Source organism: Ralstonia sp. 1138 (assembly GCF_040544795.1).
Taxonomy (GTDB): domain Bacteria; phylum Pseudomonadota; class Gammaproteobacteria; order Burkholderiales; family Burkholderiaceae; genus Ralstonia; species Ralstonia flatus.
The window spans coordinates 57,672-113,779 of record NZ_JBEPKQ010000003.1; the positions used below are offsets into that span (position 1 = coordinate 57,672).

A 56,108-nucleotide genomic window follows, 5' to 3' on the forward strand; every position below is an offset into this window, starting at 1 on the left:
GGCGAGTTCCGGCAGAAACGTGTGGCTGATAGTCGACTTGCGCGCAATCGTTGCTGCGCAAAAAGCCGCGAGATTATAGAGCAAGCAGGGGTTTGCCAGCCGACAGGCTGGAACGCGCATGGCGGGGCGGGCCGTTGCGCGGGCGCCGCACCCCGTTCGTGCGATTAGTCTTTGATTTGCTTGGGTTTTCTTGTATAGTTGCGAGTTCTCTGTGTCCGTTGTCTGCGCATGCAGGCGGCGAGTGGCACAAGAGTCACGTTTTAGTTCTTTTATCGAGGTCCGACAATGTACGCGGTCGTAAAAACCGGCGGTAAGCAATACAAGGTTGCTGCTGGCGAAAAACTGAAAGTAGAACAGATACCGGCGGACGTTGGCGCAGAAATCACGCTTGACCAGGTGCTCGCAGTGGGCGCCGGCGACCAACTCAAGGTTGGCGCGCCGCTGGTGAGCGGGGCTGCCGTCAAAGCCACCGTCATCTCCCACGGTCGTCACGACAAAGTGCACATCTTCAAGATGCGCCGTCGTAAGCACTATCAAAAGCGCCAAGGGCATCGTCAAAATTACACCGAGTTGCGTATCGACTCGATCGTGGCCTAAGGCTGGGTCGTCTACGTAACCGGATAGGAGTTCAGTCATGGCACAGAAAAAAGGCGGCGGTTCCACACGGAACGGCCGCGATTCCGAGTCGAAGCGCCTGGGCGTGAAGGTGTACGGCGGCCAAGCCATCAACGCTGGCGGCATCATCGTTCGCCAACGCGGCACCCGCACGCACGCTGGTGTGAACGTGGGCATGGGCAAGGACCACACCCTCTTCGCGCTGGTCGATGGCCACGTGAAGTTCGCCACCCGCGGCGAAGGCAAGAAGCAGTTCGTCGACGTTGTTCCGGCGGCCTGATTCAGCCTTGTAGTAGAAAGGCCCCGCACCCGTGCGGGGCTTTTTCGTTTCTGGCTGCTAACAAAACGCGACCTTGATCCTGGGCGGTACGCTGTGTCTTGGCGCGTGTTTCCAGGCGCGTTCTGTTAGCAATGGCGCGAGTGGCGCCGATTTCTTTTTTACCTGCCGTGCGCACGCCGCACGGGCGGAGACCTCCATGAAGTTCATCGACGAAGCCCGGATTGAAGTGATCGCTGGTGACGGCGGCAACGGCAGCGCCTCGATGCGCCGCGAGAAATTCGTCCCGTTCGGCGGGCCGGACGGCGGCGACGGTGGGCGGGGCGGCAGCGTGTGGGCCGTGGCTGACCGCAACATCAACACCCTGATCGACTACCGCTTTGCCAAGAAGCATCTCGCGCGCAACGGCGAAAACGGCCGTGGTGCCGACTGCTACGGCGCTGCAGGCGACGACATCACGCTGCGCATGCCTGTGGGCACGGCCATCTACGATGCCGACACGGAAGAGCTGATCGCCGACCTGACCGTCGACGGCCAGCGCCTGTGCCTGGCGCAGGGCGGCGAAGGCGGCTGGGGCAACATCCATTTCAAGTCGAGCACCAACCGTGCGCCGCGCCAGAAGACCGACGGCAAGGCCGGTGAGCGCCGCAACCTGCGCCTTGAGTTGAAGGTGCTGGCCGACGTGGGTCTGCTCGGCATGCCGAATGCCGGCAAGTCGACGCTGATCACCGCCATTTCCAATGCGCGCCCGAAGATTGCCGACTACCCGTTCACGACGCTGCATCCGAACCTGGGCGTGGTGCGGACAGGCCCGTCGAAGTCGTTCGTGGTGGCCGACATTCCTGGCCTGATCGAGGGCGCAGCCGAAGGTGCCGGTCTGGGGCATCAGTTCCTGCGGCACCTGCAACGCACGCGCGTGCTGCTGCATGTGGTCGATCTTGCCCCGTTCGACGAGAGCGTCGACCCGGTGGCCGAAGCCAAGGCGATTGTCGGCGAGCTGAAGAAATACGACGCTGAACTCTTCGACAAGCCGCGCTGGCTCGTGCTCAACAAGCTCGACATGGTGCCCGAGGACGAACGCGAAGCGCGCGTGAAGGACTTCGTGAAGCGCTTCAAGTGGAAGGGCCCGGTGCACCGCATTTCTGCGTTGACGCACGATGGCACGCAGGCGCTTGTCCACGCGATCCAGGAATATCTCGACGAGCTGCGCGCCGAAGAGGATGCCGCGGCCGCCGCGCCTGACCAGCGTCTGGACCCGAGCCTGCACAACGTCGACCACGACGATCAAACGTAAACACAACAAACATCCTTCGGAGACACGCCCACCATGGCCCTGCATTCGCTGATTGCCGATGCGCGCCGCCTTGTCGTCAAGGTCGGTTCCAGCCTGGTTACCAACGACGGCCGTGGCCTCGACCAGGCTGCCATTGCCCGCTGGGCCGCGCAGATCGCGGCGTTACGGGGGGCGGGCAAGGAAGTCGTGCTGGTCAGCTCCGGCGCCATCGCCGAGGGCATGCAGCGCTTGGGCTGGGCCAAGCGCCCGAAGGAAATCCACGAGCTGCAAGCCGCCGCGGCCGTCGGGCAGATGGGGCTCGCGCAGGTGTACGAGTCCGAGTTCGCGCGGCACAGCATTCGCACGGCGCAGGTGCTGCTCACGCATGGTGACCTGGCCGATCGCGAGCGCTATCTCAATGCACGTTCCACACTGCTCACGCTGCTGAGCCTCGGTGTCGTGCCGATCATCAACGAGAACGACACGGTCGTCACCGATGAAATCAAGTTCGGCGACAACGACACGCTGGGCGCGCTCGTCACCAACCTGATCGAAGGCGATGCGCTCATCATCCTGACAGACCAGCGCGGCTTGTATACGGCCGACCCGCGCAAGGAGCCTGGCGCCCGGTTTGTCGACGAGGCGCAGGCTGGCACGCCCGACCTTGAGCAGATGGCCGGCGGGGCCGGTTCGAGCATCGGCAAGGGCGGCATGCTGACGAAAATTCTGGCGGCCAAGCGTGCGGCCAAGTCGGGCGCGCACACCGTCATCGCGTCCGGTCGCGAGCCTGATGTGCTTGCACGACTGGCGAGCGGCGAGGCCATCGGCACGCAACTCCGCGCACCGACCGGGCGGATGGCGGCGCGCAAGCAGTGGATGATCGACCACCTGCAGCTGCGCGGTCGCGTGGTGCTGGATGCCGGTGCGGTGGAAAAGCTCACGGCCGGCGGCAAGTCGTTGCTGCCGATCGGCGTGACGGAAGTGCAGGGCGAATTCGCGCGCGGCGAGGTGATTTCTTGCGTGGACGCGGCGGGCCGTGAAGTGGCGCGCGGGCTCACGAACTATTCGTCGGCCGAGGCTCGGCTGATCGCACGCAAGGCATCGTCGGAGATCGAGGCGGTGCTGGGCTACGTCAGCGCTGCGGAGCTGGTGCACCGGGATAACCTGGTGCTGCTCTGATCCAGCTGTTCAGCGAGCATGCAAACAAAAGGCCAACCTCGCGAGGTTGGCCTTTGTGTTTGGGGCGCGCATGCGGCACGCCGGTGCGCGCCGCTTAGGGCCCGTAAAAACGTCCGCCCTGCCCGCCGAGACGGCGCACCAGCGTAGACGCTTTCCCGTCGCCGGCAACGGACCGCACGTCGCAGAAGTACGAGCGCATCAACGCCGACGCATAGTCCGTCGGCCCGCCATTGCCAACGCGTTGCCAATCCGTCGCGGGCTTGTAGGCGTTCATGCTTGCCGATTCGGCATTCGCCGTTTCGTTCATGTCGACCGCGCGGTTGCCGACCCACTGGTTGGAGTCGTTGCGCAATGTCGCGTAGATGCGTCGTTCCGCCGTGTCGCAGCGCAGGCCTTCGTAGTTCACGTTGCGCGCGCCGGTCTTGCTGGTGATCAGCACGGTGTAGCGCACCACGTTGTCCTTGCCGATCGACACCGATTTCGGATCGATCGCAAAGCGCAGTGGCGAGTCATCGCGGCTGCCCACATCGAACGGCACAGCATCACGGTCGACCGGCGGGGCCGGGAACGTGACAGCGTCTTCCTTGAAGGGCTTGTCGTTGAACGGGTCCATCAACAGCCGGTCTTCGAGGTCGCCGGTGCGGTTATGGCCACATGCCGTCAGCGCCAGCGCAGCCGCCAGCGCGAGCGGCACGAGAGCGCGGTGCGCTCCACGTGTCGTCGTCATCAGATTCACGAATTGTCCTTGGAAGCCGTGTCGTCAGGGTTGGGAGAGGAGGGGGCCGGCCCGGATACGCTCACCGTCTCGACGATGACCGTCGTGGTGGTGGTGACGGTCAGGGCCGGCTGGGCGTACTGCTCGTTACGGCCACCCGGGCCGGAACGTTCACGGCTATCGCGCCCATCACGTCCGTCGCGCTCGCGGTGCTGGCCGCCGCGCCCATAGGGCGAGAGCGGCGCGCGGGTCTGACGCTGCACGAAGCGCGAAAGCTCCGACAGCGCCAGCTGATACACCTCGCGCTTGAACTCGATGACGGCCTCGAGCGGCACCCAGTACTGGCTCCACCGCCACGCATCGAATTCCGGATGCTCGGTGGCGCGCAGCTGGATGTCGCAGTCGCGACCGACCATGCGCAGCAGGAACCAGATCTGTTTCTGGCCCCGATAGTGGCCGCGTATTTCGCGGCGGATGAACTTGTCCGGCACCTCATACCGCAGCCAGTCGCGCGTGCGACCGACGATCCGGACGTGTTCTGGCAACAGGCCGACTTCTTCGTGCAGTTCGCGGAACATCGCTTGTTCGGGCGTTTCGCCGTACTTGATGCCGCCTTGTGGAAACTGCCAGGAGTGCTCGCCAATGCGCTTGCCCCAGAACACCTCGTTTCTTGCGTTGATGAGGATGATGCCGACGTTCGGGCGGAAGCCTTCACGATCGAGCATGACTGCACCTCGAATACTTTAGAATTACGCCGATTATAGAGCGGCCCGTCGCTCGGCTGTCACAGAAGCCGAAATGTTGCCGCTCACTCGCGCCTCCTGGGGGAGGGGTGTCGATTGCGCGAATGTGCGCCTGGCGCCTCGTCTCATCTCCTGATTCCGGTGGCTTTTGCCCTTGTTCTCGCGGCTTTGGTTGGCCGCGTCATCCCTTATTGTCAGTCGCATGAAAGCGTCCCAATTCTTCATTTCCACGCTCAAGGAAGCGCCCGCTGACGCGGAGATCGTCTCGCACAAGTTGATGATGCGTGCCGGCATGATCAAGAAGCTCGGCGCGGGCCTCTATACGTATATGCCCGTGGGTCTGCGCGTGATCCGCAAGGTCGAGCAGATCGTGCGTGAGGAAATGAATGCCGCCGGCGCGGTGGAGGTGCTGATGCCGGTCGTGCAGCCGGGCGAGCTGTGGCAGGAGACCGGCCGCTGGGACAAGATGGGCGACGAACTGCTGCGCTTCAAGGACCGCCACGAGCGCGACTTCGTCATGCAGCCGACGTCGGAGGAGGTGGTGACTGACATCGCCCGCACCGAAATCCGCTCGTACAAGCAGCTGCCGGTCAATTTCTACCAGATCCAGACCAAGTTCCGCGACGAGCGCCGTCCGCGTTTCGGCATCATGCGCGGCCGCGAATTCACGATGAAGGACGCATACTCCTTCGACCGCGACGCCGAAGGCCTGAAGGTGTCGTACCAGAAGATGTACGACGCCTACACGCGCATCTTCCAGCGCTTCGGCCTGGAATTCCGTGCCGTGGCGGCCGACAACGGCGCCATCGGTGGCTCGGGCTCGCACGAATTCCACGTGATTGCCGACACGGGCGAAGACGCCATCATCTATTGCCCGGATTCGGACTACGCCGCCAACATCGAGGCTGCGGAAGCCGTCGCTCCGGCCGCACCGCGTGGTGCCGCCGCCGAGGCGCTCACCAAGACGCATACGCCTGGTCGCTCAAAGTGCGAGGCGGTTGCCGAGCAACTGGGGATTCCGCTGCAGCGCACGATCAAGTCCATTGTGTTGGCCACCGAGGTCGAGGGCAGCGAGCCCCAGATCTGGCTGCTGCTGCTGCGCGGCGACCATGAACTCAACGAGGTCAAGGCATCGAAGGTGCCCGGCCTGGCCGACTTCCGCTTTGCCACCGAAGGCGAAATCCTGCGCGCGTTCGGCACGCGCCCTGGCTATCTCGGCCCGATCGGCACCAAGCTGCCCGTGAAGGTGGTGGCCGATCGCACGGCGGCTGCCATGAGCGATTTCGTGGTCGGCGCCAACGAAGAGGATTACCACTTCACTGGCGTGAACTGGGGCCGCGACCTGCCCGAGCCCGAGGTCTACGACCTGCGCAACGTGGTGGCCGGCGACCCCTCGCCGGACGGCAAGGGCACGCTGGCGATCTGCCGCGGCATCGAAGTCGGTCATGTCTTCATGCTGGGCACGCGCTACTCCGAGGCGATGAACGCGACGTTCCTCGATGAAAACGGCAAGACGCAGCCGATGGTGATGGGCTGCTACGGTATCGGGATCACGCGGATCCTGGGGGCGGCCATCGAGCAGAACTACGATGCGCGCGGGATCATCTGGCCGGCATCGATCGCGCCGTTCCAGGTGGTGATCTGCCCCGTGGGCTACGACCGCTCCGACGCCGTGCGAGAAGAAGCCGACCGTCTGCATGCCGAACTCGTTGCGGCCGGCATCGACGTGATGCTGGACGACCGAGGCGAGCGTCCCGGCGCGATGTTTGCCGACTGGGAACTGATCGGCGTGCCGTTCCGCGTGGTGGTGGGCGACCGCGGCCTCAAGGAAGGCAAGCTGGAATTCCAAGGCCGCCGCGACGAAGCCGCGACCGCCGTAGCACCGGCCGACGTGCTGGCCACGCTGAAGGCGCGTCTCGCGCAATAACGCAACAACAGGACCGACCTGCATGCGCCGCTTGTTCTCTGCCCGCCGGATCGCCGCTGCGCTGTGCGCCGGGGCGTTGCTCGCGGGCACGCAGGCGGCGTGGGCAGGCGCCCAGAAAGAGGAATACCTGGCGGACTCCGTGCGCAGCGCGCTGTCCGCCGCCGTGGCCGACAGCCGCCCGCTGCGGCCGGTATTCGCCAGCAACGACGAGCAACTCGGCTACCTGCGCTGGCTGGCCGAGATGTCGGTGCGCATGTCGGGCAAGATTCCGCAGGCGTCGGTACGCGTCGAACTGATCGAGACGGCGTATTACGAGGCCAAGCGCGCTGGCCTGGACCCGGCGCTGGTGCTCGGGCTCATCCAGGTGGAAAGCGGCTTTCGCAAGTACGCCATCAGCAGCGCCGGTGCGATGGGCCTGATGCAGGTCATGCCGTTCTGGACGCGCAGCATCGGCGACAACGACTCCCGCAAGCTCTTCCATCTGCAGAGCAACCTGCGCTACGGCTGCACGATCCTGCGTCATTACCTCGACATGGAAGGCGGCAATCTGTACTTGGCGCTGGGCCGCTACAACGGTAGCCGTGGCCAGCCGCAGTATCCGAATGCCGTGCTTGCTGCGTGGAAGCGCTGGCAATATCAGGAGTCGAGTGCGATGACGGTGTCGGCGCCGGTGCCTGCCGAGCCTTCCGTGCCCGCTCCGCGTGCCAAGGCGTTGCCGGAAGTGCCGGCGCGCAATCCGTTCTCGCCGCTGCGTATTGCTGGCGGTCCGGCTGGCGGTTCGTGATCTTCAGTCGGCGGGCGGTCGGCCTACAATAGGGCCATCTCTCGCTCGCCTGATCTCCATCCCGCATGTCCACCACCCAACCGTACGCGACCATGTCTGACGCGCTGCGCGACTGGCTGCAGCGTCACGTGACCGAAGGTTTCGAGGCCGAATCCCTGGTGGCTTCGATGGTGCAATCCGGCTATGACCGCGCCTTCGCGCGCCGTGTCGTCGATGAGGCGCTGACTGCTCGCGCACCCGCCCCCGTGGTGGCGCCCGCGCCGACGCCGGCTGCCGATCAGGCGGTCGAAAACAGCAATGCCGTGCATACCGCCGATGGCGACATTCCGATCCTGTTCGCAATCGAGACGCCGCGCATCGTGCTTTTCCAGCACTTTCTGTCGGACCAGGAGTGTGACGAGCTGATCGCGATCGGGCGCAATCGCCTCAAGCGTTCGCCCGTCGTGAACCCGGATACGGGCGAGGAAAACCTGATCTCGGCCCGGACCAGCCAGGGCGGGATGTTCCAGGTCGGCGAGCATCCGCTGATTGCCAAGATCGAAGCGCGCATCGCGCAGGCCGTGGGCGTGCCGGTTGAGCACGGCGAAGGCTTTCAGGTGCTGAACTACCAGCCCGGCGGCGAATATCAGCCGCACTTCGATTTCTTCAACCCGGGCCGCAGCGGCGAGGCGCGCCAGCTCGAAGTCGGCGGTCAGCGCGTGGCGACCATGGTCATCTACCTCAACAGCGTGCAGGCGGGCGGGGCGACGGGCTTTCCGAAGCTCGGGCTGGAGGTGGCGCCGGTCAAGGGCAACGCCGTCTTCTTCGTCTACAAGCGCCCCGACGGCACGCTGGATGAAGACACGCTGCACGCCGGCCTGCCGGTGGAGCGTGGCGAGAAGTGGATCGCCACCAAATGGCTGCGTGAACGTCCCTATCGTCGCGGCGCCTGATCGACGTCGGCGATGGAGTATACGTTTCTCTCGGCGACCGTCCTGCTGGTGCTGATCACCGATCCGCTCGGCAACATTCCGATCTTCATCTCGGCGCTGCGGCCGGTCGCTCCCGAGCGCCGCAACCGCGTCGTGCTGCGCGAGGTCGGCATTGCGTTCGTGCTGCTGCTCGTCTTCATGTTCTTCGGCGAGAGCTTCCTGCGCATGATGAGCCTGACCGACATGTCGCTGCAGATTGCAGGCGGCATCGTGCTCTTCCTGATCGCGCTGCGGATGATCTTTCCGCGTGAAGGCGCTGCCGAGTCGCAGCCCACGGGCGAGCCCTTCATCGTGCCGCTGGCGATTCCGGCCATCGCCGGGCCGTCGGCGATGGCCACGGTGATGCTGCTGGTGTCGCAGGCGCCGGGCCGCATGTGGACCTGGGTCGGCTCGTTATGCGCGACGATGGCCGTGTGCGCGCTGGTGTTGCTGAGCGCCACGCACATCCAGCGCCTGGTGGGGGAGCGCACGGTGATGGCGTTCGAGCGGCTGATGGGGCTGATCCTCGTCGCGATCTCGGTGGAGATGCTCCTGAAGGGCATCCGCACCTTCGCGCATCAACTCTGAACCATGCGCGGGCAACAAAAAAGGGCGACTGAGGTGTCGCCCTTTTGCTTGCCGCCGCGCTGCGTCAGGTGTTCTTGAGCGCGCGGATGGTCGGCAGGTTGCGCCAGTAGCCCTTGGCGTCCATGCCGCAGCCGAACACGTAGCGGTCAGGCACGTTGAAGCCGCAGAAGTCGGGGTACAGCGGCTTGGACTTGCTGAGCGTCTTCTCGCACAGCACGGCGGAGTAGAACTCGGCGGCACCCATGTCGATGATGCGCGAGCGGATGGCGGCCATCGTCTCGCCTTCGTCGAGGATGTCGTCGAGCACCAGCACCGTGCGGCCCTTGACCGACTCGCGCGGCGCCACGCGCCACTGCATCTCGCCACCCACCGTCGTGTTGTTGTAGCGCGAGAGGTGGATGTAGTCGAACTCCAGCGGGAAGGCCAGCTTGGGCAGCAGCATGCCGGTAAAGACGGCCGCGCCGCCCATGACGGACAGCACCATCGGGAACGTGTCGCCGATCTTCTCGGTGATCTCTTCGGCCATGCGGTCCAGCGAGCCGCGCACGGCGTCTTCGCTGACGATTTCTTCGGAGTTGGCCCAGAGTTCGCGGGCCTGTTCTGCGCTCAGCATCGTGTCAGTTCGGTGAAACGGTTCGGTGTGTCGATCAAAAGTGCGATTCAGGAAGGAGGGTAGCCCGCTCAGCGGCCGCCGAACAGCCCCTTCATGCCGCCTTTCATGCCGCCCATGGCGCGCATCATCTTCATCATGCCGCCGCCTTTGAGCTTTTTCATCATGCCTTGCATCTGCTCGAACTGGTTGAGCAGACGGTTGACTTCCTGCACCTGCACGCCCGCGCCCGCGGCAATGCGGCGCTTGCGGCTCGCCTTGATGAGTTCGGGCTTGGCGCGCTCGGCAGCCGTCATGCTGTTGATGATGCCTTCCATGCGGCGGACCTGCTTTTCGGCCTGGTCCATGTTGGCACCCTGCGCCTGCTGGGCGAGCTGAGCCGGCAGCTTGTCCATCAGGCTGCCCAGGCCGCCCATCTTCTTCATCTGGCCGATCTGCGCCTTGAAATCTTCGAGGTCGAAGCCGCCGGTCTTCTTGATCTTGGCGGCAAGCTTCTGCGCCTCTTCCATGTCGACACCGCGCTGGGCTTCTTCCACCAGCGCAAGGATGTCGCCCATGCCCAGAATCCGCTGGGCCATGCGGTCGGGGTAGAACGGCTCCAGCCCGTCGAGCTTTTCGGCCACGCCGACGAACTTGATCGGCTTGCCCGTGATGTGACGCACCGACAGCGCCGCGCCACCGCGCGCATCGCCGTCGAGCTTGGTCAGCACCACGCCGGTCAGCGGCAGGGTGTCGTTGAACGCCTTGGCGGTGTTGACGGCATCCTGGCCGAGCATCGCGTCGACCACGAACAGCGTTTCGGCCGGCTTCAGCCGGGCGTGCAGCGCGGCGATCTCCTGCATCATCGCCTCGTCGATACCGAGGCGGCCGGCCGTATCGACGATCAGCACGTCGTGATAGTGCTTCTTGGCCCAGTCCAGGGCTGCTGCCGCAATGTCGACCGGCTTCTGGTCGGGCTGCGAGGGGAAGAAGTCTGCGCCGACCTGCTCCGAAACGGTCTTCAACTGCGCGATGGCGGCGGGGCGATACACGTCGCACGACACCGTCAGCACTTTCTTCTTCTTGTTCTCTTTGAGCCACTTGGCGAGCTTGCCCACCGTGGTGGTCTTGCCGGCGCCCTGCAGGCCGGCCATCAGGATGATCGCTGGCGGCGTGACGTTGAGGTTCAGCTCGGCCGCGCGGCCGCCCATGATGTTGCTGCCGACGCCTTCCAGCGCTTCCTGGCCGCCGATGATGGCCGTCAGCTCGCGCTGCACGATGCCGACCAGCGCCTGGCCCGGCGAAAGGCTGGTGATGACGTCTTCGCCGAGCGCCTTTTCCTTGACGCGGGCAATGAACTCGCGCACGACCGGCAGCGCCACGTCGGCTTCGAGCAGCGCCATGCGAACTTCGCGCAGCATCTCGGCGGTGTTGGCTTCGGTCAGGCGCGCTTCGCCGCGCATGGTCTTGACCACGCGCGCGAGCCGTTGGGTCAGGTTATCCAGCATGACAGTGACAGGAATCCGGAATTGGGGACGGGATGAAGAGACGGCCGGCGCGCGTTTGGCTCGCACCGGCTGGGAATGTGCTTAATGCGCGCATGTTGCGTTGCCGCCCGACGAGGCTTTCGGCGGGGGCGGGCCCCAGCCAAAACCGGGGTGCGCTGCGGTAAACTGTGCAAATGGCAATTGTACTGTATGCGCTGACGGCGCTTCTCTACGGCATCCTCGCTTCGGTAGCGTGGGCGCGACGCGGTGGGTTGGGTACCCAGGCCGCAGCGGGAGCCATGGCGGCGGGTGGTCAGTTGCCCGGCTCCACGGTGCTCGTGCCGCCGCCTCCGGGCGCCGCCGATACCGTCCCGAGCTGGTGGCGTTGGGGCTTGCTGGCCGCCTTGGTCGCGCACGGTCTCTTGCTGCACGAGACGATTTTCCCGGCCAGCGCCATGGTGTTCGGCTTTGCCTATGCGCTGTCGGCCATGCTCTGGCTTGGTGTTGGCATTTTCTGGATCGAAAGCCTGTTCTTTTCACTGGCGGGCCTCGGGCTGCTGGTGATGCCCGTGGCGCTGGTCGGCAGCCTGTTGCCCTTGGCCTTTCCGGGCACGCAGATTCTCGGCTATGCGGCCAGCGCGCTGTTCAAGCTGCACTTCGCCATCGCCAACGTCGCCTACGGCCTGTTCACGCTGGCGGCATTCCACGCCATCCTCATGCTGGCCGCCGAGCGCCGCCTGCACACCATCAACCGCCCCGCCCAGGCAAGCTGGTTCAGCCGCTGGCTGGATCTGCTGCCGCCGCTGCTGACGCTCGAAAAACTCCTGTTCCGCCTGATCGGCGCGGGGTTTGTCCTGTTGACGCTGACGATCGCGTCGGGCGTGCTGTTCTCCGAACAGCTGTTCCACAGCGCCTTCCATTTCGATCACAAGAACATCTTCGCCGTGTTGTCATGGGCCATGTTCGGCGGCATCCTGGTCGGTCGGCGTTTCCGCGGCTGGCGCGGCCGCGTGGCGCTGCGCTGGGTGATGGCCGCCTTCGCGGTGCTGCTGCTGGCGTACGTCGGCAGCCGGTTCGTGCTCGAAGTCATCCTGCATCGCGCCTAGCGCCATCCTGGTGCCTGCGCCGTTACTTGTTCCTGCCTGTTCTCCATGTCCCGTCCTGTCCTGCTGATCCTGATGCTGCTCGCCGGCTGGTGGTGGTTGAGCCGCCTGGGGAAGCGTTCGTCCCGCGCTTCGGGGCAGGAGCAGGGCGCCCCGCGTGAACAGCGCACGGCCAAGCGCGCGCCTGAGCCCCAGACCTCCCAACCCATCGAGCAATGCGCCGTATGCGGCGTGCACGCGCCGCGCACCGGCATGATCGCGCTGGCGGGCGGCCGCTATCGCTGCCCCGAGCATGCTGACCGGGGCAACGCATGACGCCCGAAGCGTCGGGTGCCGCGCGGGCAACGCCGTCCGGCGCGCGCAGCCTGCTCTCGCGCCTGAACGCCTGGCGCGCCTTGCGATCGGTCTGGCTGGAGCCCGATCCGCCTGAATTCCAGTGGCGCCTGCTGCGCTATTTCGCCTTCAGCCGTGCCGCCGTGGCGCTGGTGCTGTTGCTCTTCGTGATGGTGCCGCGCGAGCACAACGAGGCAGTGGGCCTGCCCAATGGCGACACGCTCCTCAGCCTGACGCTGCCCTATCTGGCGATGGCCTTGCTGATCCTGGCCGCAGCCGGCTGGTGGCGCACGCGCTTCCAATTCCGGGTGCGGCTGGATGTGGTGCTCGACCTGCTGTTCCTCGGGTTGGCGTATGCCACCCTCTCGCGCCTGTCGGCCAGCGTGGCGATGGTGCTGCTGATGCCGGTGCTGGCTGCCGGCGCGCTCACCAGCCTGCTGTTTGCGCTGTTCACGGCGGCCGTGGCGTCCATCGTCGTGCTGGCCGATCCGTTCCTGCAGATGCTGAACGACGGCGTGATTGCGCCGGGGCTGGCATCCGCCGGGCTCTACGGCCTGGTCTACATGATGGCCGCGTCGATGATGTACGGCCTGTCGCATCGCCAGGTCGCGCAGGAACGGTTGACGATGGCCCGCGAGCGCGAGCTGCGCCTGCAGCAGCTCGTCAATCGCCTGATGGTCTACGACATGCAGGACGGCGTGATGCTCGTGCGTGCCGATGGCCGCGTCGTTGCCGCCAACCCGGCCGCAGCCATGTTGCTGGGCGTGCCGCAGAGCGCCTTTGTCGGCAGCGGCGCGATGTTGTTCGACCTGAAGGACGTGCCGCACCTGCGCCCGTTGCTCGAAACGCTGCGCCAGTGGCTGCGCCGCAAGAGCCGTCCCACCGATGGCACCGGCGACGACGATGCACCGCGCATCCTGGATCTACTGCCCATCGCAGCGGGCGGCCGCTCAGGCCGCGCCATGTTGAGCGCCCGCCTGCGCCTGCGCTTCATCCTGCCGAGCCTGGCCAACCTGCGCAGCGTCTACATGGACAGCCTGGTTAGCTCGATCGGCCTGGGCCTGCCGGGCGAGGGCGGCGAGATACGTGCGCGCATTCCATCGGCCGACGCGATCACGCAGGGCTGGTCGGCGGATGACGAAGCGTTCTTGCGACACGAGTTGCACGACACCGTGCTGGTCCACGTGGAAAGCTGGGAGCGTGTGGCGGAGCAGGCGCAGCAGGAAAAGCTGGCGTCGATGGGGCGGCTGGTGGCGAGCGTCGCGCATCAGATCCGCAATCCGCTGGCGGCGATCAGCCAGGCCGCCGAACTGCTGGACGATCCGGGCGACGGCCAGGACGGCGGCGCACACATGCGGCCGGAAAGCGGCGGCGTAGAGACGCGCCTGCTGCGCATCATCCGCGACAACGTGCGGCGGCTCGACCAGGTGGTTGCCGACGTGCTGATGCTCTCGCGCCGCCCGCGCGGCGAACGCGTGCGCGTGCAACTGGCGCAGGTGCTGCCGGAGGTCGTTGACCGCTGGCGTGCCGAGGCCCTGCGCCGCGCCGGCGAAGCCACCGAGATCAACCCGAACCTCGTGCGCGTGGCGGTCGACCTGGACAAGCCCGTGCTGTTCGACCCGGCGCAGTTGCAGCAGGTGGTGGGCAACATGCTCGACAACGCGCTGCGTTATTGCCGCCGCGTTCCCGGCTCGATCCAGCTGGCCGCCTACGCGCTGGACGACACCCACGCCGAACTCGTGATCTGGAACGACGGGCCCGAAGTGCCTACGGAGCAGCAACGCAGCCTGTTCGAGCCGTTCTTCACGAATGACGCACAAGGCACTGGCCTGGGCCTCTACATGGCGCGCGAGTTGTGTAGCGCCAACGATGCGCAGATCCGCTACGGTGCCATCGCGCTGGAGTCCTTGCTCGATCGCACCGGAGCGTTGACCATGGAGGCGCGCGGCACGTTGCCGCGCCGCGCCTTCGTCATCACCCTGATGTTTGACCAACCTGCCTTGGCCGTAACGGAATAGTCCGCCGGCCGCGCATTTCCGCCGATCTTCTGCTGATCCATGTCCAAAGCCGCCATCGTTCGCGAACCCATTCTCGTCGTCGATGACGAAGCCGACCTGCGCGAGCTGCTGGAAATTTCCCTGCGCCGAATGGGGCACGACGTCGTGCTCGCCAGCGGGCTGGCCGAGGCGCGCGAGGCGCTTTCCCGCCAGCGCTTTGCGCTGGTGCTGACCGACATGCGCCTGGGCGATGGCCTGGGCATTGAACTCGTGCGCCAGCTTTCTGCTACGGCCGACCGCACGCCCGTGGCCGTCATCACCGCCTATGGCAGCGCCGAAAACGCGGTGGAAGCGCTCAAGGCCGGCGCGTTCGATTACATCGCCAAGCCGCTTTCGCTCGACCAGCTGCGCAGCCTCGTGCTGAATGCGCTGGGCCGTCAGCAGCGCGACCCCGATCCGGGTAACGCCGATCTGGCCGAGCGCACCAACGATCTGCTGCCGGGCCATTCCGCCGCGATGCAGGAAGTGCGCCGCTCGCTGATGCGCCTGGCGCGCAGCATGGCGCCGGTGGTGATCAGCGGCGAATCGGGCAGCGGCAAGGAGCGTGCGGCGCGCGCCATCCATGCGTTGTCGTCGCGCGCGGCGCGGCCGTTCGTGGCGGTCAACTGCGGCGCGATTCCCGAGAACCTGATGGAAGCCGAGTTTTTCGGCTACGTGAAGGGCGCCTTTACCGGCGCCGACAGCGATCGCCAAGGTTTCTTCCAGGCCGCCAACGGCGGCACGCTCATGCTCGATGAAGTGGCCGACCTGCCGCTCACGATGCAGGTGAAATTGCTGCGCGCGTTGCAGGAGCGCCGCGTGCGCAAGATCGGCGAAAGCCGCGAAGATCCGGTCGACGTGCGCGTCGTGTGCGCTAGCCACCAGAACCTCGCGCGGCTGGTGGCCGCCGGCCGTTTCCGCGAAGACTTGTTCTACCGCCTGAACGTGCTGGAACTGCGCATGCCCACGCTGCGCGAGCGCGCCGAAGACGTGCCCGTGCTGGCCGGCGTGCTGCTCGAACAGCTCGCCAGCCGCTACGGCGATCCGCGCCCAAAACGTCTGACGCGACCGGCGCTGCAGCAACTGTGCGCGTATCCGTTCCCGGGCAATGTGCGGGAACTGGAGAACCTGCTGGAGCGTGCGTACGCATTTGCGGAAGGCGAGTCGATCGACGTGGATGACCTTGGCGCGCTGGGCGCCGAGATCGAGCGCTCGCCGCTGTTCCACCGCACGCGCGAGGCGCAGGCTGCCGCGGCAGGCAATCACCCGTTGGCCCCGTCGCCGATGGCCGGCTGGCCCGATGCCGTCTATATGCCGGCGCCCGTGCCAAGCCCGATGGGGACGCCGCAACCGCTGGCACCGCCCGAGCCGGCACCGGTTGCGCGGCCGGCCGAGCCCGCCCTGCCGAGCGTTGCGCTGCCGATCGATCTGCCGGCTTACCTGGAGTCGGTCGAGCGCAACGTGATCCTTGCCGCGCTGGACCAGACCGGTTTCAACCGCACGGCCGCCGCCAAGCTGCTTGGGCTGTCATTCCGCCAGTTGCGCTATCGCATGCAGCAGCTTGGCATTCGCGATCCGCGTGACGTTGAAGCGTCGCCGGGCAGCGTCGGCGAACCGGCCGGAAATGGGCTGAACGGCGATGCCTGAACGGTTGCACATCGGCGCGGACGGATGGGCGGACGGCGCACGCCGCCATCCCTCGCCGAATATCGACGCACGACCCGACGGCATGCCGATCGACCTGATCGTGCTGCACAACATCAGCCTGCCGCCTGCGCAATCCGCGGCGGACTTCGGCACCGACCACGTGCTCGACTTCTTCACCAACACGCTCGACTGCGACGCGCATCCGTATTTCGATCAGCTGCGCGGCGTGCGCGTGTCGGCGCATTTCTTCATCCGCCGCACGGGCGAATGCGTGCAATTTGCGTCGTGCGACGCGCGGGCGTGGCATGCCGGGGCGTCGGACTTTTTCGGCCGCACACGCTGCAACGATTTCTCGGTCGGCATCGAAATCGAGGGCACCGACGATCTGCCCTTCACGCCCGAGCAGTACGCCACCACGGCGTCGCTTGTGCGGGCGATCTGCGCGGCGTATCCGATTGCAGCGATCGCCGGTCATTCGGACATTGCCCCGGGCCGCAAGACGGACCCAGGACCGCATTTCGACTGGGCGCATCTGCGCGCGCTCGGCGGATTCAATGCGGCGTTGTTCCCCTATCAGCACGCGCTCTGACGCGACAACCCTCTGACGCTTCACCGTCTGCGGCTCACGTGCGACGGTAAAACCCTGGAGTGTCACCCTCCAAGACTCGGGCGCGAGGGTGAAACTGTGGAACGTCAATGTCCAGGCATCGCACGCGAGCCTAAAACCGTGGAACGCCACAGTCCGAGGGTCGCGCACGAGGGTAAAACTGTCGATCTCCACTGTTTGAGGCTCACGCACGACGGTCAAACCGTGGAGCGTCACGGTCCGAGGCTCGCGTGCGAGTGTGAAACCGTGGAGCGTGACCGTCCGAGGGTCATTTCGTCGATCCGTCCGTGAACGATTCCAGCGTCGGAGGCTCGCGCATGACGGTCGAACCTCGGAACACGGCGGTCTGAGCCCCACGCGTGCGGATAAAAGCCTCGACCGTCAGGATGTGAGGCTCAAGCGTCGGGGTGAAAGCGTGGCGTTCGCCCCTTCGACGCCGGCATGCCGCAAGTCACTCCCTGCGGACGACGAAACGCAAGCGGGCAGCCCGCTTTCAAAGGCCGCCCGCGTTTTCCTCTGCTGATCTTTCTACTTCAGAGCCCTACCTCAAGTGCCCATCGCCGGGTCGGACACGCCGTCCTTGCCGGTTTCCATGCGGCCGGCAAAGCGCCGCGTGAAGCCGCCTTGCGGCACCGTCACCGTGAAGTCGTACCAGTTGCCCTGGCGCGCGATCGGCCAATGCTGGTCGAGCTGCTTGCCGGCCGGGATGTCGAACGTCCACGGGCCGTCGTTGCGGTACGCGTTGGGCTTGACGGTGAAGGTGCAGCCGGCGGTGCCGGTGTTCATCATCGTCACGTAGACCTCGGCGTTGGCCAGGTCGTAGCACACGCGGATTTCCGGTGCGCTCGAACCCGCTGTCGACACGGCGCTCACATCGCCCGAGAACGCGCGGTGGAAGCCGTTGGGGCCGAGCACCCACAGGTCGTATTTGCCCTTGTCAGCGGTGAACACGTCCCACGTGTCGTCGAGCATCTTGCCGGGCTCGACCGCATAGCGGCGCGGCACGCGGTCCAGATGCAGGCGGTCGTACACGTGGAAGACGGCGGCCGCCGTGCCGGTGTTGCTGAAGATCAGGCGCAGCGCGCGGTTGGTGGCGTCTTCGCGCGCGCTGACGTGCAGTTCGTACGGCAGGGCCCGCGAGGGGCGGGTGCCGGTGGCTTGCGTCGGCATCTGCTGCGCCGTGACGGAGGGCAGCGGCACTTGCGGCTTCAACCCTTGCGCGGTGCGGATCGAGTCGGCGGTTGCCTTGTCCCGGCTGGGCAGCGTCGGCAGCGTTTCGGTGTTCGGGTTGACGAAGTTGAAGGCGCTGGTCAGGTCGCCCAGCACCGCGCGGCGGTACGCGCTGATGTTCGGCTCCTTGACGTTGAAGCGCAGCTCCAGGAAGCGCAGCACCGAGGTGTGGTCGAACGCCTGCGAGTTGACCCAGCCGCCGCGGCTCCACGGCGAAACGACGTACATCGGCACGCGCGGGCCGGGGCCGTAGGGGTGTTGGTCCGTGTGATATTCGCCGGCCGTGCTCACCGTCGACTTGCCGGCCAGCACGCCGTTGTCATAGGCGGGGGCTGCGGGCGGCGGCACGTGGTCGAAGAAGCCGTCGTTCTCATCGAAGTTGATGAACAGCACGGTTTTGCTCCACACGGCCGGGTTGGCGGTGAGTGCGTTGAGCACTTCCTGCGTGTACCACGCGCCCTGCACGGGGCTCGACGGACCGGGGTGTTCGGAATACGTGGCCGGCGCGACGATCCACGACACCTGCGGCAGCTGGCCGGCGGCAATGTCGTCCTTCAAGGCCTGCAGGAAGCCGCCGTCGGGCATGGTGTTGCCGACGCCCTTGATGAGCGGGCTGACGGTTTCGTCGGCCGGCGTGTACGGCGGGAACGGGCTGCCGTCGGCCAGGTTGCCGCGCGCGGCGTTGGCATCGCGGTAGGCCTTGAAACCGGCGAGCGGGTTGTCGGTGAAATTGTCCGGCATGTTCTGGTAGACCTTCCACGACACGCCGGCCGCCTGCAGGCGCTCGGGGTAGGTCGTCCAGTTGTAGGTGACGCTGGCGTCGAGGTGATCGCCGCTGTTGTCGATGACGGGGCCGCCCGCCGCGCCCGTCGGATCGTTCGTGCCTGTCCAGTGGAACAGCCGGTTGGTGTTGGTGCCGCCGTGGAACGAGCAGTGGTACGCATCGCACAGCGTGAAGGCGTTGGCGAGCGCGAACTGGAAGTCCAGCTCGGCCTGCTTGTAATAGCCCATCGACTGCGTCTGCTTGTACGTCGGCCACTTGCTCATGCGGCCCAGGTCCCACGCGTTCTGCGCATCGGGGTAGCTGTGCGGCGTGCCCGACACGCGCTGCGCGTTGCCGGCGCTGCTGTCGAGGTAATACGGCAGCACCGTGCGGCTCGGCCCGCTGCTGGGCACGTAGGTCTGCTGCCAGACGTTCAGGCCGCCCGCCAGGGGGATGGGGAAGCGGTCGCCAAAGCCGCGCACACCTTGCAGCGTGCCGAAGTAGTTGTCGAACGAGCGGTTCTCCTGCATCAGGATCACCACGTGTTCAACGTCGCGCATCGTGCCGGTGGCGTTGTTGGCGGGAATCGCCAGCGCGCGGCGGATCGACGGCGGGAAGGCGGCGAGCGCAGCGGCGGAAATCGCCCCCGTGCTGGCCATCTTGAGGAAGTTGCGGCGGCTGCCGTTGTTGGCGTGGTTCGTGTCGGAAGTCATGTCGGTCTCAAACGCAAGTCGATGGGAAGCCGCGCGTTACGGAGCGCAGTGCAGGGTCGGCTTGTTGGCCGGCGGCTGGCCGGGTTGATCGGGCTGAGTGGCGCCGGGGCCAGTGCCGGTACCGGGCGTGCCGTCGTTCGAATCGCCGCCGCAGGCCGACAGCGACAAGGTGGCGGCGCACAGCAGCATGGCGGCCAGCCGGTGCGGCCGCGCGAGGGGGTGGATGAAGGGCTTCATGAGCGGTCTCGTTCGGGTTGGGGGAGGAGGTCAGGGGTTCAGCGACGACAGCGGCTGGTGCGAGCCGTTGATCGTCTTGAGTTCGTCCAGCGTCAGCCGGCGCGTCCACATGGCGAGGTCGTCGTAGGCCATCACGCCCTTGAGCGAGCCCGGGTTGTTGGGCACGTAGTTGTGCGTGGCGTCGTCGTTCAGGCCCCAGACCTTGGTGGCCAGGCCATTGAGCTTCGTGACGTCGGTATTGGCGATAGCCTTGTCTTCCACCTTCTGCACGCCGAGCACCGGGTCGAGGATGTAGGCGCTGAAGCGCTTGGCCTGCGTGTCCACCGACAGGGCGAGATACGCCCACTGGTTGGCGCTGAACTTCATGCCCTGGATGTCGTCGCGCTTGCCGCCGCTGCCCAGGTTGAAGCGCACCTCGCAGCCGCCGAACAGGCCGAACGCGATGCCCGCATTCGCGCCGGACGTGTAGTTCTTGTTGGAGAGGATCGGCTCGCCGGTGCCGTTGCCCTGCGTGCAATCCGACTTGAACCAGAAGCCGATGGTGAATTGCGGGCTCTGTGCGATGTCGGCGCCGTTCTGCGTGAGCTTGTAGGCGTCGATGCGCGAATCGACCGACAGGGCCGTGCCACCAAACGGGTCGGCCGCTGCGGAGCCGCCGTCGGTGCCCGCCGCCCACGGGCCGATCGTCGAACCGGCTTTGCGGTCGGTGGGCGGCAGCGGATCGAAGCTGTAATACGCCGCCAGGCCGTTGGTGAGCGAGGCGGCCAGCGGCGTCGGGGCAACGTAGGCGATTTGCGCGAGCATCGACACCGGCACGTTGTTGCGCACCAGCGTGTAGTTGATGCGGTAAATGCCGCTGGCGGCAGCGATGTTGCTGTCGGTGTACTGCGTGGCCGTGGCGGGCAGCGTGGCGACCGGCTTGCCGTCGCGCAGCACGGTGATCGGGCCGCTGGCCGGGGTCGGGTTCTGCCAGTTCAGCACCAGCGAGGCGTTGTACGCGCCGACCGTGCTCTGGATATTGCGCACGCCGACAGCACTGGCCGTGAGCGCCGCACCGTCGAGCTGATGCGCGGTTGCCGGCACGGCGGCGTTCAGTTGCGCCAGCACCGTCGGCACGATGTCGGCCTCGCTCGGCAGCGCGGCCAGTGTGGCTTCCGACGTGGGCGCGGCCATGCCGTTCTTGCCGAGTACCGTATTGACCGGCTTGTTCAGGGCGATGAAGGCGGTGCGGTTTTCCAGCGTCGGCGCAGAGGTGGTCGCACCCGTAGCGTCCAGGCCGTGGCTGGTGGTGACGACCACGAGCCAGTCTTCGTTCGGGTTGGCGGTGCGGCGCTGGGCGATGGCGGCCTGCAGCGTGCCGAGCGCCTGGTCGACGTTGGTCAGCGCAGCGGTGTACGCATCGCTTTGCAGGCCGGAAGCCAGCGCGGCGGCGGCCGGCGCGGCGTATTGCGCGAAGACGACGTCGTAGCCGGACTGCACGAGCTTCACGCTGTTCTGCGTCACGCAGGTGTCCACCTGGGCGCAGTCGACGAGCGTGTCGAGATTGCCGGCTTGCTGATCTGCCTTGAGCAGCGCGGGCAGCATGGCCGAACTGACCGCGGCGCCCAGCCGTTGCGTGGTGCCGGCTGCCTTGGCGGCGCTGCGCGCGTAGCTGAACACGCTTGGGACGGCCAGGGTGGTGACGGTGTCGTCGGTCACGCCGTGGCGGTTTTGCCAGGCACCGGTCAGCACGGTGGCCCAGCTGGGTGTGTCCAGCGGCGGCTGGGCGGTGGTGGTGCCCAGCGTGCCGCCGGTCGAAGCCGGCATCACCGCCAGCGCGCCCAGGTTCGGCAGGCTGCGCTGCAAGAGCGCGCTCTGTACCTGCGCATAGGTGGCGCCGTCCACGCCGACCACCAGCACCTTCTTGCTGGCGCTGGTGGATGGTGTGTCGGTGCTGCCCTGGTTGGCGATGGGGCCGCTGTCGCCCCCGCCGCATGCGGTCAATGTGGTCGCCAACGTCGCTGCCACGGTCGTGCTCAGCGCGGCCCTCAGCAGGCGCCCGGCGGGGTGATTCCAAGCCATGTCGATTTCCTCGGTCGTTGTGCGCGGCGCTCGGTGTCTCGCCGCGGTGATTGCGCTCCCTGCAATGCGACCGAAGCGTAGGGTGGGGGCCTGTCGCTCAAGTGACAGCCGCGGCAAGAATGCTGATGCGGCTATTCGGATTTCTTGAGCGGGGAATGTCGGGAAATGCCCCGGGGCGCGGCACGCGTGCACCGGTGCAGTGCGCCGCACACATACCCCTACCGTAGATGAGGTGACGTCTATTGAACTTGCGACGTCGATAGAAAGAATTATTCTGAAGAGACGGTCATTGCGACGCCGCACGCCAGTCCCGCCGACCCTTTGTGCAGACTGGCGTAGCGGGTTTGCGGCACTGCATTGGCGGGTGAAAAATAGCCCTCCGCCCCCACCTGTCAAGTCTAGGCAAATTCGATTGGGCCACTATACTTAGCGTCAATCCCGGAGTTGAACACTAGATGTAGTGGTCGCTTTCCGGGATTCTTATTTCAGCGCCACGCGGGGGCGGGCGTACGGCAGGTCGAGCCGGCGCTTGGGGGCTGAGGAAAGGCAGGGGTCTTTTCCGTCTCATTTCTCCGCGTAACGCAAGGATTCGCCCAGGGTGTTTCACCATCGGCGAGCCAATAAAACGAACGGTTCAACAGGAGTCCACATGCAGACGGCCCAATCCGAAATCCACTCCGGCACCGCCAATCCTTCGCAATTTGCGCAAAGCGCTGGCGGCACGGCCGTGGCCCCCGGCACCGCTTCCGGCGTCAATCTTGCCGACTACAAGATCATTCGCCGCAACGGCGCCGTGGTCAGCTTCGAGCCTTCGAAGATCGCCGTGGCCATGACCAAGGCTTTCCTCGCCGTGAATGGCGGTCAGGGTGCTGCTTCCGCGCGTGTGCGCGAGCTGGTCGACCAACAAACGCAGAACGTCGTGCGCGCACTGCTGCGCAGCCGCCCGAACGGCGGCACGTTCCATATCGAAGACGTGCAGGACCAGGTGGAACTGGCCCTGATGCGTTCGGGCGAGCACGACGTGGCCCGCGCCTACGTGCTGTACCGCGAGCGCCGCGCCCAGGAGCGCGCACAAGCCGGCGAAACCCAGCAGCAACCGGCCTTCATCGGCCTGAACGTGACCGACGGCGGCATCACCCGCCCGCTGGACATGGCGGCACTGCGCAACGTGATCGTCTCGGCCTGCGAAGGGCTGGGCGAAGCGGTGGACCCGGAGCCGATCCTCAAGGAAACGGTCAAGAACCTGTATGAAGGCGTGCCGATGACGCAGGTGTACGACTCGGCCATCCTGGCCTCGCGTACCCTGATCGAAAAGGACCCGGCGTACAGCCAGGTCACGGCGCGCATCCTGCTGCACACGATCCGTCGCGAAATCCTCGGCGAAGAAGTCACGCAAGCGGAAATGAGCACGCGCTACGTCGACTACTTCCCGCAGTTCATCAAGCGCGGCATCAACGCCGAGCTGCTCGACGACAAGCTGGCCCAGTTCGACTTGGCCAAGCTGGGCGCGGCGCTGGACGCCTCGCGCGACTTCCAGTTCAACTACCTCGGCCTGCAGACGCTGTACGACCGCTACTTCCTGCACATCAACGAAACCCGCATCGAGATGCCGCAGGCGTTCTTCATGCGTGTGGCGATGGGTCTGGCGCTGAACGAAATCGACCGCGAAGCCCGCGCCATCGAGTTCTACCAACTGCTGTCGTCGTTCGACTTCATGTCGAGCACGCCGACGCTGTTCAACTCGGGCACGCGTCGCTCGCAACTGTCGTCGTGCTACCTGACCACCGTGTCGGATGACCTGGACGGCATTTACGAAGCGCTGAAGGAAAACGCGCTGCTCTCCAAGTTTGCCGGCGGCCTGGGTAACGACTGGACCAACGTGCGCGCACTCGGCTCGCACATCAAGGGTACGAACGGCAAGTCGCAAGGCGTGGTGCCGTTCCTGAAGGTGGTCAATGACACGGCCGTGGCCGTGAACCAGGGCGGCAAGCGCAAGGGCGCTGTCTGCGCGTACCTGGAAACGTGGCACCTGGATATCGAAGAATTCCTGGAGCTGCGCAAGAACACCGGTGACGACCGCCGCCGCACGCACGACATGAACACGGCCAACTGGATTCCGGACCTGTTCATGAAGCGCGTGATGGAAGGTGGCGAGTGGACGCTGTTCTCGCCGTCCACCTGCCCGGACCTGCACGACAAGGTCGGCAAGGCATTCGAGCAGGCCTACCTGGCCTACGAAGACAAGGTCGCGCGCGGCGAGATCAAGCTCTTCAAGAAGATGCCGGCGCTGCAGCTGTGGCGCAAGATGCTGGGCATGCTGTTCGAAACCGGCCACCCGTGGATCACGTTCAAGGATCCGTGCAACATCCGCAGCCCGCAGCAGCACGTGGGCGTGGTGCACAGCTCCAACCTGTGCACGGAAATCACGCTGAACACCAACGACAGCGAAATCGCCGTGTGCAACCTGGGTTCGGTCAACCTGGTCGCTCACCTGGTCAAGCAGGCGGACGGCAGCGTGGTGCTCGATCACGAGAAGCTGAAGAAGACCGTGCGCACTGCCATGCGCATGCTCGACAACGTGATCGACATCAACTACTACGCGGTCAAGAAGGCACGGGACTCGAACCTGCGCCACCGCCCGGTCGGCATGGGCATCATGGGCTTCCAGGACGCGCTGCACGTGCTGCGCGTGCCGTACGCCAGCGAGGCAGCGGTGCAGTTTGCCGACACGTCGATGGAAGCCGTGTGCTACTACGCCTACTGGGCATCGACCGAGCTGGCCGAAGAGCGTGGCCGCTACAGCAGCTACAAGGGCTCGCTGTGGGATCGCGGCATCCTGCCGCAGGACTCGCTCAAGCTGCTGGCCGAAGAGCGCGGCGGCTACCTCGAAGCCGACATGTCGTCGACCATGGACTGGGACAGCCTGCGCGGCCGCATCAAGCAGTACGGCATGCGCAACTCGAACTGCGTGGCGATCGCCCCGACGGCAACGATTTCCAACATCATCGGCGTCTCCGCTTGTATCGAGCCGACGTACCAGAACCTGTACGTCAAGTCGAACCTGTCGGGCGAGTTCACGGTGGTCAACGACTACCTGGTGCGCGACCTGAAGGCGCGCGGCCTGTGGGACGAAGTGATGGTCGCCGACCTGAAGTACTTCGACGGCTCGCTGGCCCGCATCGACCGCATCCCGCAAGACCTGCGCGACCTGTACGCAACGGCCTTCGAAGTGGAACCGCAATGGCTGGTGGAAGCTGCATCGCGCCGCCAGAAGTGGATCGACCAGGCGCAATCGCTGAACATCTACATGGCCGGCGCGTCGGGCAAGAAGCTGGACGACACGTACAAGCTGGCGTGGCTGCGTGGCCTGAAGACCACGTACTACCTGCGCACGATCGGCGCCACGCACGTCGAGAAGTCGACCGTGTCGCGCGGCACGCTCAATGCGGTGTCGTCGGGTAGCGATGTGGGTGGCGTGTCGGCTGCGGGTGCGTCCGGCGTGACATCGGCCGCGCCGACCAGTGCGCTGGATGCCGCTGCCGCCACCGCCCAGGCGATGCCGGAAGCCGAAGGCGCCGTGTGCACCATGCGCCCGGGCGACCCCGGTTTCGAGGAATGCGAAGCCTGCCAATAAGTCAAAACAGTGTCTGAGGTTGCTCCCGCGCAAGCGGGGGCGCCGGGATCTGCACGACACTGGACTCGCGCTCCGAAAGAGCGGGAGCGACGCGCAAAGAATTAGGAGAAACACATATGCTGAGCTGGGACGACGACGTCAAACCTGCCGCACAACCTTCGGCTGCGCCGCAGCCGGTGTACCAACCGCAGCCGCAGCTGCAAACGGCCACCGCCGATCAGGGCGGCGTGCTGCCCCCGTCGGCCACGCAGGCCGCCGGAACGGGCATCCTCGGCAACAATCCGAATGCCGCTGCCGCACAGAGCAACCGCCGTGTGAACGCTGCCGACAAGCGCGTCATCAATGGCGCCACCGACGTCAACCAGTTGGTGCCGTTCAAGTACAAGTGGGCCTGGGAAAAGTACCTGGCCGGCTGCGCGAACCACTGGATGCCGCAGGAAATCAACATGTCGCGCGACATCGCCCTGTGGAAAGACCCGAACGGTCTGACCGAAGACGAGCGCCGCATCATCAAGCGCAACCTGGGCTTTTTCGTGACGGCCGACTCGCTGGCCGCCAACAACATCGTGCTGGGCACGTACCGCCAGATCACCGCGCCGGAATGCCGCCAGTACCTGCTGCGCCAGGCGTTTGAAGAGGCGATCCACACGCACGCGTACCAGTACATCGTTGAATCGCTGGGCCTGAACGAGGCCGAGATCTTCAACGCGTACCACGAAGTGCAGTCGATCCGCGACAAGGACGAGTTCCTGATCCCGTTCATCGACACGCTGACCGATCCGTCGTTCAAGACCGGCACGCCCGAGAACGACCAGAAGCTGCTGAAGTCGCTCATCGTCTTCGCCTGCATCATGGAAGGCCTGTTCTTCTACGTCGGCTTCACGCAGATCCTGGCGATGGGCCGTCAGAACAAGATGACCGGCGCTGCCGAGCAGTACCAGTACATCCTGCGCGACGAGTCGCTGCACTGCAATTTCGGTATCGACCTGATCAACCAGATCAAGCTGGAGAACCCGCATCTGTGGACGGCCGAGTTCAAGGCCGAGATCACGGAGCTGTTCAAAAAGGCCATCGACCTGGAATACCGCTACGCAGAAGACACCATGCCGCGCGGCGTGCTGGGCCTGAACGCACCGATGTTCAAGGGCTACCTGCGCTTCATCTGCAACCGCCGCTGCCAGCAGATCGGCCTGGACGCGCTGTTCCCGAACGAGGAAAACCCGTTCCCGTGGATGAGCGAAATGATCGACCTGAAGAAGGAGCGCAACTTCTTCGAGACGCGTGTGATCGAGTACCAGACCGGCGGCGCGCTGTCCTGGGAGTGATCTGAGCTAGCCGCTCGACGCTCGTTCGACCCGGCATCAACGTAGACAGGCGACGCACCACGCGTCGCCTGTTTGCATTTGGGGCGGTCGATTCACGTGCGTGCGATTGCGCCGCGCCTGTCAGACATGGCAGGCTGCGGCAATCACTGCACCGGATCCCGCCATGACGGTCGAAGCCTTCTTCTCGCAGACCTACGATGAAGCCCGCGGCAAGTTCCTCGCTGCTGCGCGGGCCCGGGGGCTGCGCATCGAGCGCCATCTGCATCCGGATGCGGTCGGGCCATCCGGCGAGCAGCTTTCCATCGACACTGCGCTGTTTGCGCCCGCGCAGGCTGAAGCGCTGCTGATCGTCACCTCCGGCGTCCATGGCGTGGAGGGGTTCTGCGGCTCCGGTTGCCAGACCGGCCTGCTGCAAGACGACGAACTGTTCGCGCGGCTGGCAGCTGCCAAGGTTGCGCTGCTGCTGGTGCACGCGGTCAATCCGTACGGGTTTGCGCACTTGCGGCGCGTGAATGAAGAGAACGTTGATTTGAACCGCAACAGCGTCGACTTTGCGGAGGCCGCTTCCGCCAATCCGGCCTACCTGGAAGTCGATCCGCTCCTGCTGCCGCACACATGGCCGCCCAGCCAGGCCGACCAGGCAGCGCTGCAGCACTACATGGTCACCCGCGGCGAGAAAGCCCTGCAAGACGCCGCAACGAGCGGCCAATACCGCGTGCCGGACGGCATGTTCTACGGCGGCAGCGCGCCGTGCTGGAGCACGCTGCAGATGCGGGGGATCGTGTCGCGGCATGCGGCTGGCCTGTCGCAGCTAGTGTGGATCGACCTGCATACCGGGCTTGGCCACTACGGCCACGGCGAAAAGATCTTCAACAGCCCAGATTCCGCCGAGCTGGAACGCGCCATGCGCACGTGGGGCGCCGATGTCCGGCCGATTGCCGCCGCCGGTTCGGTTTCTTCGGTGGTCAAGGGCGATTTGGTCGGCATCGCCTACGAACGGCTGCCCGGCATCGAAAAGACCTGCGTCACGCTGGAGTTTGGCACGCTCGCGCCGCTGGCCGTGCTGCAGGCGCTGCGTGCCGACCATTGGCTGCATCGCCATCCGGAGCAGGGCGCCGCGCAGCGGGCCGGCATCCGCCAAGCGCTACGTGATGCGTTCTATTGCGACGTGCCGGAGTGGAAGGGAATGGTCTACGCGCAGACGCGCATGGCTGTATTGCAAGCCGTGGCGCGGTGTTCCGGCTAGCCTTGGACGGGCTTGGGAGCCCGCACCGTCAGCGCGCATCCGGCCGACGCAGCGATGATGGCCAGGATCGCCACCCACTGGCGCCCGGTCAGTTGCTCCTGCAGCACGATCGCCCCGGCGAGGGCGCCGATGGCGGGCTCGAGGCTCAGCAGCACGGAAAACGTCTTGCCCGGCAGATGCTTGAGCGCCACCATCTCGAGCGAATACGGAATCGCGCTCGACAGCAGTCCGATCCCGAGTCCCGCCAGAATGAGCGAAGGTGCGAGCAACGCCGACCCCGCCTGCGCCACGCCAAACGGAATCGCAAACAGCGCACCGACCACCATGCCGATCGACGTCGCCTGGCCCGCATGCAGGCCACCGAGGTTCTTGCCCGTCAGGATGTAGAGCGCCCAGCACACGCCGGCGGCCAGCGCATAAATAGCGCCCAGGTGGTCGACCTGCCCGACCGACTTGTCGGCCACCGTCAGCATCAGCAAGCCGGCCACCGCCAGCCCGATCCACACGAAATCCAGCGCGCGGCGCGACAGCAGCACGGCCAGCACCAGCGGCCCCGTGAACTCGATGGCGATTGCAATGCCGATCGGCAGCCGCTGCAGCGACAGGTAGAACAGCAGGTTCATGCTCGCCAGCGTGACGCCGTACAGCGCGATGCGGCCGGCATCTGCGCGGCTCAGGTGTAGGCGCCAAGGCCGCCAGAACGCCAGCAGGATCACCGCGCCGATCGTCACCCGATACGTGACCGTGCCCGCGGCGCCCAGCACCGGAAACAGCGTCTTGGCAAACGAGTTGCCGAGGCACACGGAGGCCATCGAGCCCATCAGCGCGAGGATGGGCATCCAGGGGGAGGTCGTCGTCGTGGAAGTGGCGGAGGCGGAAGCAGCGGAAGACATGAGCGACAGCGGAGGCGCAGCAGAGAACGCCACAGCATAGCCGCGCACCGCCGAGAAATCGTTGCGTTCTCGGCGGCGTGGGCGTCGCTTTTTATCGAATTGGCAGGCTTACAGGGCGGCAGCGCTGGGGCGGATCACGTCGATCAGCAACACGCGCTGGCCTTCGCGTTCGCCATCGGGGCGCGGTGTCACGCCGCGCTGCGGGCGCGGTGCGGCCAGCGGTGCCGGATCTTCGGCGCTCATGCCGAAGACGGCCAGCTTGGACGCCGCAATACGCTGCAGCGTGCCGCGCACGCCGGGCACGTCGAGGTCTTCGGGGTCGAAGCCGGTGGTGGCCGTCCAGTCGTCGCGGGCGATGTCCTGCAAGCCGTTGGCCATCTCGAACTGCAACGACGCGCCAAAGCCCTTCTGCAGCGAGTGCGAGCCGAGCAGGTATTCCGCCGTCAGGAAGCCGCGCAGCCGGGTCCAGAAGGCCAGCGAACTGATGTTGCCGCTCTTGAGCGCGTGGCTCGGGGCGACTTCCCAGCTGTGGTCGAGCAGCTTGTTGATGAGGCGGCCCCACGTCGGCACATCGGTGCCGGCGGAGCAGTCTTCGCCGGGGCCTTCCGGCCGTGCGAGCTGGCGCAGCAGGCCGGTGAACGAACCAGAGGTGGGAGCACCGGCCGCTTGCGGGCCGGAAGGCCAGCGCCATTGCAGCGGCGAAGCCGGACGTGCGCCCGGCCATTGCGCGTGCTGCTGCAGGCCCGTGCAGGGCGTCAGGTAGCGCCATTGGCGCTGGTCGCGGCCGACGCGGCGCAGCGGGTCCAGCTCGGCCGACAAATCGAACTTGCCGAGGAAGGTTGCGTTGCGCGACTTGATCGGCGAGCGCGCATAGACGTTGAAATCGGGCCAGCCTTCATACAGGTTGATCTGCGGCAGGGCGTGGTGCTTGTCGAGCGCATCGTCGGGCTGGTCGATGCGGCGGCTGGTGAGAAACAGCGCGCGGCAATCGAGCGTTGGCACCGCGCCGCGCACGCGCATCAGCACCAGCAGATCGCCGAATTCCGCGGGGCGTGATTCCGCGCGCGCGGGATACGCGTGCGGTTGCTCTTCAGGCCAAAAGGTGGTCAGGCGCAGGGCTGATCCCGGGAACGCACCGCGCAGTCCTTGCCGGAGCAAACGTAGGCCGTCGGGGTGGCGCAGGATGCGCAGGACGGAAAGATCGTCGCGCAACGTGGCGTCGGGGTGGGGCGCGCGGCCGCCGTGCTCTGCGGCCAGCGCAAAGCGCCACAGCGCGGTATCGCTGGCCAGATCGTGTGCAGCGACATCGCGCACCGCAGTGGAGCGGCCGCCGGACATCGGCTCATGGGCGCCGCCGGCGGTGTCTCCTGCTCCGGCATAGACGCTGGTGGTCGACCCGGCAATCGCGCCAAAAAGGCCCCTCAATGGCGGCCGGTTGCGCTCGGGCATGGCTATTCCAACTTGGTTTTATCGGTTCTCTGGCGCGCAGCATAGCACCATGCGACACGTCAGAGAACGGCACGGCGCCCCTCCCCTCGTTGGGGAATCAGGCGTGAAATCTCGGCGGTCAGGGCCGCGCGGGTTTGCGACTCCACACACGTGTAACGGCGATGGAGAGGGCTTCTTTAATGGCGATGCCGTGCGCGCGCTGTGCGGATTTCCGTAAAAAAGAAGGCGCCGGCTTGCACCGGCGCCTGAAGAGACGGCGCCCGCCCAGAGGGGAGGGCACCGCCGCGCGTTGGGATGTCTTGCTAGCTTTCGCTATCGGCGGGCGATCACTGCTCGCGAATCCAGGTCTGCGTACGGCCCAGCAGGCTGATGCCGAGGAAGCCGCGCACGTTCAGTTTCTGACCGTCTTCCGACAGCGACATCTTCGCGCTGTAGACCTTGCCGTTTTCCGGATCCAGGATCTGACCGCCATCCCAGTTGTTGTTGCCGTTCGCCTTCAGGCCCGTCAGGATCGTCAGGCCCTTGATCGGCTGGTCCTTGCGGTCGTCCGTGCACTTGGTGCAGGTCTTGTTCTCGTCGCCAGGCACCAGGATCTTGGTGACCTTGCCCGTGAACGTGCCGCCGTTGTCGACGATCGTCACTTCGCCTTTCTGTTTGCCCGTGTTGTCGTCGATAGTCTTCCAGGTGCCGGCGGGGGTGGCTTGCGCGAAGGCGCTGCCAGCTGCCAGTGCGAGGGCCAGTGCGCCAGCCAGGCGCGCGAGAGCGTGGGGGGTATGTTGCATCGTGGAGTCTCCTTGTTGTCAGTCAAAAGAATCGGTGAGGGCTGATCGGTGATGCCGGCGCAGGGATCAATGCGCGCTCAACGCACCGGTCAGGGGTGACAGCGGATTGCTGCCGGAGCCGCCGGCGGCGTTCGTGACGCCACCCAGCGCATTCGTGATCGGGGCGAGCGGGTTGCCGCTGCCGGCCGCGCCGGTCAGTGCGCTCGTGACCGGCGCCAGCGGATTGCTGCCGCCACCCGACAGCGCACCCGTCACGGGGGCGAGCGGATTGCTGCCACCGCCGAGGCCACCGCCGAGCGCGCCGGTGATCGGCGCCAACGGATTCGTCGAGCCGCCGCCGCTGCCGCCGTTGACCAGGCCGCCGGCACTCGCCACCGTGCCGCCGACGGCGCCGACCACACCGCCCACGTCACGCGTGAGCGGGTTGCCGCCGGCTGCGCCGACTTGCGCGCCGGCACTCTGCAGGCCGCCGCCAACCGTATTCAGCGCACCGGCCAGCGGGCCGCCGAGCATCGTCGCGCTGCCGACCGTCTGCGTGCCGTTCACGAGCTGCGACGACAGCGGCACGATCGCGTTGCTGGTCTGCTGCGTGATCTGCTGCACCGGGCCGCTCGACGTGCCAATCGTGACGAGCCCGCCAGCACCCTGCATCACCTGACCCAGCGCAGACACACCGCTGCCCACCGGCGACGTCACCGGATTCAGCGGCGCCAGCGGGCTGCCGGCGGCACCCAGATCCGAGACGGTCTGCCCCGCGTTGCCTACCGTCACCCCGGCGGAGCGGATCACGTCACCCGAGCTTTGCACCGTGGTGCCGACCGGGTCGGGCGTCGAGCCGATCTTGCCGAGCCCATTGCTGATGCCGCTGCCCAGTGTCTGCACCGTGTTGCCGGCCGAGGTGACGGTCGCACCCAGATCCTTCTGCGCCGCCGTGCCGCCGATGACGGGCACCGACGCCGTGCCGATGGTCGTGCCGAGATCGCTGACCGTCTTGCCGGTCTGCGTGACGACGTTGCCGCCGCCGCCCGCGACGTTGCCGACCGGCACCGCGCCGGGATCGTTGTTGGCCGACGACGACGGTGTCGTATCACCGTTCGGGTTGCCGCCCGAAGCGCAACCGGCCAGCGTCAGCACGGCCACTGCAGCTGCCGCCAGCAGCGTGCGCGATGCTGAAACCATCGACAGCGAGTCGGAGGAAGAAGCGTGGAGCGGGTTCTGAATCTTCATGGTGAGTCTCCTTGTAAGCGCGGCCCGTACCGCGTGTCACCGCCGGGTCAGAAGAACGCGCATCTGGCGTCCAGCGGGTAGCATCCGCCTGCGTTTGCCGTCGAATGCAAAGAAAGTTCTACTGAGCGATGGCTAGTGATGCGCGCCGGATGTCACACCCGACAGCACACCGCCAACCAAACCGCCCACCGTTGTACTGACGCCGCTCAATCCGCCCAGCGGACCTGCCGCGGCGCCGCTGCTGCCGACTGCGCCAACGGAGCCGAGCGCACCAGCACCAGGCAACCCCGCCGTCAACGAACTGACGGCCGTCGTGACCGGCGCCAGCGCACCACCGAGCGCACCGGTCAACGCACCTGCCGGAGCACTGCCCGTTGCCGATGGCGTCGCCGGTGCGACCACCGTCGATAGCCCGCTGGTGAGCGATCCGAGCGCGCCCACCGTGTTGCCCAGCGTCGACACCAGCGCATCGCCCTTGCCGGCCGTCGTGATCGTGCGTCCCTCGCTGCCGAGCGCACCGCCCAGCGTCGCCAACACGTTGCTGACCGGAGCCCCCAATCCTGTTGCGGCCCCCACGGCCTGCGTGGTGGAAGTCAACGCGCTGGTGAGCGGCACGATGGCGGTGATGGTGGTGGTCGTCAGTTGTTCGACAGGGCCGGTCAGCGTCGCGATGGGCGTGTTGCGAGTCGAGCCGGTGCCACCCGTTGCATTGCTGCCGTTGCTGCTGCCGTTCGACCACGTGGGCGAACTCGATGCCGCGATCGCCGGCTTGGATTGCGAATCGCTGCCGCCGCCAAGCGAGGTGCCCATGTCGCCGCTGCCCGAATTCGCGCAACCGGCCAACATGGCTAGCGATGCCGTCGCCAGCATGCACTGCATGAACAGTCCGCACTTCGGCGGATTCGATTTCGACAAGAACGCTCGATCGCGCATCTTGTGCCTCCACTACTCAGAACAGAACGCTTGTTGGACCCCTTCTGTCTTGCGCTCTTTGCTCGTCGGGTTTGTCGTCGTCAGCCATGCGGGGTTGGCGACGACCTCCCTGTCTTGTCACGGGCCACGCGCAGGCCCGTGCCACACCGCGCGATCGATGCCGTGCTGATGTGGTGAGCGGATCGTGAAGTGAAACCGAATGGCATGACAATCAGCGCCAACCTGACACCCGGATTTGCGGTTGCAGCAATTTGCGAGATCAATCCCGAATAAAACGTCGCTGCAAGCCATTCTTCGGACGACAGGGGCGCAGCAAAAATGGCCCGTGGATTGCCGTAGAACAATCCTTCTATCGTCGTAAAACAGCGTCGTTTCAAACGCGATTGCGTGAAGTTTTCAGCGGTTGCTGAGCGGGGTTTTCCCGCGATCGACGCTCGGATGAGCATCGTGCGGGTCGCGCTATCGACGTCGTGCGCGCATGCAGTTCGGCATCGTCACGATCCGGTGTCAGCGTCGTATGCATCGGCATCCATCCAGCGTGCGCGCATCGATGTCGCGCTCATGCACGCGTCGATGCTTTGGCCCATCGCAGCGACCTCGCGCATCGGATGCGCGGCACGCGATTTGCGGGTGCTGCACGCATGCAGTTGGACTTCACAATCGCATCGACATCGCGCGGTGCCGATCGAAGGTGAGCGCGATGTGTCAGCAGCGTCGATCGACATCCTCCGCACGTCGATATGCACGCGTCGATCGCACCGATCGCCCGCGCATCGACGTGTTGAGTACGAAAAATTCGCGCGCGTTGTCGCATCTACGCATCGTTTTTTTCGACGCGCATCGCGCAGCTCGCGCGTCGTCGCGCACGACGATGCCGAACGTGCGCGAGGCGCGTGCGCGAGTTCGTGATGCATACGCGCACAACATCGCGTGTTGCTGTAAACCGGCATGAACACTGGGTTTGCGGGGCGCTTGTGTCAACACGGAGCAACGTCGCAACGTGATGTCACGACGCAAGAAAATGCGCATTCGCGACAGCGATCTGCGCGCATGCGCGATGCGAATCGCAGCGACGCACAGACGCAGCGCAATCCTTCACCAAAACTCGCCGCGCTTTTTGCATAAATCTCTTAACATCACCGCGCAAACGAATTATGATTCGCCTTGACAAGACGTTGACTTCGATGCAAGGGACCTTCGCGCGATCAACGACGATGAAGTTCCAAGCGGCAAGTGAAAGGTAGTCGAGGAGCGTAACCACTTTGATGCACGCCACGCCGACAGGGCTGTTTGAACTCGGTGCCGTCTCTGCGATCCCCCCGTCGGGATGGGCGTACTACCCCCAAAAGAAAACGCGCGCTCTCCAGTTTTTCGCTGTCCGCAAAGTCACGCTGCAAGCGGCTTTGCGGTCTACGCAGCGATTCGCGCAAGATCAGATTTCGACCGGTGTGGCCACGATGCCCCGGTCCTCTCAATTGATGAAGACTCGCCGGATGCATTCTGTCCGGCCGACTGCGGCTGCGCTCGTGCGCGCAACCGGGGCGTGCAACTTGCTGCGTGTGTTCACCGCGCAAGTCGCAGATCTTCCTACCGAATTCATTAGCGTGCGACTGCCGTTTGGTGGCGCGCCGATGAATCGCTCGCTCGGTTGGTCTGGCGGTGCCAATGCATCGTGGGATCGGGCCGGTCGGGTTGCTCAATCTCGATAGTTCGATACCCAATCTTGAAGGAGTTTCCCATGGCAACTGCTGCTAAGAAGAAACCGGCCGCCAAGGCCCCGGCCAAGAAGGCCGCTGCAAAGAAGGCTCCGGCCGCCAAGAAGGCTGCTGCAAAGAAGGCTGCTCCGGCCGCTAAGAAGGCCCCGGCCAAGAAGGTTGCAGCTAAGAAGGTCGCTGCCAAGAAGGCACCCGCCAAGAAGGCCGCAGTGAAGAAGGTTGCAGCCAAGAAGGCTCCGGCCAAGAAAGCTGCAGTGAAGAAGGTTGCAGCCAAGAAGGCCCCGGCCAAGAAAGCTGCAGTGAAGAAGGTTGCAGCCAAGAAGGCTCCGGCCAAGAAAGCCGCGGTGAAGAAGGTTGCAGCCAAGAAGGCTCCGGCTGCCAAGAAGGCTGCTGCCAAGCCTGCTGCGAAGAAGGCTGCTGCGAAGAAGGCCCCGGCTGCCAAGAAGGCTGCCGCCAAGCCTGCTGCGAAGAAGGCTCCGGCCAAGAAGGCTGTCGCCAAGCCCGCTGCTGCTCCGGCCGCTGCACCTGCTGCACCCGCTGCCAAGACCGCGCTGAACCCGGCTGCGGCATGGCCGTTCCCGACCGGCAACCGTCCGTAAGTCATTCTGACGACGGTGATCCTCCGGGACCACAGCGGCGCGCAGGTCGCGCCCACCTGATCGGATACTGCGTATCCGGTCCGCAAGGCCTTGGTGTCTTGCACCGCCCGCCGATCGGCTCACGCCCCGGCGGGCTTTTTCTTGCCCGCGCGTTGCGCATACGTTTCCTGCGAGCATAAAAAAACCGCACCGGCGCGGTGCCGATGCGGTTTTCCGATGAACCCCTCGGCGTATCAGCCGAGCGCGCTTGATTAGTGCGTGACGCGCGTCACGCCGCCCGATGACAGCAGGCGCACGCGCTCGCCAGGGCGGAACGCCTCGTCGGCGTCCTGCGTGATGGCGCGGTACTCGCCGTTGTCGAGCTTGACGGTGATTTCGAGGCCAGGCCGCTTGTTCATCTGACCTTCGAGCGCGCTGCCCGCGACGCCACCGAGAATCGCACCGAGCACACCCGCCGCCACCGAGCCGTTGCCGCGCCCGATGGCTGCAGCCGAACCGATGCCGCCGATCGCGCCGCCGGCAATGGTGCCAACGCCGGTCTGCTCACGATCGATCACGACATTGCGCACGGAATCTACCGTACCGAAGCGCACGGTCTGCTCACGTTGCGCCTGCCCCGAAGTGTAGGCGCTGTTGGAGTTGGTGCCCATGGCGCAGCCTTGCAGGCCAAGGGCGGCGACCAGCAGAGTCGCGGCGCCGATGCGATAGATGGGTTTCATGTTCGTTCCTTATTGATACCGGTACCCGAAAGCGGATTCAAAGCGTCGCGCAATCTCGTCGACGGGCAGGCCGTGATTCTGCGGGCCTTGGCAAGCGATCTTGAGTGAGCCCATCAGGCTGGCGAGGCGGCCGGTGGTATCCCAGTCCAGGCCATTCTCGATGCCGTAGAGCAGGCCGCCGCGGAAGGCGTCGCCGCAACCGGTCGGGTCGACCACACGTTCGGCCGGCACGACCGGAATAGTGTACTGCTTGCCGCCGGCGTAAATCTCCGCCCCTTCTTCCCCGCGCGTGACGATGTAAGCTTCGACGCGCTGCGCAAGTTCTGCCGCACTGTAGCCCGTGCGTGACAGCATGACCTGCGCTTCGTAGTCATTGACCACCACGTAGCTGGCGAGTTCAACGAAGTGGCGCAGGTCGGCGCCGTCAAACAGCGGCATTGCCTGGCCCAGATCGAAGATGAAAGGCACGCCCGATTCGGCAAATTGGGTGGCGTGGTGCAGCATGCCTTCGCGGCTGTCTGGGCCCACCAGGCCGAGCCTTGCCGGCAGGGCATTCTTGACCGAATTGATGCTCGAATGGCTCATCGCGCCTGGGTGGAAGGCGGTGATCTGGTTGTTGTCGCGGTCGGTCGTGATCATCGCCTGCGCGGTGAACGTGTCCGGCACCTCCGTGATATGCGCTGTCGAGATGCCGAGCTTTTTCAGGTAGTCCAGATACGGGCCCGCATCCTGGCCGACGGTGCCCATAATGATGGGCTCGCCGCCGAGCATCTTCAGCGTGTAGGCGATGTTGCCTGCGCAGCCACCGAACTCGCGGCGCATGGTCGGCACCAGAAAGGAGACATTCAGGATGTGGATCTTGTCGGGCAGGATGTGTTCGCGGAAGTGTCCGTCGAACGTCATGATGGTGTCGTAGGCAACCGAGCCGCAGATCACGCTGGCCATATTGAAGCACTCCAGATATGACACGGCCGCCCAGTGGACGGCCGTGTGATGAACGAGAGACCGGAAGCCGGTCTCGATGCAGTCAGTTCAGCTTACTTCAGCGCAGCCAGGGCCGCGTCGTAGTTCGGCTCGTCCTTGATCTCCGGCACGAGTTGCGAGTACAGGACGGTGTCGTTGGCGTCGAGCACGACCACGGCGCGGGCGGTCACGCCAGCCAGCGGGCCCGACGTGATGTCGACGCCGTAGGCTTGCTTGAAACCCTTGTCGCGGAAGGTCGACAGCGGCTTCACGTTTGCGATGCCTTCGGTGGTGCAGAAGCGGCCCGCTGCGAACGGCAGGTCGGCAGAGATGGACAGCACGACCGTGTTATCCAGCTTGGCGGCGGCTTCGTTGAACTTGCGCGTGGAGGTGGCGCACACCGGGGTGTCCAGGCTCGGCACGATGTTCAGAACCTTGCGCTTGCCGGCAAAGTCCGCGAGCGACACGTCCTTCAAGTCTGCGCCGACCAGCGTGAATGCCGGGGCCTTCGAGCCTGCGGTCGGGAATTGGCCGCCGACTTCGATCGGGTTGCCGCCAAGGGTCACGTTTGCCATGGTGTTACTCCTTCCTTTGATGCGTGTTGGGGAAAAGCCGCTAACAAGATCCTCGTGGCATCTGCGTCGGCACGCCGGGCCGGCAGGTTCTTGTTAGCGGCTCTAAGCCAGGATGAAAACTCAGGGGTAAAAAATCAGGACCCGGTAGTTGGCCGTCGGGCGCTGGGACTGGAATCGTACCCGAATCGGTAGTTCAGCGCGGGCGGGCAGCCCTGACTTGCTGTATGCACTGTCGCTCGGGTTGAGGTAGTCGCTGGGCAGCAGCGCGCGGCGCGAGAGCAGCTGGTCCTGCAGATCGGTCGTGACCAGTTCGATGGCGGGCAGGGCGATGGGGCCGCCGGCGCGGTTGCGCAGCGTCGCGGTCAACACGTACTGGTCGGACGCGTCGCCTTCCTGCCGCTGCAGTTGAGACGATTCGATCTGCAGTGCATCGAGGTCACGCGGTGGCGCAATCGTGCAGTGCAACGGCTGGCACAGGGCTTCCAACATCGGGCGTGTGGACGGCGCCCGTCGGGCGATCTCGGCCCGTGCCAGGAAGAGCAGTTGCAGCACGGCCGCCACCGCGAGCAGGCCGATCGCAACGCGCGCCAGTGCGCGGCGTCCCGTCGTTTTGCGTGTTTGCTCTCGCGCTTGCGCGGCGCGCAAGAAATCCAGCGTCGCGGCAGAGACACCGTGGTTCGGCCCCCGCACCTTGCGCGGACGCGGCGCGCCAGTCAGCGTGCGCTGCGGCGTCGGGCCCGCCGGCTCGGCTTGCGTGCGGCGTGCGAGGCCATGACGGCGCGGCACCGGTGCAAAAAGCGTATGCGGATCGGTTTCGTGACGCATCCAGACCGAATCGTGCTTCTCCGCCTCTAGCTTTGCAGGGGCCGAGACCGCTGCCGCCGCGGCGGTCGTCGCTGCCGCCGCCGCGGGCGTGATTGCCGGTTCCACCGGCAAGTCAGCTGACGGCTGCTTGGGTACGGCTGCCGCGAACGCGTCTTCCTCGTCGTCGAGGTCGCGAATGGGCGGCAGGCCGTGGAATGGATCGGCGGGCGGCGCGGGCGGTTCCGGCGGTCGTGTTTCCTGCGTCGGTTCAGCGGCTGGCTCTACCTCGGGCTCGATTGGTACTTCGTCGGGGAGTGGACGCGTGTCGGGTGCGGTGGATGGCACGTCAGGCACCGGCGTTGCGCCTTCAACTTCCCCCAGATGGACTTCCGCGACGCCTTCTTCAGGAACGTCTTCTTCCCAGATCAGCGTCATGCCGAAGCCGTGATCGTCCTCTGCGGCAGATGGCACTGCGGGCGCTTCGGGTTCAGGAGTGGCTGACGGCGCGAGTGGCGCAACGCGGGCGGCGGGTTCCGGCGATTGCGGAGGCTGCGGTGCCTCGGCCGCCGGCGCCGCAGGCGTGGCTACGGCGCCCAGTTCGATCAGATGATCGCGGCCATCGAAGACGTGATTGCAGCGCCCGCAACGCACAAGTCCGCCGCGCAGCCGCAGTTGATCGGCGACAACGCGGAACGCGGTTTGACAGTTGGGACAGCGGGCGGCCAAACGTGGCGCAGCTTGTGGCGCAGTTGCCATGCGGGACGAGGAGAAAAAAGCCGACCGCGCGAGTATTGCAGACAGCGGCGCCAGCGTCGACCTTTGCAGGTGGCGCTGGCGCGCAATACCGCGGAATTACGCGGGCTTCACACCATGCAGGCAGACCCAGCCGTCACGTGCACGCCACACCGTGAGCGGAATGGCGGAGGCATACGCGGCCGCCACTTCTTCGGCTTGGCGCTCGAGCACACCTGACAGAATCAACCGGCCGCCCGGCCGCACACGTGCGCACAGCATGGCTGCCATCAGCTTGAGCGGATTCGACAGGATGTTGGCGACGACCAGATCGAACGTGCCTTCCGGTGCGTCGTCGGGCAGGGCAAACGTGGCTTCGACGCGGTTACGCTCGGCGTTGTAGCGCGAGGCTTCCACCGCATTCGGATCGATGTCCACACCGACGGTTTCTCCGGCGCCGAGCTTCTTGGCGACGATGGCCAGGATGCCCGAGCCGCAACCGTAGTCGAGCGTGCGTTCGCCGGGTTGCACGTGCTGCTCCAGCCATTCCATGCACAGGCGCGTGGTCGGGTGGCTGCCGGTGCCGAACGCGAGGCCGGGGTCCAGCTCCAGCACCACGGCGTCGGGTTCCGGCGCGTCGTGCCAGGACGGCACGACCCAGATGTGCTCACCAATATGGATCGGCTCGAACTGCGATTGCGTCACGCGCACCCAGTCCTGCTCTTCGACTTCACGCACGGTGTACGCGGGCAGCGGCGAGAGGTTGATCTCGTTGGCTGCGGCTGCCACCAGCAACGCCGGATCGGCATCGTCGGCGAGCAGCGCAACCACGCGCGAGCGGTTCCACGCCAGGCGTGTCGGTTCGTGGCCGGGCTCGCCAAAGAGCGGTTGCTCTTCAGGCGTGTCGGCATCGGCGTCTTCCACCGAGACCGACAGCGCGCCGAGATCAAACAGGGCTTCGGACAACGCTTCAGCGTCGTCACGCGCCACTTCGAGCACGCATTCGCGGTACGTCACTTGCCGCCACCCTTGGCCACTTCCTGTTGCGCCAGACGGTGCTCCAGGTAGTGGATGTCGGTGCCGCCCTCAACGAAGTTGGCATCGAGCATCAGGTCGCGGTGCAGCGGCACGTTGGTCTGGATGCCTTCCACCACCATTTCCGACAGGGCGATGCGCATGCGGGCGATGGCCTGCTCGCGCGTGGCGCCATACGTGATGACCTTGCCGATCATCGAGTCGTAATTGGGCGGCACGAAGTAGCCGTTGTAGGCGTGCGAATCCACGCGGACGCCCGGGCCACCCGGCACGTGCCACGACGTGATGCGGCCCGGCGACGGCGTGAACTTGAACGGATCTTCCGCGTTGATGCGGCACTCGATGGCGTGGCCCTTGAGCGTGATGTCTTTCTGGCGGAAGCGCAGCTTTTCGCCGGCCGCCACGCGGATCTGCTCCTGCACGATGTCGACGCCCGTGATCATTTCCGTGACCGGATGTTCGACCTGCACGCGCGTGTTCATTTCGATGAAGTAGAACTCGCCGTTCTCATACAGGAACTCGAACGTGCCGGCGCCGCGGTAGCCGATCTTCTTGCAAGCCTCGGCGCAGCGGTCGCCAATGCGTTCGATCAGGCGGCGCGGAATGTGCGGTGCCGGCGCTTCCTCGATCACCTTCTGGTGGCGGCGCTGCATGGAGCAGTCGCGCTCGCCCAGCCAGATGGCGTTGCGGTGCTGGTCGGCCAGAACCTGGATTTCCACGTGGCGCGGATGCTCCAGGAACTTCTCCATATAGACTTCCGGATTGCCGAAGGCGCGGCCGGCTTCTTCGCGGGTCATGTTGACGGCGTTGATCAGCGCGGCCTCGGTGTGCACCACGCGCATACCACGGCCACCGCCACCGCCAGCTGCCTTGATGATCACCGGATAGCCGACCTTCTTGGCCGTTGCCAGGATTTCCTTCGGATCTTCCGAAAGAGCGCCTTCCGAGCCCGGCACGCACGGCACGCCGGACTTGATCATCGCCTGCTTGGCCGAGACCTTGTCGCCCATCAGGCGGATCGATTCGGGCGTCGGGCCGATGAAAGTGAAGCCGGATTGCTCCACACGCTCGGCAAAGTCGGCGTTTTCTGACAGGAAGCCGTAGCCGGGGTGGATGGCCTGTGCGTCGGTCACCTCGGCGGCCGAGATGATGGCCGGCATGTTGAGGTACGACAGCGGCGACGGTGCCGGGCCGATACACACGGCTTCGTCGGCCAGCTTGACGTATTTGGCTTCCTTGTCCGCCTCGGAATAGACCACCACGGTCTTGATGCCGAGTTCGCGGCAGGCGCGCTGGATGCGAAGAGCGATCTCGCCGCGATTCGCGATCAGGATCTTGTCGAACATCGTGTTCTCGCTACAAAAAGGAGAGGCGAGGGCGCTGTGGCCGGGCTGCGCTAGTGGCAGCCCTTGTGCGCCGGCTCGCGCTCGGATGCGGCACGCTGCGCGCCGCACGATGAGGGTCGGATGCCGGGAGATCAGCCGATCACGAACAGCGGTTGGCCGTATTCCACAGCCTGGCCGTTTTCGATCAGGATTTCCTTGATGACGCCGGCCTTGTCCGCTTCGATCTCGTTGAGCAGCTTCATCGCTTCGATGATGCAGATCGTCTGGCCTTCCTTGACGGTGTCGCCCACCTTGACGAACTCCGCTGCGCCCGGCGACGGCGAGCGGTAGAACGTACCGACCATCGGCGACGTCACGATGTGGCCAGCCGGCAGGGCGGGCGACGCTGCTTCGGCGCCGACGGCGGCCGGCGCTGCTGCGGCAGGCGCGCTGACAGTCGGTGCGGCCTGCATCTGCATCGGCGCATATTGCATCGGGGCCACCACTTGCGGTGCCGATTTGACGATGCGGACCTTGCCTTCGCCCTCGGTCACTTCGAGTTCCGAAATGCCCGATTCGGCCACCAGGTCGATCAGCGTTTTCAGCTTGCGCAAATCCATGAGCGTTCTCCTGCAGCGTCGGCGGTCTGGGCGGTCGATGCGCGCGAATGGCTCTTCAGCCGCGCATCGGTCAAAGGCGCTCCAGGCGCTGGCGTCGTTGCGTTGGTTAAGTGGTTGAAATAAAAGAAAGAAGACGGCTGATCAGCCGCCGTGTTGATCGATTGCGAAGTCCAGCGCCGCCAGATAGCCGCGCCAGCCCAGCCCGCAAATCACGCCCACGGCCTGGTCCGCCAGGTACGAATGGTGGCGGAACGGCTCGCGGCGATGCACGTTGGACAGATGGACTTCGATATACGGGATCACCACGCCGGCCAGCGCATCGCGCAGCGCCACACTCGTGTGGGTGTAGGCGGCCGGATTGATGATGATGAATTCAACGCCTTCGCTCTTGGCGGCATGGATGCGATCCACCAGCGCCCCTTCGTGGTTCGACTGGAAGTGCGCCAGCGTCACGCCGCGCGCTGCGGCGCGTTCGGCCAAGGCGGCATTGATGTCGGCGAGGGTCGTTGCACCATAGACTTCCGGCTCGCGCGTCCCCAGCAAATTGAGGTTCGGGCCGTGCAGCACGAGCACGTTGCGAAGCGCTTTGGCGATGGATTTATCAGCCACGGTTTGACCGCTTGAGCGAAGTTGGGCGCAATTTACAGCAACTTAGAATGCTTTGTCTAGTTTTTGCTGAAAAACTCTCAACAAATCGGTGTTTTCACCGATCTTGTGCGTCGGGTCTGCGCTTTTGCCGAAGAAGAAGGGGAGTTGCGTGCACATGAACGTCATATGACGTTTTTCCATATTCACGTGCGCTGCAGGGCTGCTCGCAGTTCATCGGCGTGCACCCGGCCCATCTTCCGGAACGTGATTTCGCCTTGTGAATTAAGGATCACAGTAAACGGCAGGCCGCCGACGTCGTTGCCGAACTGCCGGCCCAGTTCCGTCCCGCCAAAGCCTGCCACGGCGACCGGATATGTGACGTGGACCTTACCCAGAAACGTCTGGATATTGGCGGCCGAGTCAATGCCGATGCCCACGAACTTTGCCTTGGACTTCTGTTCCTGCGCCAGCGCCGACAGTTCAGGCATTTCCTCCACGCAAGGACCGCACCACGGCGCCCAGAAATTGATCACCACCGGCTGGCCGCGAAACGCCGCCAGATCCAGCGGCGCGCCATTGGCGTCAGGCAGCTTGCTGCTGTAAAACGCGGCCACCGCGCTGTTGGCGGGTGTTTGGGGCTCAGTGGCGCGATGCCCGAAATAGACGCCCGCCGCCGCGGCAATCAGGCCGGCGATCAACAGGGCAATCAAAGTGGTGCGGCGCGACATGGTTGGCGGGGGTCTCTATATATAGACAGAGGCGAAGCGTGGCGGATTGTACTCCTGTCGGCGGATCACCCCTGCGACAGGAGGGCACGTACGGCGGCGGCGTCGCCCCGCTGCGTCTTGCCGGTGGCGTCGGCGCGCCGCGCACCGCGTACATCGTTCATGTCATACAGGGCGATATGGACGCCGACCGGCGTGCCCGTTTCAGCGCGCAGTTCGCGTGCGAGTTCGCGGGATTCGGGCCCGGCGGGCCATTGGCCCCGCCACAGGAAGCTGAGCGTCTCCACCTCGTCGCGGCCGGCGAAGTGGGCGCTTTCCGTGGTGTCGAACTCCACGCCGGCGTTGAGCAGGAAGATCGCCACATCCTTGGGGCTGTCACAGAAGACCTGCAGGTGGATGTCCGAGTGCTCGCTCGCGGTGCCATTGAAGACGGCGCCCGCCAGATATGGATTGTGGACAGCCAGTCCTTCCATCAGGAGCAGCGCAATGCGGCGCAGCAACGCGAGCACGCGCGGCTGGGATTCGGCCTGGAACAGTGCCTGGTATTCGCGGACTTCCGTCTCGACCTGTTCGTTGTCCGGCAGCCATTCCCCCGGCGCGCGGGCTTCCGTGCCAAGCACCTGGCGTGCGGCCTTGCGTTTGGCGGTGGCGTAATCGGCACCGTCTTCCGCGATCATGCGGGCGGCGGTGACGGCAATTTCCTCCCGCACGCGGGCGGGATCGAGGGTGGGGCGTTTTGACATGGCTCTATTTTACTGAAGCGCGCGGGCCGGCCTGAAGCCGCAGGTACAATGCGGCGCTACGAAGTTGAGACGGCACCCATGCATATCCACATCCTTGGAATCTGCGGCACCTTCATGGGCGGCATTGCCCTGATCGCCCGCCAGGCTGGTCACCGCGTCACCGGTTGCGACGCCAACGTCTACCCGCCGATGAGCACCCAGCTCGAAGCGCAGGGCATCGAACTGATTGAAGGCTTCGACCCGGAACAGCTCTCCATCGGCGCCGATCTGTACATGATCGGCAACGTGATCTCCCGGGGCAATCCGCTGATGGAAGCCATCCTGGACCGCAATCTGCCCTACATTTCCGGCCCGCAATGGCTCGGCGACAACGTATTGCACCAGAAATGGGTGCTTGCCGTCGCCGGCACGCACGGCAAGACGACAACCACGTCGATGCTCGCCTGGATTCTGGAGGACGCCGGCTACAACCCGGGCTTCCTGGTGGGTGGCGTGCCGCGCAACTTCGGGCTGTCGGCGCGGCTGACCGAATCCGACTACTTCGTCATCGAGGCCGACGAGTACGACACCGCCTTCTTCGACAAGCGCAGCAAGTTCGTCCATTACCGCCCTCGCACGGCCATATTGAACAACCTGGAATTCGATCACGCCGACATCTTCCCGGATCTCGCTGCGATCGAAACGCAATTCCACCACCTGGTGCGTACTGTGCCCGGCCAAGGGCGGCTGCTCGTCAATGGTCGCGAAGACAGCCTCACCCGCGTACTTGAGCGCGGATGCTGGTCCGAAGTCGAGCGGTTCGGCGCAGAAGACGGCGAGGGCTGGAAAATCGCCAATCTGGGCGACGACGACAGCTTTGACGTTGTTTTCAACGGGCAAGCGCAGGGTCGCGTCCGCTGGGCGCTGCAGGGCGACCATAACCGTATGAACGCCGTCGCCGCCATTGCCGCCGCACGCCACGTTGGTGTGCCACCCGCCCAAGCCATTGAAAGCCTGGCCCGTTTCGAAAATGTGAAACGCCGGATGGAAGTGCGCGGCACGGTCAACGGCGTCACCGTCTACGACGATTTCGCCCACCACCCCACGGCCATTCGGACCACGATCGAGGGGCTGCGCCGCCGCGTCGGTCAAGGCCGCATTCTGGCCGTGCTGGAGCCCCGTTCCAACACCATGAAGCTCGGTGTGATGAAGCAAGCGCTTCCCGAGAGTCTGTCCGGCGCGGACCAGGTCTTTGCTTACGGCGCCGCCAACGGCCGTGACGCCATCGGCTGGGACTTGGCGGGCGCGTTGGCGTCTTTGGGCGCGCGTGCGAATACGTTCTCTGACCTGAGCGGTTTGGTGAACGCTGTCACGGCGATGGCTCGGCCGGGCGACCATGTGCTTGTCATGAGCAATGGCGGCTTCGGGGGCGTTCACCAGAAGCTGCTCGACGCGCTGGCAGAGCAGGTCAACGCGGCAAACTGATCCGATATGTCGGCATCCATTGTCTATCTGCACGGATTCCGTTCGTCGCCGCGCTCGTTTAAGGCCCAGTTGCTGGGCAAGCGGATGGCGTCCGTCGGGGCGGCGGATCAGTACGTTTGTCCGGCGTTGCCCGTCTCACCGCGCGAGGCAATGGCCGAAACCGAGGCGCTGATTGCCGAGTTGAGCGAGCGCGACGGCACGCGACCGGTGCTCATTGGCTCCTCGCTGGGCGGCTTTTATGCGACTTGGCTGGCGGAGCGCCATGGGCTGCGCGCGGCGATGCTCAATCCAGCCACCCGCCCGGAGCGGGATCTCGCCAAGTATGTCGGGGAGCAGCCGCTGTGGCATGGCGGCGGCACGATCCGCGTCGAGCCGCACCATTTGGACGAGCTGCGCGCGCTCGCCGTGCCCGCTATCACGCAACCCGAGCGTTATTACCTGCTCGCGACGACGGGTGACGAGGTGTTGGACTACCGCGAAATGCTCGCTCATTTCCCGGGAGCCGCCACGCGCGTCATCGACGGCAGTGACCACGGCATCGGCGATTTTGCGCAGTACATGGACGAAGTGCTCGTCTTTTGCGGTATTCCTGCTCAGTTGCTGGCCGCACATCCGTTCGACGCCGCATGACCGATTCACCGTCGTATCCGCGCAGCCTGTGGCGAAGCGCGCTGCCTCCGGCTGTCGTTTATGACCGGCATTGGGCGCGTTGGGCCCTGGGCGCAGACTCGCTGACGGCACGTCTTCGAGGGGCATCGTCGCGCTTTCGCGTCCAATTGCTCGGCCAGCAGCGCGCGATGCCGTTGCGCGACGAGTGGCGTTGCCTGGGCATGTCGCGTGCCGCAAAGACGCTCGTCCGCGAAGTTTTGCTGATTTGCGACGAGATTCCGGTGGTGTATGCCCACACCATCGTCCACCCGCGCAGCGTGGCGCTCGACTGGCCGTTCCTCAAAGCGCTCGGGACGCAGCCGCTGGGGCATTCTTTGTTTGCCGATCCGCGTGTGCAGCGCGGGGACTTCGAATTCGCCTTGCTGGACGCGCGCCACCCGCTGGTGCGCCGCGCGCACGACGCGCTGGGCGATGCGCCTGTCTCGGGCACGTCACGGCTACCGGCCCGCCGGTCGGTGTTCCGGCGCGGTGCAAGCGCGATGCTGGTGACGGAGGTTTTCCTGCCCGCGCTGGCAGGTTTCCACCCGCTGCGCTAAGCGTATTTTCGCGGGCCGGGCGGCGGGCCAGTGCGGTATCATCGCCCCCAACTTTTGATCGCCGCGCGTGACGTTGTAACGTCGGGCGGCGCGGCCATTCCACCTCATTCAAAGTGACGCTCGCTCGTGCGAGTGCCGCAATCCATACAAATCCATGCAGTTGCTGTTTGAAGAAGGCGGCGAGATCCGCGCGGGCACCGTCTTGTCCCAACAAGGCGAGGCCTATCAGGTCGAGTTGCCGAGCGCCAAGCGCACCAAGGTCAAGTCGCGCGACGTGTTGCTGCAATTCGCGCAGCCGTCCGCCGGCGAGTTGTCGCAGGCCGCCCAGGCGCTGTCGGCAGAGATCGACCTGGATTTCCTCTGGGAATGCGCTTCGGCCGAAGAATTCGGCTTTACCGATCTGGCCGGTGAATATTTTGGCGCCGGCGCCAATGCCACGCAGCAGGCCGCGCTGGCCATCGCGCTGCATGGTTCGCCGATCTACTTCCGCCGCAAGGGCCGCGGCCGCTATCAGCGCGCGCCCGAAGACCAACTGAAGGCCGCGCTTGCAGGTTTGGAGCGCAAGAAGCAGCAAGCCGCCCTGCAGGCCGAATACGAAGCCGAGCTGAGAGCGATGCGCCTGCCCGAGGCCTTCCGCGGCAAGACGCTGCAGCTGCTGTTCAAGCCGGACAAGAACAGCCTCGAATACAAGGCGCTCGATGCGGCGTGCACCGCGCTGGGCCTGTCGCCGATGCGCCTGATGGTGGCGGTCGGCGGCATCGCCAACGCCCGCGCGCTGCACGAGGCCCGCTTTCTCTCGGAATGTTTCCCGAAGGGCACCGGCTTCCCGGATGTGACCGTGCCGGAACCGGCGATGGAGCTGCCGGCTGCCGACGTGCGCGCCTTCTCGATCGACGACGTGACCACCACGGAAATCGACGACGCCATCTCGGTCACGCCCATTGACGACGCCACCGTGCGCATCGGCATCCATATTGCCGCGCCGGGTTTCGGCATCCAGCGCGGCGAACCGCTGGACGTGATTGCGCGCCAGCGTTTGTCCACCGTGTATTTCCCCGGCGACAAGATCACGATGCTGCCGGAGTCGGTGGTGGATCGCTACACGCTGCAGGAAGGGCGCGCATGCCCGGCGCTGTCGCTGTATGTGACGGTCGACCGCGCCACGTGGGCGGTCACCGCCAGCGAAACCCGCTGCGAATCCGTGACCGTGGCGGCCAACCTGCGCCACAACCTGCTCGACGATGTGATCACCGCCGACGCGCTCGCCGATGGCTCGGGCGACTATCCGTTCAAGGCCGAGCTGGCGGTGCTGTGGCCGTTTGTGTGCGCGTTGTATGACGGCCGCCAGCAGGCCCGCATCGCCAGCGGCCTGAAGCCGGAGGGCGCGCAGAAGGGCGATTACTCGTTCTACATCGACCCGATTCCCGAGGCGGAAGGCGGTGGCGAGCGCGTGCGGATCGAGCAGCGCAAACGCGGCTCGCCGCTGGACAAGATCGTCGCCGAGCTGATGATCCTGGCCAACAGCACGTGGGGCCGCATGCTGGCCGACGCCGGGGTGCCGGGCATCTATCGGACGCAGAAGGCGTGGGGCATGCACCGTACGCGCATGCAGACGTATCCGGCGCCGCACGAAGGTCTGGGCGTGGCGCAGTACGCGTGGAGCACCTCGCCGCTGCGCCGCTATGTCGATCTGGTCAATCAATGGCAGATCGCAGCGGTGGCACAGCACGGCGTGACGGCCAAGCTGATCGCGCCGTTCAAGCCCAAAGATGCCGATCTGCTGGCTGCCGTGGCCGACTTCGAAGCCACTTACGCTGCTTACGCCGACCACCAGTCGACCATGGAGCGCTACTGGTGCCTGCGCTGGCTCAAGCAGGAGAACCGCACGCGCATGCAGGCTGTCGTGCTCAAGGAAGGCGCCGTGCGCTTCGCCGACATTCCGCTGGTGACCAAGGTGCCGGAGTTGGCGCAAACGCCGCGCGGCACGCATGTCGTACTCGATATCCTGGACACCGACGAGATCAGTCTGGAAGTGTCGTGCCGTGTGGTCGAGATCCTCGCCCCCGCTGCGGACGCGCAATCGGAAGCGGAGGCCATCGAAGAAGAACTGGCCGAGGCAGAGACCGAAGCCGATGTGCCGGCTGAACCACAACCGGCCGCCGATGGGGAAGAGGCGCGCGCCGAAGCCGACGCTGCTGTGGCGCCGCCGCCGCAGGACGGCGAGACCGGTGGAACGCCTACCGCTGCCTAACTACAATCGCAGTCTGAACTTCATTCTTCGCCTCATTTCGAGCACCCCGACCAGGAATCGCCCCATGGCCGCCCTCGCAAACCGTCCGGACTGGTCCGGCAGCAGCACGCTCACCAAGGCGCTGGTGGTGTCGTTGGCCGTGCATGTCTTGCTGCTGTTCGTGCGCGTGGTGGCCCCCGAGGCGTTCGATATCAAGCGCGAAGATCCGGGCCTCGATGTGGTGCTCGTCAACGCCAAATCGTCGACGGCGCCGTCCAAGGCGACGGCCGTGGCGCAGGTCAACCTGAACGGCGGCGGCGAATACGACCAGCAGCGCGCCACCACGCCGCTGCCCGCCGACACCAATGAGCAGACCGGCGACGCCATCAAGCTCACGCAGCGCCGCGTCGAGTATCTCGAGCAAGAGCAGCGCCGCCTGCTGACGCAATCGACCGAGCGGGCGCCGCTGGTCAACGATCGTCAGGTCAAGCCGGGCGAGCGTCCGCAGCCGTCGCCCACCAACGGCACCGACGACCGCACCACGCAAGACGAAATCGCCCGCCTGCAGGCCGAGATCGATCGCAACCTCGAGAACTACGCCAAGCGTCCGCGCCGCAATGTGCTGACGGCCGCCAGCGCGCGTCAGGTCGATTACGCCCGCTACTACGATGCCGTGCGCCGCAAGATCGAAGCCCGCGGCACCGCAAACTTCCCAAGCCAGAACGGCCGCCCGCTGTACGGCGAGTTGATTGTCGTGATCAGCATCAACCGCGATGGCCAGCTGGGCTACAACCAGGACGGCTACAAGATCGAAGGCATCGAGATCGCCAAAAGCTCGGGCAACCCCGCGCTGGATCGCCAGGCCGTGGCCATCGTGCGTTCGTCTTCACCGTTTGGCGGCTTCCCGGCCGAGATGCGCAAGCGCGTCGACATCCAGGATGTGGTCGCCACGTTCAAGTTCACCCGCGCAGGTCTGGAAACCCACCTGCAGACCCGCTGATTTCGTCGCCCATGCCGTCGTCGTTTCAAGAGGCCATCCTCGCAGCTGCGAGCGCGCCGCCCACAGATCGCTATGGTGTGATCGGCAACCCGATCGCGCACAGCAAGTCGCCCACCATCCATGCCGCGTTTGCGCAGCAGACGGGGCAGCTCATCCGCTACGACCGCATCTATGCGGAGTTGATCGCGTTTGACGAAACCGTGATGACGTTCGTGCGCGAAGGCGGACGCGGGCTCAACGTGACCGTGCCGTTCAAGCTCGATGCGTATGCCATGTCGACGTCGTTGTCGCTGCGGGCGGAATCGGCCGGTGCGGTCAACACGCTGAAGTTCGACGGCGAAGAGATCTTTGGCGACAACACCGACGGCGTCGGCCTGATGCGCGACATCACCCACAACATCGGCAACGCGCTCGCAGGCGAACGCGTGCTGCTGCTGGGCGCCGGCGGTGCTGCGCGCGGCGTGCTGCTGCCGTTGCTGGAGCACAAGCCGGCGCGCGTGTTTCTCGCCAACCGCACGGCGGATCGCGCCAACAAGCTCGTCGATCGCTTCGAGGTCTCGGCCAAGCTGCACGAGGTCGAACTTGTGGGCGGCGGCTATGACGAGCTTGCTGCGGACGATGTTTTCGACGTCATCATCAATGCCACGGCGAGCAGCCTGCAGGCCGAAGTCCCGCCGATTCCGACCACCGTGTTCGGCCCGAACGCGCTGGCCTACGACATGATGTACGGCCCGCGGCCGACGGTGTTCATGGAGTTTGCCCGGCGCAACGGCGCCCGCGCATGGGATGGCCTGGGCATGCTGGTGGAGCAGGCGGCGGAGTCGTTCTTCGTCTGGCGCGACGTGCGCCCGGACACCGCTCCGGTGCTGCTCGCCATGCGCGAAGGGCTGCAGGGCGAAGCCGCGGTCGCGGCACGCGCACCCCGCTGAACCTGGAGCGCAGCCCTGCGATGATGCGTTGGTTCGGCTACGTGATCGGCTGCTTCGTTGCGGGCGTGGTCGCACTCAACCTGTATTTCTTCGCTGCCATCGCGAGCTGGCAGGTGTTCGATCCGTCGTCCACCAGCTTCATGCGCGCCGAGCGCATGCGCCTGTGCGGCGCCAACGTCTTCACTTGCAAGGTCGACCACCGCTGGGTCAACTACGACCAGATCTCCCGAAACCTCAAACGCGCGGTCATCGCCAGCGAAGACGCCGACTTCGTCTCGCACAGCGGCTGGGAAGTCGACGCCATGCTCGACGCGTGGGAGAAGAACAAGCGGCGCGGCCACGTGGTTGCGGGCGGTTCGACCATCACGCAGCAGTTGGCCAAGAACCTGTTCCTCTCGGGCGAACGCCACTACCTGCGCAAGGGCGAAGAACTGGTCATTACGTGGATGCTTGAGTTCTGGCTCGATAAGGAACGCATTCTCGAGATCTATCTGAACTCGGTGGAATGGGGTGAGGGCGTGTTCGGCGCGGAAGCGGCGGCGCAGCATTACTTCAAGCGCCCGGCCTCGCAACTCAGCGTGGGGCAGGCGGCGCGACTGGCGGCGGCGCTGCCCGCACCGAAGTGCTTCGACAAGAAGAGCTATTGCGCCAATGTGCACGTCAACTTCACGCGCAAGGCCACCATCATCGCCAACCGGATGGGCTCGGCGACGCTTCCCGACTGACGCTCAGTTCAGCCAGCCCTTGCGGCGGAAATAGATGAGCGGAATGGCCGCCGACACGATCATCAGGCCGATCGCATAGGGGTAACCTTCGGCCCAGTCCAGCTCGGGCATCACTTTGAAGTTCATGCCGTAGATGGACGCGATCAGCGTGGGCGGCATCAGCGCTACCGACACCACCGAGAACAGCTTGATGATCTTGTTTTGGTTGATGTTGATGAAGCCGACCGTGGCGTCCATCAGGAAGTTGACCTTGTCCGACAGAAACGCCGTGTGGTTCTCAATGGAATCGATGTCGCGCAACACCTGGCGCGCTTCGTCCTGCTGATCGGCCGAGAGCAACTGGCTGCGCAGCAGGAACGACACCGCGCGGCGCGTATCCATCACGTTGCGGCGGATCCGGCCGTTCAAGTCTTCCACGCGGGCGATGATCTCCAGCACATCGGCGGCGGCGGCATCGGTCACCTCATCGGCCAGCACGCGCTTGCTGGCATCTTCGAGGCGTTCGTAGACTTCTTCGATGGAGTCCGCCGAGTATTCCGCGTCGGTGGCGTACAGATCCATCAGCACGTCCTTGGCGTTGCGCACCGAGCCCGGGCGAAGCCGCGCGCGCATGCGCACCAGCCGGAACGCCGGCAGGTCTTCGTCGTGGATGGAGAACAGCACATCCTTGGTCAGCACGAACGCCACGCGCACGTTGCGCGAGGTGGTTTCTTCGTCGAGCAGGAAATCGGTGCGGATGTGGATGTGGCCGTCTTCGCCTTCAAAGTAGCGGGCGGACGCCTCCAGGTCCCCCAATTGCTCGAGCTCTGGAAGGACCACGCCATAGGCTTCCTTGATCCACGCCAGTTCTTCGTCCTCGGGGTCGATCACGTCGATCCAGATCGGCTTGTGCTGCAGCAGTTCGCTGCGTTCTTCGACCTGTTCCTGCGCGAGACGGCCTTTTTGCACGACGAACAGGTTGATCATGGATGTTTCCTTGAAACAGGCGTTGAACGGGCGGCGAAAAATCGCGCCGAGTGTAGCCTAAAGAGGCGGCGGGTTCAGCCACAAGCGATGGCTTGGTGCGCACGCGTGGGGCCGGCGCCACGTCCGGAAGATGCCGCAACCGGGCCGCCCGACGGGTAAAATGCAGGCAAGTCATGCGGCCATCCGGCCGCCCTCACATTCCCGACACCATGCGATTTACCGAACAACTCGCTGCCGCCTGGCAACGCAACAACTCCTTGCTGTGCGTTGGCCTCGATCCTGACCCGGCACGCCTGCCGGCATCGCTGACCGGCACGGGCGGAGCAATCTTCTCGTTCTGCCGCGCCATTGTGGACGCCACCGCCGATCTGGTCTGCGCCTTCAAGCCGCAGATCGCCTACTTCGCCTCGCAGCGCGCCGAAGATCAGCTCGAGCAACTCATCAGCTACATCCACGAAGCCTATCCGGGCATCCCCGTCATTCTCGATGCCAAGCGCGGCGACATCGGCTCGACCGCCGAGCACTACGCCAAGGAAGCCTTCGAGCGCTACCAGGCCGATGCCATCACCGTCAGCCCATACATGGGTTTCGACTCGATGCAGCCGTATCTGGCGCATGCCGACAAGGGCGTCATCGTGCTGTGCCGCACCTCCAACGCCGGCGGCAGCGATGTGCAGTTCCTCGAAACCGACGGCCGCCCCGTCTACCAGGTTGTGGCGGAACGTGCGCGCGACGTATGGAACACCAGCGGCCAGATGGGCCTCGTGGTGGGCGCGACATTCCCCGAAGAGATTGCCAAGGTGCGGGAGATTGTCGGCGACATGCCGCTGCTGATTCCGGGCGTTGGCGCCCAGGGCGGCGACGTCGAAGCCACGGTGCGCGCAGGCCGCACCGCCGATGGCACGGGCATGATGATCAACTCGTCGCGGGCCATTCTCTATGCCAGCACCGACAGCGATTTCGCCGATGCGGCCCGCCGCGTGGCCGAGGCCACACGCAACCAGATCAACCAGTTCCGCAACTGATCGGCTCGGTCGGTCCGGTTGCGGCGAGAGCGAGGACGCCATGACCACGCAACCGCACCGCCCCGTCGCCGGCACGCATCGGGAAGAGACCGGCAAGGACCCGGACCGCAAGCTCGAGAAAGAGCGCGACGACACCCACCAGCACGAGACGACGCGGCGCGATCATGATCGCGACCGTCGCCACGAGCATGACCACGAGCACCAGCCGGAGCACGATCACGGAGATCGTCGCCGGCCGGATCATCCCAGCGAAATCTAGATCAGGACTCTGCTGAGTCGAGGAAGTCGAGCAGGCCGCGCAGTGCGTGCTCGGCGGCCTGCAGGCGGACCTGCTTGCGGTCGCCTTTGAAGTGGCGTGTTTCCACGCGGGTTTGCAGGCGGTTGCTCCAGCCGAAACAGACCATGCCGACGGGCTTGTCGGCCGTGCCACCGGTCGGGCCCGCCACGCCGGTAATCGCCACCGCCACCTGCGCACGGCTGTTGAGCACCGCGCCTTCGGCCATGGCGTGCGCCACGGGTTCGCTGACGGCGCCATGTTCGCGGATCAGCGCCGCCGGCACGCCCAACATCTGCGATTTCGCTTCGTTGGAATAGACGACGAAGCCCCGTTCAAACCACGCGGACGACCCCGATACGTCGGTAATGGCGGCGGACACCAACCCGCCTGTGCACGATTCAGCGGACGCCATCATCAGGCTGCGCTTGTGCAGCGTGTCAGCGACGAGTTCGGCCAGTTGGGCCAGGGCGCGGGATTCAGCCATTGCGATACCTTTGAAGCTTCGGTCGTCAAACGTCAAAACGAGCGCCACAGCGCGAACACCAGCAGCGTGTAGAACGCCGCCAGAATGTCATCGACCATCACGCCGTAGCCGCCGCGAACGCCAAAGCCCTTGAGCGTGCGGTCGTAATAGCGGATGGGTGCCGGCTTGACCATGTCGAAGAAGCGGAACCACAGGAAGGCGGCGAACTGCCCGCCCAGGGTGGTGGGCGTGACAAACGCCAGCACGATCCAAAACGCCACCATTTCGTCCCACACCATGGCGCCGTGGTCTGCCACGCCAAGGTCGCGCGCGGTGCGGGCGCATGCCCAGATACCGATCACGAAACCCACCGCTGCGATCAGCAGCCAAATTGGCCCCGAAATCCAGGGAGCCAGCACCACGTAGATCAGCCACGCGTAGAGCGTGCCGACCGTGCCCGGCAGGATGGGCGACAGGCCCGAGCCGAAGCCCAGCGCCAGGATGCGTGCCGGATGCGCGAACATGAAGCGCGCCGTCGGGCGCCGCACCTGGGCGGTCTGGCCCGCGTCGAGGACGACGGTTTCAGCTTGGCCCGGCGGGTTGGAAGGCGGGAAGGGAGCGGAAGACATCATGAGGCGGAAGAGAAATGATCGAAGCTGCCATGCGTGAAGGTGACCGGCGCGCCGTGTGCATCGACGAGCCGCAAGCCGGTTTCGGCGTCGATGCGGCCAACACGCGTCACAGCCACGCCGGCGCGCTGCCCTGCGGCGACAACGGCGTCGCGAGCGTCGGCAGGCGCAGTGAAGCAAAGTTCGTAGTCGTCGCCGCCGGCCAGCGTGCATTGCAGCTGGAGCGCCGGCGACTGCGCAGCCAGCGTCGCCGAGCGCGGGACATCGTCCACCACGATCGTCGCTCCAACGCGGGATTGCGCGAGGATGTGGCCAAGATCGCCCAACAAGCCGTCAGACACATCAAGTGCTGCCCGGGCGATGCCGCGCAATGCCAGGCCGAGCGCGACCCGCGGCGAGGGCATGTCCATGCGCGGTTGCACCTGAGCGAGCGCCTCGGGCGTCAGCGGCCACTCGTCGCGCAAGGCGCCCAGCGCGAGTCGTGCGTCGCCCACGGCGCCCGAGACCCAGAGGTCATCGCCGGGGCGAGCCGCGTCGCGGCGTAGTGCCGCAGTGGCGGGGACGTCCCCGAAGACGGTCAGGCTGAGTGTGAGCGGCCCTCGCGTGGTGTCGCCGCCGATCAGTTCGCAGTGGAACGCATCGGCCAAGGCCAGCAGGCCGTCGGAAAACGGTTTGAGCCACGCCGCATCGGCGTGGGGCAGCGCCA

Annotated in this window: 52 protein-coding genes (1 of these 52 only partly in view); 26 read left to right on the forward strand and 26 right to left on the reverse strand. The window is 65.5% G+C overall.

From position 1 onward, the window contains the following. Positions 1 to 285 precede the first annotated feature (285 nt). From rplU to proB, 4 genes are all read left to right on the forward strand, one after another. Entirely contained in the window at positions 286 to 597 is a 312-nt protein-coding gene (rplU, locus tag ABIC76_RS13150; RefSeq protein WP_004633023.1) for a 50S ribosomal protein L21, read from the forward strand. A 37-nt stretch (positions 598 to 634) separates the two neighbouring features. After that, positions 635 to 895, forward strand: coding sequence for a 50S ribosomal protein L27 (gene rpmA / locus ABIC76_RS13155; RefSeq protein WP_009241587.1), 261 nt, complete (start codon positions 635 to 637; stop codon positions 893 to 895). Positions 896 to 1,091: 196 nt separating this feature from the next. Next, on the forward strand, positions 1,092 to 2,186 hold the full coding sequence (gene obgE / locus ABIC76_RS13160) for a GTPase ObgE (RefSeq protein WP_354534244.1): 1,095 nt from the start codon (positions 1,092 to 1,094) through the stop codon (positions 2,184 to 2,186). A gap of 33 nt (positions 2,187 to 2,219) precedes the next feature. Continuing rightward, positions 2,220 to 3,344 (forward strand): glutamate 5-kinase, encoded by a 1,125-nt coding sequence (gene proB / locus ABIC76_RS13165; RefSeq protein WP_354534245.1) that lies wholly within the window; start codon positions 2,220 to 2,222, stop codon positions 3,342 to 3,344. Between the two features lie 94 nt (positions 3,345 to 3,438). On the opposite strand, the gene ABIC76_RS13170 is transcribed toward proB, so the two are convergent. Both ABIC76_RS13170 and ABIC76_RS13175 read right to left on the reverse strand, forming a co-directional pair. Continuing rightward, positions 3,439 to 4,071 (reverse strand): CNP1-like family protein, encoded by a 633-nt coding sequence (locus tag ABIC76_RS13170; protein ID WP_354534246.1) that lies wholly within the window; start codon positions 4,069 to 4,071, stop codon positions 3,439 to 3,441. 5 nt (positions 4,072 to 4,076) lie between these two features. Then, a complete protein-coding gene (locus ABIC76_RS13175; protein ID WP_354534247.1) occupies positions 4,077 to 4,784 on the reverse strand; it encodes an RNA pyrophosphohydrolase in 708 nt (235 codons plus the stop codon). 220 nt (positions 4,785 to 5,004) lie between these two features. On the opposite strand from ABIC76_RS13175, the gene ABIC76_RS13180 reads away from it, so the two are divergent. The 4 genes from ABIC76_RS13180 to ABIC76_RS13195 all read left to right on the forward strand — a co-directional run bounded on the left by ABIC76_RS13180 (position 5,005) and on the right by ABIC76_RS13195 (position 9,051). Then, positions 5,005 to 6,729, forward strand: a complete 1,725-nt coding sequence (locus ABIC76_RS13180) for a proline--tRNA ligase (RefSeq protein ID WP_354534250.1) — start codon at positions 5,005 to 5,007, stop codon at positions 6,727 to 6,729. A 22-nt stretch (positions 6,730 to 6,751) separates the two neighbouring features. Further along, the gene (locus ABIC76_RS13185; RefSeq protein ID WP_354534251.1) at positions 6,752 to 7,513 is read left to right on the forward strand and encodes a lytic transglycosylase domain-containing protein; all 762 of its coding nucleotides are present in this window, start codon (positions 6,752 to 6,754) and stop codon (positions 7,511 to 7,513) included. Positions 7,514 to 7,578: 65 nt separating this feature from the next. After that, on the forward strand, positions 7,579 to 8,445 hold the full coding sequence (locus ABIC76_RS13190) for a 2OG-Fe(II) oxygenase (RefSeq protein ID WP_102066860.1): 867 nt from the start codon (positions 7,579 to 7,581) through the stop codon (positions 8,443 to 8,445). Between the two features lie 12 nt (positions 8,446 to 8,457). Continuing rightward, entirely contained in the window at positions 8,458 to 9,051 is a 594-nt protein-coding gene (locus tag ABIC76_RS13195) for a MarC family protein (RefSeq protein WP_354534252.1), read from the forward strand. A 64-nt stretch (positions 9,052 to 9,115) separates the two neighbouring features. On the opposite strand, the gene ABIC76_RS13200 is transcribed toward ABIC76_RS13195, so the two are convergent. Beyond that, entirely contained in the window at positions 9,116 to 9,664 is a 549-nt protein-coding gene (locus ABIC76_RS13200; RefSeq protein WP_012762948.1) for a hypoxanthine-guanine phosphoribosyltransferase, read from the reverse strand. A gap of 68 nt (positions 9,665 to 9,732) precedes the next feature. After that, positions 9,733 to 11,148: a signal recognition particle protein gene (gene ffh / locus ABIC76_RS13205; RefSeq protein WP_027680338.1), complete on the reverse strand. Its 1,416-nt coding sequence runs from the start codon at positions 11,146 to 11,148 to the stop codon at positions 9,733 to 9,735. A gap of 173 nt (positions 11,149 to 11,321) precedes the next feature. Here ffh and ABIC76_RS13210 point away from each other — a divergent pair, with 173 nt between their 5' ends. The 5 genes from ABIC76_RS13210 to ampD are packed head-to-tail and all read left to right on the forward strand — an operon-like array spanning position 11,322 to position 16,835. After that, the gene (locus ABIC76_RS13210; protein WP_027680339.1) at positions 11,322 to 12,233 is read left to right on the forward strand and encodes a cytochrome C assembly family protein; all 912 of its coding nucleotides are present in this window, start codon (positions 11,322 to 11,324) and stop codon (positions 12,231 to 12,233) included. A gap of 45 nt (positions 12,234 to 12,278) precedes the next feature. Beyond that, entirely contained in the window at positions 12,279 to 12,545 is a 267-nt protein-coding gene (locus tag ABIC76_RS13215) for a PP0621 family protein (protein WP_354534253.1), read from the forward strand. Next, complete coding sequence (locus ABIC76_RS13220; RefSeq protein WP_354534254.1) at positions 12,542 to 14,581, forward strand: ATP-binding protein; 2,040 nt, start codon at positions 12,542 to 12,544, stop codon at positions 14,579 to 14,581. The genes ABIC76_RS13215 and ABIC76_RS13220 overlap by 4 nt, the downstream gene beginning before the upstream one ends. Before the next feature lie 39 nt (positions 14,582 to 14,620). Next, positions 14,621 to 16,246: a sigma-54-dependent transcriptional regulator gene (locus ABIC76_RS13225; protein ID WP_354534255.1), complete on the forward strand. Its 1,626-nt coding sequence runs from the start codon at positions 14,621 to 14,623 to the stop codon at positions 16,244 to 16,246. After that, a complete protein-coding gene (gene ampD, locus ABIC76_RS13230) occupies positions 16,239 to 16,835 on the forward strand; it encodes a 1,6-anhydro-N-acetylmuramyl-L-alanine amidase AmpD (protein WP_102066856.1) in 597 nt (198 codons plus the stop codon). Before ABIC76_RS13225 ends, ampD begins: the two co-directional genes overlap by 8 nt. A gap of 564 nt (positions 16,836 to 17,399) precedes the next feature. On the opposite strand, the gene ABIC76_RS13235 is transcribed toward ampD, so the two are convergent. From ABIC76_RS13235 to ABIC76_RS13245, 3 genes are read right to left on the reverse strand one after another with little or no spacing between them, the layout of a single operon-like run. Continuing rightward, the gene (locus ABIC76_RS13235) at positions 17,400 to 19,559 is read right to left on the reverse strand and encodes a phosphocholine-specific phospholipase C (RefSeq protein ID WP_354534256.1); all 2,160 of its coding nucleotides are present in this window, start codon (positions 19,557 to 19,559) and stop codon (positions 17,400 to 17,402) included. A 36-nt stretch (positions 19,560 to 19,595) separates the two neighbouring features. Further along, positions 19,596 to 19,796 (reverse strand): hypothetical protein, encoded by a 201-nt coding sequence (locus ABIC76_RS13240; protein WP_147213785.1) that lies wholly within the window; start codon positions 19,794 to 19,796, stop codon positions 19,596 to 19,598. Between the two features lie 30 nt (positions 19,797 to 19,826). Continuing rightward, positions 19,827 to 21,857: an alkaline phosphatase family protein gene (locus tag ABIC76_RS13245; protein WP_354534257.1), complete on the reverse strand. Its 2,031-nt coding sequence runs from the start codon at positions 21,855 to 21,857 to the stop codon at positions 19,827 to 19,829. A 649-nt stretch (positions 21,858 to 22,506) separates the two neighbouring features. Here ABIC76_RS13245 and ABIC76_RS13250 point away from each other — a divergent pair. From ABIC76_RS13250 to ABIC76_RS13260, 3 genes are all read left to right on the forward strand, one after another. Next, a complete protein-coding gene (locus tag ABIC76_RS13250) occupies positions 22,507 to 25,491 on the forward strand; it encodes a ribonucleoside-diphosphate reductase subunit alpha (protein WP_354534258.1) in 2,985 nt (994 codons plus the stop codon). Between the two features lie 116 nt (positions 25,492 to 25,607). Further along, a complete protein-coding gene (locus tag ABIC76_RS13255) occupies positions 25,608 to 26,816 on the forward strand; it encodes a ribonucleotide-diphosphate reductase subunit beta (protein WP_354534259.1) in 1,209 nt (402 codons plus the stop codon). A gap of 163 nt (positions 26,817 to 26,979) precedes the next feature. Further along, a complete protein-coding gene (locus tag ABIC76_RS13260; RefSeq protein ID WP_102066851.1) occupies positions 26,980 to 28,062 on the forward strand; it encodes a M14 family metallopeptidase in 1,083 nt (360 codons plus the stop codon). Here the strand turns inward: ABIC76_RS13260 and ABIC76_RS13265 are convergent. The 5 genes from ABIC76_RS13265 to ABIC76_RS13285 form a co-directional block, all read right to left on the reverse strand. After that, positions 28,059 to 28,955 (reverse strand): EamA family transporter, encoded by an 897-nt coding sequence (locus ABIC76_RS13265; protein WP_354534260.1) that lies wholly within the window; start codon positions 28,953 to 28,955, stop codon positions 28,059 to 28,061. The genes ABIC76_RS13260 and ABIC76_RS13265 overlap by 4 nt on opposite strands. A 108-nt stretch (positions 28,956 to 29,063) precedes the next feature. Continuing rightward, entirely contained in the window at positions 29,064 to 30,404 is a 1,341-nt protein-coding gene (locus ABIC76_RS13270) for a hypothetical protein (RefSeq protein ID WP_027680351.1), read from the reverse strand. A 326-nt stretch (positions 30,405 to 30,730) separates the two neighbouring features. Beyond that, positions 30,731 to 31,186 (reverse strand): DUF2147 domain-containing protein, encoded by a 456-nt coding sequence (locus ABIC76_RS13275; RefSeq protein ID WP_027680352.1) that lies wholly within the window; start codon positions 31,184 to 31,186, stop codon positions 30,731 to 30,733. Positions 31,187 to 31,252: 66 nt separating this feature from the next. Continuing rightward, the gene (locus tag ABIC76_RS13280; RefSeq protein ID WP_354534261.1) at positions 31,253 to 32,413 is read right to left on the reverse strand and encodes a collagen-like triple helix repeat-containing protein; all 1,161 of its coding nucleotides are present in this window, start codon (positions 32,411 to 32,413) and stop codon (positions 31,253 to 31,255) included. Positions 32,414 to 32,545: 132 nt separating this feature from the next. Then, a complete protein-coding gene (locus ABIC76_RS13285) occupies positions 32,546 to 33,346 on the reverse strand; it encodes a collagen-like triple helix repeat-containing protein (protein ID WP_354534262.1) in 801 nt (266 codons plus the stop codon). A 1,738-nt stretch (positions 33,347 to 35,084) separates the two neighbouring features. Here ABIC76_RS13285 and ABIC76_RS13290 point away from each other — a divergent pair. After that, positions 35,085 to 35,660, forward strand: a complete 576-nt coding sequence (locus ABIC76_RS13290) for a histone H1-like DNA-binding protein (protein WP_004632965.1) — start codon at positions 35,085 to 35,087, stop codon at positions 35,658 to 35,660. Between the two features lie 251 nt (positions 35,661 to 35,911). Here ABIC76_RS13290 and ABIC76_RS13295 read toward each other — a convergent pair whose 3' ends face one another. The 10 genes from ABIC76_RS13295 to ABIC76_RS13340 form a co-directional block, all read right to left on the reverse strand. Beyond that, entirely contained in the window at positions 35,912 to 36,379 is a 468-nt protein-coding gene (locus ABIC76_RS13295; RefSeq protein WP_009241557.1) for an outer membrane lipoprotein, read from the reverse strand. Between the two features lie 9 nt (positions 36,380 to 36,388). After that, positions 36,389 to 37,324 (reverse strand): carbohydrate kinase family protein, encoded by a 936-nt coding sequence (locus ABIC76_RS13300; protein ID WP_147214585.1) that lies wholly within the window; start codon positions 37,322 to 37,324, stop codon positions 36,389 to 36,391. A 92-nt stretch (positions 37,325 to 37,416) separates the two neighbouring features. Continuing rightward, the gene (gene tpx, locus ABIC76_RS13305) at positions 37,417 to 37,917 is read right to left on the reverse strand and encodes a thiol peroxidase (protein ID WP_027680357.1); all 501 of its coding nucleotides are present in this window, start codon (positions 37,915 to 37,917) and stop codon (positions 37,417 to 37,419) included. Between the two features lie 120 nt (positions 37,918 to 38,037). After that, positions 38,038 to 39,477 carry a DUF3426 domain-containing protein gene (locus ABIC76_RS13310; RefSeq protein ID WP_354534263.1) on the reverse strand — a complete coding sequence of 480 codons (1,440 nt, stop codon included), beginning with the start codon at positions 39,475 to 39,477 and terminating at the stop codon, positions 38,038 to 38,040. Between the two features lie 96 nt (positions 39,478 to 39,573). After that, a complete protein-coding gene (prmA, locus tag ABIC76_RS13315; protein WP_102066842.1) occupies positions 39,574 to 40,470 on the reverse strand; it encodes a 50S ribosomal protein L11 methyltransferase in 897 nt (298 codons plus the stop codon). Then, positions 40,467 to 41,834 carry an acetyl-CoA carboxylase biotin carboxylase subunit gene (accC, locus tag ABIC76_RS13320; RefSeq protein WP_102066841.1) on the reverse strand — a complete coding sequence of 456 codons (1,368 nt, stop codon included), beginning with the start codon at positions 41,832 to 41,834 and terminating at the stop codon, positions 40,467 to 40,469. Before accC ends, prmA begins: the two co-directional genes overlap by 4 nt. Positions 41,835 to 41,965: 131 nt before the next feature. After that, positions 41,966 to 42,433 (reverse strand): acetyl-CoA carboxylase biotin carboxyl carrier protein, encoded by a 468-nt coding sequence (gene accB, locus ABIC76_RS13325; protein ID WP_354534264.1) that lies wholly within the window; start codon positions 42,431 to 42,433, stop codon positions 41,966 to 41,968. A 141-nt stretch (positions 42,434 to 42,574) separates the two neighbouring features. Further along, entirely contained in the window at positions 42,575 to 43,042 is a 468-nt protein-coding gene (gene aroQ, locus ABIC76_RS13330) for a type II 3-dehydroquinate dehydratase (RefSeq protein WP_354534265.1), read from the reverse strand. A gap of 182 nt (positions 43,043 to 43,224) precedes the next feature. Next, the gene (locus ABIC76_RS13335) at positions 43,225 to 43,749 is read right to left on the reverse strand and encodes a TlpA family protein disulfide reductase (protein ID WP_102066839.1); all 525 of its coding nucleotides are present in this window, start codon (positions 43,747 to 43,749) and stop codon (positions 43,225 to 43,227) included. 65 nt (positions 43,750 to 43,814) lie between these two features. Continuing rightward, positions 43,815 to 44,489: a UDP-N-acetylmuramate--alanine ligase gene (locus ABIC76_RS13340; protein WP_102066838.1), complete on the reverse strand. Its 675-nt coding sequence runs from the start codon at positions 44,487 to 44,489 to the stop codon at positions 43,815 to 43,817. Between the two features lie 78 nt (positions 44,490 to 44,567). On the opposite strand from ABIC76_RS13340, the gene mpl reads away from it, so the two are divergent. The 7 genes from mpl (at position 44,568) to mtgA (ending at position 52,042) form a co-directional block, all read left to right on the forward strand. Beyond that, positions 44,568 to 45,953 (forward strand): UDP-N-acetylmuramate:L-alanyl-gamma-D-glutamyl-meso-diaminopimelate ligase, encoded by a 1,386-nt coding sequence (mpl, locus tag ABIC76_RS13345; protein WP_102066837.1) that lies wholly within the window; start codon positions 44,568 to 44,570, stop codon positions 45,951 to 45,953. A 6-nt stretch (positions 45,954 to 45,959) separates the two neighbouring features. Beyond that, positions 45,960 to 46,583 (forward strand): YqiA/YcfP family alpha/beta fold hydrolase, encoded by a 624-nt coding sequence (locus tag ABIC76_RS13350; protein ID WP_102066836.1) that lies wholly within the window; start codon positions 45,960 to 45,962, stop codon positions 46,581 to 46,583. Beyond that, a complete protein-coding gene (locus tag ABIC76_RS13355) occupies positions 46,580 to 47,158 on the forward strand; it encodes a chorismate--pyruvate lyase family protein (RefSeq protein WP_102066835.1) in 579 nt (192 codons plus the stop codon). Before ABIC76_RS13350 ends, ABIC76_RS13355 begins: the two co-directional genes overlap by 4 nt. Before the next feature lie 154 nt (positions 47,159 to 47,312). Beyond that, the gene (locus ABIC76_RS13360; RefSeq protein WP_354534266.1) at positions 47,313 to 49,409 is read left to right on the forward strand and encodes a ribonuclease catalytic domain-containing protein; all 2,097 of its coding nucleotides are present in this window, start codon (positions 47,313 to 47,315) and stop codon (positions 49,407 to 49,409) included. Positions 49,410 to 49,473: 64 nt separating this feature from the next. Then, entirely contained in the window at positions 49,474 to 50,388 is a 915-nt protein-coding gene (locus ABIC76_RS13365) for an energy transducer TonB family protein (protein ID WP_102066833.1), read from the forward strand. An 11-nt stretch (positions 50,389 to 50,399) separates the two neighbouring features. Then, a complete protein-coding gene (aroE, locus tag ABIC76_RS13370) occupies positions 50,400 to 51,317 on the forward strand; it encodes a shikimate dehydrogenase (protein WP_354534267.1) in 918 nt (305 codons plus the stop codon). Between the two features lie 20 nt (positions 51,318 to 51,337). After that, positions 51,338 to 52,042 (forward strand): monofunctional biosynthetic peptidoglycan transglycosylase, encoded by a 705-nt coding sequence (gene mtgA / locus ABIC76_RS13375; protein ID WP_354534268.1) that lies wholly within the window; start codon positions 51,338 to 51,340, stop codon positions 52,040 to 52,042. A 3-nt stretch (positions 52,043 to 52,045) separates the two neighbouring features. Here mtgA and corA read toward each other — a convergent pair whose 3' ends face one another. Then, positions 52,046 to 53,008: a magnesium/cobalt transporter CorA gene (gene corA, locus ABIC76_RS13380; RefSeq protein ID WP_354534269.1), complete on the reverse strand. Its 963-nt coding sequence runs from the start codon at positions 53,006 to 53,008 to the stop codon at positions 52,046 to 52,048. 209 nt (positions 53,009 to 53,217) lie between these two features. On the opposite strand from corA, the gene pyrF reads away from it, so the two are divergent. Next, a complete protein-coding gene (pyrF, locus tag ABIC76_RS13385) occupies positions 53,218 to 54,033 on the forward strand; it encodes an orotidine-5'-phosphate decarboxylase (RefSeq protein ID WP_027680371.1) in 816 nt (271 codons plus the stop codon). A 40-nt stretch (positions 54,034 to 54,073) separates the two neighbouring features. Beyond that, positions 54,074 to 54,292 (forward strand): metal transporter, encoded by a 219-nt coding sequence (locus tag ABIC76_RS13390; RefSeq protein WP_354534270.1) that lies wholly within the window; start codon positions 54,074 to 54,076, stop codon positions 54,290 to 54,292. Position 54,293: 1 nt separating this feature from the next. On the opposite strand, the gene ABIC76_RS13395 is transcribed toward ABIC76_RS13390, so the two are convergent. The 3 genes in view from ABIC76_RS13395 to thiL are tightly spaced (at most 32 nt apart) and all read right to left on the reverse strand, a layout consistent with a single transcriptional unit that may run on beyond the window. Next, the gene (locus ABIC76_RS13395) at positions 54,294 to 54,794 is read right to left on the reverse strand and encodes a CinA family protein (RefSeq protein WP_354534271.1); all 501 of its coding nucleotides are present in this window, start codon (positions 54,792 to 54,794) and stop codon (positions 54,294 to 54,296) included. A gap of 32 nt (positions 54,795 to 54,826) precedes the next feature. Further along, positions 54,827 to 55,405 (reverse strand): phosphatidylglycerophosphatase A family protein, encoded by a 579-nt coding sequence (locus tag ABIC76_RS13400; RefSeq protein ID WP_354534272.1) that lies wholly within the window; start codon positions 55,403 to 55,405, stop codon positions 54,827 to 54,829. Beyond that, a protein-coding gene (gene thiL / locus ABIC76_RS13405) for a thiamine-phosphate kinase (protein WP_354534273.1) crosses the window boundary here: on the reverse strand, positions 55,402 to 56,108 show its 3' portion. Its footprint extends 379 nt past the window's final position; 707 of the gene's 1,086 nt are visible here — the last part of the coding sequence; its start codon lies off the right edge, out of view; the stop codon is at positions 55,402 to 55,404. Before thiL ends, ABIC76_RS13400 begins: the two co-directional genes overlap by 4 nt.

Coding starts and splice junctions, on each gene's coding strand:
- rplU (WP_004633023.1), top strand. CDS start 286: ATGTACGCGGTCGTAAAAACCGGCGGTAAGCAATACAAGGTTGCTGCT.
- rpmA (WP_009241587.1), top strand. CDS start 635: ATGGCACAGAAAAAAGGCGGCGGTTCCACACGGAACGGCCGCGATTCC.
- obgE (WP_354534244.1), top strand. CDS start 1,092: ATGAAGTTCATCGACGAAGCCCGGATTGAAGTGATCGCTGGTGACGGC.
- proB (WP_354534245.1), top strand. CDS start 2,220: ATGGCCCTGCATTCGCTGATTGCCGATGCGCGCCGCCTTGTCGTCAAG.
- ABIC76_RS13170 (WP_354534246.1), bottom strand. CDS start 4,071: ATGACGACGACACGTGGAGCGCACCGCGCTCTCGTGCCGCTCGCGCTG.
- ABIC76_RS13175 (WP_354534247.1), bottom strand. CDS start 4,784: ATGCTCGATCGTGAAGGCTTCCGCCCGAACGTCGGCATCATCCTCATC.
- ABIC76_RS13180 (WP_354534250.1), top strand. CDS start 5,005: ATGAAAGCGTCCCAATTCTTCATTTCCACGCTCAAGGAAGCGCCCGCT.
- ABIC76_RS13185 (WP_354534251.1), top strand. CDS start 6,752: ATGCGCCGCTTGTTCTCTGCCCGCCGGATCGCCGCTGCGCTGTGCGCC.
- ABIC76_RS13190 (WP_102066860.1), top strand. CDS start 7,579: ATGTCCACCACCCAACCGTACGCGACCATGTCTGACGCGCTGCGCGAC.
- ABIC76_RS13195 (WP_354534252.1), top strand. CDS start 8,458: ATGGAGTATACGTTTCTCTCGGCGACCGTCCTGCTGGTGCTGATCACC.
- ABIC76_RS13200 (WP_012762948.1), bottom strand. CDS start 9,664: ATGCTGAGCGCAGAACAGGCCCGCGAACTCTGGGCCAACTCCGAAGAA.
- ffh (WP_027680338.1), bottom strand. CDS start 11,148: ATGCTGGATAACCTGACCCAACGGCTCGCGCGCGTGGTCAAGACCATG.
- ABIC76_RS13210 (WP_027680339.1), top strand. CDS start 11,322: ATGGCAATTGTACTGTATGCGCTGACGGCGCTTCTCTACGGCATCCTC.
- ABIC76_RS13215 (WP_354534253.1), top strand. CDS start 12,279: ATGTCCCGTCCTGTCCTGCTGATCCTGATGCTGCTCGCCGGCTGGTGG.
- ABIC76_RS13220 (WP_354534254.1), top strand. CDS start 12,542: ATGACGCCCGAAGCGTCGGGTGCCGCGCGGGCAACGCCGTCCGGCGCG.
- ABIC76_RS13225 (WP_354534255.1), top strand. CDS start 14,621: ATGTCCAAAGCCGCCATCGTTCGCGAACCCATTCTCGTCGTCGATGAC.
- ampD (WP_102066856.1), top strand. CDS start 16,239: ATGCCTGAACGGTTGCACATCGGCGCGGACGGATGGGCGGACGGCGCA.
- ABIC76_RS13235 (WP_354534256.1), bottom strand. CDS start 19,559: ATGACTTCCGACACGAACCACGCCAACAACGGCAGCCGCCGCAACTTC.
- ABIC76_RS13240 (WP_147213785.1), bottom strand. CDS start 19,796: ATGAAGCCCTTCATCCACCCCCTCGCGCGGCCGCACCGGCTGGCCGCC.
- ABIC76_RS13245 (WP_354534257.1), bottom strand. CDS start 21,857: ATGGCTTGGAATCACCCCGCCGGGCGCCTGCTGAGGGCCGCGCTGAGC.
- ABIC76_RS13250 (WP_354534258.1), top strand. CDS start 22,507: ATGCAGACGGCCCAATCCGAAATCCACTCCGGCACCGCCAATCCTTCG.
- ABIC76_RS13255 (WP_354534259.1), top strand. CDS start 25,608: ATGCTGAGCTGGGACGACGACGTCAAACCTGCCGCACAACCTTCGGCT.
- ABIC76_RS13260 (WP_102066851.1), top strand. CDS start 26,980: ATGACGGTCGAAGCCTTCTTCTCGCAGACCTACGATGAAGCCCGCGGC.
- ABIC76_RS13265 (WP_354534260.1), bottom strand. CDS start 28,955: ATGTCTTCCGCTGCTTCCGCCTCCGCCACTTCCACGACGACGACCTCC.
- ABIC76_RS13270 (WP_027680351.1), bottom strand. CDS start 30,404: ATGCCCGAGCGCAACCGGCCGCCATTGAGGGGCCTTTTTGGCGCGATT.
- ABIC76_RS13275 (WP_027680352.1), bottom strand. CDS start 31,186: ATGCAACATACCCCCCACGCTCTCGCGCGCCTGGCTGGCGCACTGGCC.
- ABIC76_RS13280 (WP_354534261.1), bottom strand. CDS start 32,413: ATGAAGATTCAGAACCCGCTCCACGCTTCTTCCTCCGACTCGCTGTCG.
- ABIC76_RS13285 (WP_354534262.1), bottom strand. CDS start 33,346: ATGCGCGATCGAGCGTTCTTGTCGAAATCGAATCCGCCGAAGTGCGGA.
- ABIC76_RS13290 (WP_004632965.1), top strand. CDS start 35,085: ATGGCAACTGCTGCTAAGAAGAAACCGGCCGCCAAGGCCCCGGCCAAG.
- ABIC76_RS13295 (WP_009241557.1), bottom strand. CDS start 36,379: ATGAAACCCATCTATCGCATCGGCGCCGCGACTCTGCTGGTCGCCGCC.
- ABIC76_RS13300 (WP_147214585.1), bottom strand. CDS start 37,324: ATGGCCAGCGTGATCTGCGGCTCGGTTGCCTACGACACCATCATGACG.
- tpx (WP_027680357.1), bottom strand. CDS start 37,917: ATGGCAAACGTGACCCTTGGCGGCAACCCGATCGAAGTCGGCGGCCAA.
- ABIC76_RS13310 (WP_354534263.1), bottom strand. CDS start 39,477: ATGGCAACTGCGCCACAAGCTGCGCCACGTTTGGCCGCCCGCTGTCCC.
- accC (WP_102066841.1), bottom strand. CDS start 41,834: ATGTTCGACAAGATCCTGATCGCGAATCGCGGCGAGATCGCTCTTCGC.
- accB (WP_354534264.1), bottom strand. CDS start 42,433: ATGGATTTGCGCAAGCTGAAAACGCTGATCGACCTGGTGGCCGAATCG.
- ABIC76_RS13335 (WP_102066839.1), bottom strand. CDS start 43,749: ATGTCGCGCCGCACCACTTTGATTGCCCTGTTGATCGCCGGCCTGATT.
- ABIC76_RS13340 (WP_102066838.1), bottom strand. CDS start 44,489: ATGTCAAAACGCCCCACCCTCGATCCCGCCCGCGTGCGGGAGGAAATT.
- mpl (WP_102066837.1), top strand. CDS start 44,568: ATGCATATCCACATCCTTGGAATCTGCGGCACCTTCATGGGCGGCATT.
- ABIC76_RS13350 (WP_102066836.1), top strand. CDS start 45,960: ATGTCGGCATCCATTGTCTATCTGCACGGATTCCGTTCGTCGCCGCGC.
- ABIC76_RS13355 (WP_102066835.1), top strand. CDS start 46,580: ATGACCGATTCACCGTCGTATCCGCGCAGCCTGTGGCGAAGCGCGCTG.
- ABIC76_RS13360 (WP_354534266.1), top strand. CDS start 47,313: ATGCAGTTGCTGTTTGAAGAAGGCGGCGAGATCCGCGCGGGCACCGTC.
- ABIC76_RS13365 (WP_102066833.1), top strand. CDS start 49,474: ATGGCCGCCCTCGCAAACCGTCCGGACTGGTCCGGCAGCAGCACGCTC.
- aroE (WP_354534267.1), top strand. CDS start 50,400: ATGCCGTCGTCGTTTCAAGAGGCCATCCTCGCAGCTGCGAGCGCGCCG.
- mtgA (WP_354534268.1), top strand. CDS start 51,338: ATGATGCGTTGGTTCGGCTACGTGATCGGCTGCTTCGTTGCGGGCGTG.
- corA (WP_354534269.1), bottom strand. CDS start 53,008: ATGATCAACCTGTTCGTCGTGCAAAAAGGCCGTCTCGCGCAGGAACAG.
- pyrF (WP_027680371.1), top strand. CDS start 53,218: ATGCGATTTACCGAACAACTCGCTGCCGCCTGGCAACGCAACAACTCC.
- ABIC76_RS13390 (WP_354534270.1), top strand. CDS start 54,074: ATGACCACGCAACCGCACCGCCCCGTCGCCGGCACGCATCGGGAAGAG.
- ABIC76_RS13395 (WP_354534271.1), bottom strand. CDS start 54,794: ATGGCTGAATCCCGCGCCCTGGCCCAACTGGCCGAACTCGTCGCTGAC.
- ABIC76_RS13400 (WP_354534272.1), bottom strand. CDS start 55,405: ATGATGTCTTCCGCTCCCTTCCCGCCTTCCAACCCGCCGGGCCAAGCT.